Source organism: Rhizorhabdus sp. GW822-FHT03C02, from assembly GCF_058801765.1.
This window is the reverse complement of the sequence record NZ_JBXANN010000001.1, coordinates 1440281-1497069: the sequence shown is the minus strand read 5'-3', so window position 1 is coordinate 1497069 and position 56789 is coordinate 1440281. Positions and strand designations below refer to the sequence as shown.

Annotated in this window: 53 protein-coding genes (2 of these 53 running past the window's edge); 25 read left to right on the top strand and 28 right to left on the bottom strand. The window is 68.1% G+C overall.

Features of this window, described 5'->3' with window-relative positions; translation table 11 throughout:
* A protein-coding gene (locus AC1RM6_RS06825) for a LysR family transcriptional regulator (protein WP_493099362.1) crosses the window boundary here: on the top strand, nt 1–318 show its 3' end. It extends 588 nt beyond the left edge of the window; 318 of the gene's 906 nt are visible here — the last part of the coding sequence; its start codon lies off the left edge, out of view; its stop codon occupies nt 316–318.
* Nucleotides 319–358: 40 nt separating this feature from the next.
* Here the strand turns inward: AC1RM6_RS06825 and AC1RM6_RS06820 are convergent, their stop codons facing one another.
* Complete coding sequence (locus tag AC1RM6_RS06820; RefSeq protein ID WP_493099360.1) at nt 359–691, bottom strand: cupin domain-containing protein; 333 nt, start codon at nt 689–691, stop codon at nt 359–361.
* A 271-nt stretch (nt 692–962) separates the two neighbouring features.
* Entirely contained in the window at nt 963–1766 is an 804-nt protein-coding gene (locus AC1RM6_RS06815) for a helix-turn-helix domain-containing protein (RefSeq protein ID WP_493099358.1), read from the bottom strand.
* A 294-nt stretch (nt 1767–2060) separates the two neighbouring features.
* Between AC1RM6_RS06815 and AC1RM6_RS06810 the strand changes: the two genes are divergently transcribed.
* Nucleotides 2061–3029, top strand: a complete 969-nt coding sequence (locus AC1RM6_RS06810; RefSeq protein ID WP_493099357.1) for an enoyl-CoA hydratase/isomerase family protein — start codon at nt 2061–2063, stop codon at nt 3027–3029.
* A 20-nt stretch (nt 3030–3049) separates the two neighbouring features.
* Here AC1RM6_RS06810 and AC1RM6_RS06805 read toward each other — a convergent pair whose 3' ends face one another.
* The 4 genes from AC1RM6_RS06805 to AC1RM6_RS06790 form a co-directional block, all read right to left on the bottom strand.
* Nucleotides 3050–4240, bottom strand: coding sequence for a CoA transferase (locus AC1RM6_RS06805; RefSeq protein WP_493099356.1), 1191 nt, complete (start codon nt 4238–4240; stop codon nt 3050–3052).
* A 276-nt stretch (nt 4241–4516) separates the two neighbouring features.
* Entirely contained in the window at nt 4517–6013 is a 1497-nt protein-coding gene (locus AC1RM6_RS06800) for a class I adenylate-forming enzyme family protein (RefSeq protein WP_493099354.1), read from the bottom strand.
* A 7-nt stretch (nt 6014–6020) separates the two neighbouring features.
* On the bottom strand, nt 6021–6284 hold the full coding sequence (locus AC1RM6_RS06795) for a hypothetical protein (RefSeq protein WP_493099352.1): 264 nt from the start codon (nt 6282–6284) through the stop codon (nt 6021–6023).
* Nucleotides 6285–6350: 66 nt separating this feature from the next.
* Nucleotides 6351–7577, bottom strand: coding sequence for a CaiB/BaiF CoA transferase family protein (locus AC1RM6_RS06790; protein WP_493099566.1), 1227 nt, complete (start codon nt 7575–7577; stop codon nt 6351–6353).
* A 263-nt stretch (nt 7578–7840) separates the two neighbouring features.
* On the opposite strand from AC1RM6_RS06790, the gene AC1RM6_RS06785 reads away from it, so the two are divergent.
* From AC1RM6_RS06785 to AC1RM6_RS06775, 3 genes are all read left to right on the top strand, one after another.
* Nucleotides 7841–8620, top strand: coding sequence for an SDR family NAD(P)-dependent oxidoreductase (locus tag AC1RM6_RS06785; protein WP_493099350.1), 780 nt, complete (start codon nt 7841–7843; stop codon nt 8618–8620).
* Nucleotides 8621–9112: 492 nt separating this feature from the next.
* A complete protein-coding gene (locus AC1RM6_RS06780; protein ID WP_493099347.1) occupies nt 9113–9493 on the top strand; it encodes a LysR family transcriptional regulator in 381 nt (126 codons plus the stop codon).
* 40 nt (nt 9494–9533) lie between these two features.
* Complete coding sequence (locus AC1RM6_RS06775; RefSeq protein ID WP_493099345.1) at nt 9534–11216, top strand: MFS transporter; 1683 nt, start codon at nt 9534–9536, stop codon at nt 11214–11216.
* 9 nt (nt 11217–11225) lie between these two features.
* On the opposite strand, the gene AC1RM6_RS06770 is transcribed toward AC1RM6_RS06775, so the two are convergent.
* Entirely contained in the window at nt 11226–12065 is an 840-nt protein-coding gene (locus AC1RM6_RS06770; RefSeq protein ID WP_493099343.1) for an HpcH/HpaI aldolase/citrate lyase family protein, read from the bottom strand.
* Nucleotides 12066–12310: 245 nt separating this feature from the next.
* Between AC1RM6_RS06770 and AC1RM6_RS06765 the strand changes: the two genes are divergently transcribed.
* A complete protein-coding gene (locus tag AC1RM6_RS06765) occupies nt 12311–12595 on the top strand; it encodes a hypothetical protein (RefSeq protein WP_493099341.1) in 285 nt (94 codons plus the stop codon).
* Nucleotides 12596–12872: 277 nt separating this feature from the next.
* Here the strand turns inward: AC1RM6_RS06765 and AC1RM6_RS06760 are convergent, their stop codons facing one another.
* Nucleotides 12873–13619 (bottom strand): SDR family NAD(P)-dependent oxidoreductase, encoded by a 747-nt coding sequence (locus AC1RM6_RS06760; RefSeq protein WP_493099339.1) that lies wholly within the window; start codon nt 13617–13619, stop codon nt 12873–12875.
* Between the two features lie 49 nt (nt 13620–13668).
* Between AC1RM6_RS06760 and AC1RM6_RS06755 the strand changes: the two genes are divergently transcribed.
* Nucleotides 13669–14907: an MFS transporter gene (locus AC1RM6_RS06755; RefSeq protein WP_493099337.1), complete on the top strand. Its 1239-nt coding sequence runs from the start codon at nt 13669–13671 to the stop codon at nt 14905–14907.
* Nucleotides 14908–15063: 156 nt separating this feature from the next.
* On the opposite strand, the gene AC1RM6_RS06750 is transcribed toward AC1RM6_RS06755, so the two are convergent.
* From AC1RM6_RS06750 to ligK, 3 genes are read right to left on the bottom strand one after another with little or no spacing between them, the layout of a single operon-like run.
* A complete protein-coding gene (locus AC1RM6_RS06750; protein ID WP_493099335.1) occupies nt 15064–15948 on the bottom strand; it encodes an amidohydrolase family protein in 885 nt (294 codons plus the stop codon).
* Entirely contained in the window at nt 15945–17018 is a 1074-nt protein-coding gene (locus tag AC1RM6_RS06745; RefSeq protein WP_493099333.1) for a 4-oxalomesaconate tautomerase, read from the bottom strand. Before AC1RM6_RS06745 ends, AC1RM6_RS06750 begins: the two co-directional genes overlap by 4 nt.
* Entirely contained in the window at nt 17011–17685 is a 675-nt protein-coding gene (ligK, locus tag AC1RM6_RS06740) for a 4-carboxy-4-hydroxy-2-oxoadipate aldolase/oxaloacetate decarboxylase (RefSeq protein WP_493099331.1), read from the bottom strand. The genes AC1RM6_RS06745 and ligK overlap by 8 nt, the downstream gene beginning before the upstream one ends.
* 97 nt (nt 17686–17782) lie before the next feature.
* Here ligK and AC1RM6_RS06735 point away from each other — a divergent pair, with 97 nt between their 5' ends.
* The 10 genes from AC1RM6_RS06735 (at nt 17783) to AC1RM6_RS06690 (ending at nt 26451) form a co-directional block, all read left to right on the top strand.
* The gene (locus AC1RM6_RS06735; RefSeq protein ID WP_493099564.1) at nt 17783–18952 is read left to right on the top strand and encodes a LysR family transcriptional regulator; all 1170 of its coding nucleotides are present in this window, start codon (nt 17783–17785) and stop codon (nt 18950–18952) included.
* Between the two features lie 64 nt (nt 18953–19016).
* Nucleotides 19017–19910, top strand: coding sequence for an NAD(P)-dependent oxidoreductase (locus AC1RM6_RS06730; RefSeq protein WP_493099329.1), 894 nt, complete (start codon nt 19017–19019; stop codon nt 19908–19910).
* The gene (locus AC1RM6_RS06725) at nt 19907–20932 is read left to right on the top strand and encodes an amidohydrolase family protein (RefSeq protein ID WP_493099327.1); all 1026 of its coding nucleotides are present in this window, start codon (nt 19907–19909) and stop codon (nt 20930–20932) included. Before AC1RM6_RS06730 ends, AC1RM6_RS06725 begins: the two co-directional genes overlap by 4 nt.
* Complete coding sequence (locus AC1RM6_RS06720) at nt 20929–21972, top strand: Rieske 2Fe-2S domain-containing protein (RefSeq protein ID WP_493099325.1); 1044 nt, start codon at nt 20929–20931, stop codon at nt 21970–21972. Before AC1RM6_RS06725 ends, AC1RM6_RS06720 begins: the two co-directional genes overlap by 4 nt.
* Nucleotides 21969–22421, top strand: a complete 453-nt coding sequence (ligA, locus tag AC1RM6_RS06715; protein WP_493099323.1) for a protocatechuate 4,5-dioxygenase subunit alpha — start codon at nt 21969–21971, stop codon at nt 22419–22421. Before AC1RM6_RS06720 ends, ligA begins: the two co-directional genes overlap by 4 nt.
* Nucleotides 22421–23275 (top strand): class III extradiol dioxygenase subunit beta, encoded by an 855-nt coding sequence (locus AC1RM6_RS06710; RefSeq protein WP_493099321.1) that lies wholly within the window; start codon nt 22421–22423, stop codon nt 23273–23275. The genes ligA and AC1RM6_RS06710 overlap by 1 nt, the downstream gene beginning before the upstream one ends.
* A complete protein-coding gene (locus tag AC1RM6_RS06705) occupies nt 23272–24216 on the top strand; it encodes a Gfo/Idh/MocA family oxidoreductase (RefSeq protein ID WP_493099319.1) in 945 nt (314 codons plus the stop codon). Before AC1RM6_RS06710 ends, AC1RM6_RS06705 begins: the two co-directional genes overlap by 4 nt.
* On the top strand, nt 24213–25403 hold the full coding sequence (gene pobA / locus AC1RM6_RS06700) for a 4-hydroxybenzoate 3-monooxygenase (RefSeq protein WP_493099317.1): 1191 nt from the start codon (nt 24213–24215) through the stop codon (nt 25401–25403). Before AC1RM6_RS06705 ends, pobA begins: the two co-directional genes overlap by 4 nt.
* Nucleotides 25404–25674: 271 nt before the next feature.
* Nucleotides 25675–25926 (top strand): type II toxin-antitoxin system VapB family antitoxin, encoded by a 252-nt coding sequence (vapB, locus tag AC1RM6_RS06695; RefSeq protein ID WP_493099315.1) that lies wholly within the window; start codon nt 25675–25677, stop codon nt 25924–25926.
* Between the two features lie 135 nt (nt 25927–26061).
* Nucleotides 26062–26451: a hypothetical protein gene (locus AC1RM6_RS06690; protein ID WP_493099313.1), complete on the top strand. Its 390-nt coding sequence runs from the start codon at nt 26062–26064 to the stop codon at nt 26449–26451.
* Here AC1RM6_RS06690 and AC1RM6_RS06685 read toward each other — a convergent pair.
* A complete protein-coding gene (locus tag AC1RM6_RS06685) occupies nt 26445–27383 on the bottom strand; it encodes a LysR family transcriptional regulator (protein WP_493099311.1) in 939 nt (312 codons plus the stop codon). The genes AC1RM6_RS06690 and AC1RM6_RS06685 overlap by 7 nt on opposite strands.
* 129 nt (nt 27384–27512) lie before the next feature.
* Between AC1RM6_RS06685 and AC1RM6_RS06680 the strand changes: the two genes are divergently transcribed.
* Nucleotides 27513–28307, top strand: a complete 795-nt coding sequence (locus AC1RM6_RS06680) for a type 1 glutamine amidotransferase domain-containing protein (protein ID WP_493099309.1) — start codon at nt 27513–27515, stop codon at nt 28305–28307.
* 68 nt (nt 28308–28375) lie between these two features.
* A complete protein-coding gene (locus AC1RM6_RS06675; protein WP_493099307.1) occupies nt 28376–28696 on the top strand; it encodes a putative quinol monooxygenase in 321 nt (106 codons plus the stop codon).
* A 147-nt stretch (nt 28697–28843) separates the two neighbouring features.
* Here the strand turns inward: AC1RM6_RS06675 and AC1RM6_RS06670 are convergent, their stop codons facing one another.
* Nucleotides 28844–31183 carry a bifunctional diguanylate cyclase/phosphodiesterase gene (locus AC1RM6_RS06670; protein WP_493099305.1) on the bottom strand — a complete coding sequence of 780 codons (2340 nt, stop codon included), beginning with the start codon at nt 31181–31183 and terminating at the stop codon, nt 28844–28846.
* Between the two features lie 322 nt (nt 31184–31505).
* A complete protein-coding gene (locus AC1RM6_RS06665) occupies nt 31506–32789 on the bottom strand; it encodes a cytochrome P450 (protein WP_493099303.1) in 1284 nt (427 codons plus the stop codon).
* A 218-nt stretch (nt 32790–33007) separates the two neighbouring features.
* Here AC1RM6_RS06665 and AC1RM6_RS06660 point away from each other — a divergent pair, with 218 nt between their 5' ends.
* Nucleotides 33008–33514 (top strand): nuclear transport factor 2 family protein, encoded by a 507-nt coding sequence (locus tag AC1RM6_RS06660; protein WP_493099301.1) that lies wholly within the window; start codon nt 33008–33010, stop codon nt 33512–33514.
* A 137-nt stretch (nt 33515–33651) separates the two neighbouring features.
* On the opposite strand, the gene AC1RM6_RS06655 is transcribed toward AC1RM6_RS06660, so the two are convergent.
* From AC1RM6_RS06655 to AC1RM6_RS06625, 7 genes are all read right to left on the bottom strand, one after another.
* Nucleotides 33652–34350, bottom strand: coding sequence for a spermidine synthase (locus tag AC1RM6_RS06655; RefSeq protein WP_493099299.1), 699 nt, complete (start codon nt 34348–34350; stop codon nt 33652–33654).
* 165 nt (nt 34351–34515) lie between these two features.
* Nucleotides 34516–35814 (bottom strand): MFS transporter, encoded by a 1299-nt coding sequence (locus AC1RM6_RS06650; protein ID WP_493099297.1) that lies wholly within the window; start codon nt 35812–35814, stop codon nt 34516–34518.
* A gap of 64 nt (nt 35815–35878) precedes the next feature.
* Nucleotides 35879–36463 (bottom strand): DUF3237 domain-containing protein, encoded by a 585-nt coding sequence (locus AC1RM6_RS06645; protein WP_493099295.1) that lies wholly within the window; start codon nt 36461–36463, stop codon nt 35879–35881.
* On the bottom strand, nt 36460–37341 hold the full coding sequence (locus tag AC1RM6_RS06640) for an amidohydrolase family protein (protein WP_493099293.1): 882 nt from the start codon (nt 37339–37341) through the stop codon (nt 36460–36462). The genes AC1RM6_RS06645 and AC1RM6_RS06640 overlap by 4 nt, the downstream gene beginning before the upstream one ends.
* A 23-nt stretch (nt 37342–37364) precedes the next feature.
* Nucleotides 37365–39518 (bottom strand): acetate--CoA ligase family protein, encoded by a 2154-nt coding sequence (locus AC1RM6_RS06635; RefSeq protein WP_493099291.1) that lies wholly within the window; start codon nt 39516–39518, stop codon nt 37365–37367.
* A gap of 226 nt (nt 39519–39744) precedes the next feature.
* Nucleotides 39745–40584 (bottom strand): p-hydroxycinnamoyl CoA hydratase/lyase, encoded by an 840-nt coding sequence (locus AC1RM6_RS06630; RefSeq protein WP_493099289.1) that lies wholly within the window; start codon nt 40582–40584, stop codon nt 39745–39747.
* A gap of 64 nt (nt 40585–40648) precedes the next feature.
* Nucleotides 40649–42100: an aldehyde dehydrogenase gene (locus AC1RM6_RS06625; RefSeq protein WP_493099287.1), complete on the bottom strand. Its 1452-nt coding sequence runs from the start codon at nt 42098–42100 to the stop codon at nt 40649–40651.
* Nucleotides 42101–42180: 80 nt separating this feature from the next.
* Here AC1RM6_RS06625 and AC1RM6_RS06620 point away from each other — a divergent pair, with 80 nt between their 5' ends.
* A complete protein-coding gene (locus tag AC1RM6_RS06620) occupies nt 42181–42591 on the top strand; it encodes a MarR family winged helix-turn-helix transcriptional regulator (RefSeq protein ID WP_493099285.1) in 411 nt (136 codons plus the stop codon).
* Between the two features lie 2 nt (nt 42592–42593).
* Here AC1RM6_RS06620 and AC1RM6_RS06615 read toward each other — a convergent pair whose 3' ends face one another.
* The 5 genes from AC1RM6_RS06615 to AC1RM6_RS06595 all read right to left on the bottom strand — a co-directional run bounded on the left by AC1RM6_RS06615 (nt 42594) and on the right by AC1RM6_RS06595 (nt 49725).
* Complete coding sequence (locus AC1RM6_RS06615) at nt 42594–43742, bottom strand: multidrug effflux MFS transporter (protein WP_493099283.1); 1149 nt, start codon at nt 43740–43742, stop codon at nt 42594–42596.
* 8 nt (nt 43743–43750) lie between these two features.
* Complete coding sequence (locus AC1RM6_RS06610) at nt 43751–44515, bottom strand: OmpA family protein (RefSeq protein ID WP_493099281.1); 765 nt, start codon at nt 44513–44515, stop codon at nt 43751–43753.
* Nucleotides 44512–45993, bottom strand: coding sequence for a hypothetical protein (locus tag AC1RM6_RS06605; protein ID WP_493099279.1), 1482 nt, complete (start codon nt 45991–45993; stop codon nt 44512–44514). Before AC1RM6_RS06605 ends, AC1RM6_RS06610 begins: the two co-directional genes overlap by 4 nt.
* A 36-nt stretch (nt 45994–46029) precedes the next feature.
* Nucleotides 46030–48234: a TonB-dependent receptor gene (locus AC1RM6_RS06600; protein WP_493099277.1), complete on the bottom strand. Its 2205-nt coding sequence runs from the start codon at nt 48232–48234 to the stop codon at nt 46030–46032.
* A 108-nt stretch (nt 48235–48342) separates the two neighbouring features.
* Entirely contained in the window at nt 48343–49725 is a 1383-nt protein-coding gene (locus AC1RM6_RS06595; RefSeq protein ID WP_493099275.1) for an MmgE/PrpD family protein, read from the bottom strand.
* Nucleotides 49726–49823: 98 nt separating this feature from the next.
* Between AC1RM6_RS06595 and AC1RM6_RS06590 the strand changes: the two genes are divergently transcribed.
* From AC1RM6_RS06590 to AC1RM6_RS06580, 3 genes are all read left to right on the top strand, one after another.
* On the top strand, nt 49824–51101 hold the full coding sequence (locus AC1RM6_RS06590) for an MFS transporter (protein WP_493099273.1): 1278 nt from the start codon (nt 49824–49826) through the stop codon (nt 51099–51101).
* Complete coding sequence (locus AC1RM6_RS06585) at nt 51098–52219, top strand: CapA family protein (RefSeq protein ID WP_493099272.1); 1122 nt, start codon at nt 51098–51100, stop codon at nt 52217–52219. The genes AC1RM6_RS06590 and AC1RM6_RS06585 overlap by 4 nt, the downstream gene beginning before the upstream one ends.
* Before the next feature lie 104 nt (nt 52220–52323).
* A complete protein-coding gene (locus tag AC1RM6_RS06580; protein WP_493099270.1) occupies nt 52324–53289 on the top strand; it encodes a LacI family DNA-binding transcriptional regulator in 966 nt (321 codons plus the stop codon).
* A gap of 124 nt (nt 53290–53413) precedes the next feature.
* Here the strand turns inward: AC1RM6_RS06580 and AC1RM6_RS06575 are convergent, their stop codons facing one another.
* Both AC1RM6_RS06575 and AC1RM6_RS06570 read right to left on the bottom strand, forming a co-directional pair.
* A complete protein-coding gene (locus AC1RM6_RS06575) occupies nt 53414–54448 on the bottom strand; it encodes a hypothetical protein (protein WP_493099268.1) in 1035 nt (344 codons plus the stop codon).
* Complete coding sequence (locus AC1RM6_RS06570) at nt 54445–55563, bottom strand: CapA family protein (RefSeq protein WP_493099266.1); 1119 nt, start codon at nt 55561–55563, stop codon at nt 54445–54447. Before AC1RM6_RS06570 ends, AC1RM6_RS06575 begins: the two co-directional genes overlap by 4 nt.
* Nucleotides 55564–55686: 123 nt before the next feature.
* On the opposite strand from AC1RM6_RS06570, the gene AC1RM6_RS06565 reads away from it, so the two are divergent.
* A protein-coding gene (locus AC1RM6_RS06565; protein ID WP_493099264.1) for a cytochrome P450 crosses the window boundary here: on the top strand, nt 55687–56789 show its 5' portion. It continues 64 nt past the right edge of the window; 1103 of the gene's 1167 nt are visible here — the first part of the coding sequence; the start codon lies at nt 55687–55689; its stop codon lies off the right edge, out of view.

Below are 56789 nucleotides of genomic sequence, written 5' to 3'. Positions count from 1 at the left end.
GTGATCGCCGGCCCGGTCGCGGGGCGGGAACTGCTGTTCCGCCAGGCCGACCGCGAAGCGAAGATACAGCCCAGCGGCCAGGTCGCGATCAACGGCGCCGAAGTCGCGCTCAGCGCGGCGCGGGCCGGCCTCGGCATCGCGGTCGCCAGCCTCGTCGCGTTCAGCGAGGATCTCGACACCGGCAATCTGGTGCGGCTGCTGCCCGACTGGACGCTCGGCGACATCGAGGCGCACGCGCTGTTCGCCAACGGCCAGAACGGCAAGCCCGCCGCCCGCGCCTTCGTCGATCATCTGATCGAGCAACTGCGCCGATTGTGACGGCGATCGGCGCGTGCATAAGGGGCGCGATCGCGGCCCCTCAGGCTTCGCCGATATGGACCGCGAGCCAGATCGTCGGATCGGCGGTGTAGGTCACCCGATGCGCCACGCCTGCCGGGATCATCAGATGATCGCCGGCCGCCAGATCATGCTCGCCCGTGCCTTCGCACCAGAGGCGCGCCGCCCCCTGGACGATCAGAACCCATTCGTCCCACGCCTGGACATAGGGCTGGTCGGGCGGGGTGACATGGCCGCGCGACACGATCCGCTCGATGCGCACGCCGGGCCTGCGGGCGAGGTCCTCGAACAGTTCGTCGCCGTCGCCCGACGCATCGACATGGAGGATGTTGCGGCCAAAATCTGCTGACGTCATACCGCCTTATAGGTGATACCGAAGATGTTGTCGCATGCCGGATGGGCTCGATCCGCACACTGGCCGGTAACGGGTTTAACGCCCGGACCTTAGACTTTCGGCCGGGATGGCACAGCTTGCACCGCGATCCGCCGTTACCATCGACGTCACGCACCGGGTTCACGCCTCCCCGGTGCGTGGCGAACCAGAACCGCACCGCCATCGCCCCCAAAAAAGAGGCCGCTTCGGATATCCGGAGCGGCCTTTTCAATGGGAGAAGGAAGGGGAGGGGTCAGCCGGCGACGGCGATCGCCGACATGCTGTCATAATCCTCGATCGAGCCGATGCAGCGGCGCGCGGTCTTCTGGAGGATCGAGGCGAGCGCGACCGGGTCGCGCTCGTCGGAGGCGTCATGGACGAAGCCGATCGCCATCGACCGGTCGTCGGCCTCGGTCGGCAGCAGGATCGACACCAGCGACGCCTCGATGCCGAAGCCGGCCGGGCCGATCGCATAGCCGCGCCGTCCGGCGTCCTGGATCCGCGCGCTCATTTCGGATGGCAGGAATTTGCGGTCGTCGGGCGCCTCGGCATTCAGGCGGCGGATCAGCCCCTCGCGGCGCTGCGGCGGCAGCGTCGACAGCAGCAGCCAGCCCGCGGCGGTCGAGCAGAGATCCTCGCACTGGCCGCCGGTCAGATCGCGGCCGGCGGACTCGACGCGGTGGAGGCCGGGCTTCCAGCGGAAGATCTGGGCCTTGGCGCCGACCATGCCGATCAGGACGACGCCGAGACCGGTATGCGCGCGCAGCGTGTCGATCAGCTCGGCGAGGCGGCCATCGCGCACAAGGCGCGGTTGCGACAGCGAGCCGATGATCGCGGCGCGCGGGGTCAGCGTATAATAGCGCGAGCCCGGATCCTTGTAGAGCAGGCCGAGGTCGACGAGGCTGGCAAGCAGTTCGGACGTGCTCGACTGCGGGCGGTTATAGCGGCGGGCAATGTCCATCACCGTCGCGCGGTGATGCTGGTCGTCGAAGAAATCCAGCACCTCGATGACACGTTGCGCGCCCTTGGCTTTCGCCGGCTCGTTGATTGTCGCCATAGCTCTCTCCTATTTTGTAAGCATGCTAAGCAATGTCGAAATGGAGTCAATCCAAAACAAATGAGATGCTGTCGCTTGCGAGATATGACGGGCCGAAACTGCGATCGGCGCCCGGCGTGGCTGTCGCGTCAGTGCATTTTTTGAACTGGTTCGCACGTCATGTTGCCGGGCAATGATGACAATTTGCCTGCCATGAAGGGCCTTGGCGAACGGCGCAGCGGACGGCATGGTCCAGCCACCGCGCAGCCCCTCGATCGGGGGGCAGATCGGCGTGCATCGGGATCGGCAAGGGTCATGGCGTATCAAGACTGGCTGCTAAGCCCCGAAAGCGCCGCCCGCATCGCCGATATGGGACAGCCGCTCGGCTTCGTCGATCTCGATCGCTGGCCGCGTGACGTGCCGATCGCGACGCTGACGCCCTTTCCGTTGATCGGGATCGGCGATCGCGGCCATCCGCTAGCGGCGCGGCTCGACGCGCTGGTCGAACCGCCGGTTTCGGCCGATGCGATCGTCGCGCAGGTGTTGTGTGCGCCGAGCGCCGCGGCCGCCGCGGTCCAGCTGCTGCGGAGCATCGACGGGCTCGATCCCGACCGCGCGCTGCCGCTCGAGTCGATCTGTCTCGCGATGCTGCAGGGGAGCGCCGAGCATCGCGCCTGGATCGCCGCGGGGCCGCATGGCGATCGCACGGCCGAGGGGCGGGCGATCGTCGCGCGAGACGACCGGGTGCTGACGATCATCCTCGACCGGCCGCAGGCGCATAATGCGATCGACGTGGCGCTGCGCGACGGGATCCACGACGCGCTGATGGTGGCGATGCTCGATCCCGACATCGGCACGATCATGCTGCGCGCGCGCGGGCCGAGCTTCAGCATCGGCGCCGATCTGGCCGAGTTCGGCACCACGAACGACCCGGCCACCGCGCATCTGATCCGCGCGCGCAGCCTGCCGGCCGCGCTGCTCGCCGGGCTCGGCGACCGGATCAAGGCGCATGTCCAGGGGGCCTGCATCGGATCGGGGCTCGAAATGGCGGCGTTCGCGCGGCATGTCGTCGCGACGCCGCGCGCCTGGTTCCAGCTTCCCGAACTGGCGATGGGGATCATCCCGGGCGCCGGCGGCTGCGTGTCGCTGCCGCGCCGGATCGGGCGGCAGCGGACCGCGCTGATGCTGCTGTCGGGCCGGCGGATCGGGGCGAGGACCGCGCTCGACTGGGGGCTGGTCGATGCGATCGTCGATGCGCCGGTGGGCGACGCGGATATCGGCTGACGCCCAGGCGGCGCGGCGGATCAGCGCGAGAGGCGTTCGATCGTCGCGCCGGTGTCGGCGCCGAGCGCCGCGACCGGACCGATCGCGCGGCGGACGACCCGCGGGAAGGGGGCGCCGGCCGCCTGCGCCCATGCCCGCAGCGCCGCGTCGAAGCCGGCGGCGTCGCGCGCCCGGTCTTCGGCCATGCCATGAGCGACGACGTCGCGCATCGCGATGCCATGGCGCCCGCCATGCCCCGACTGCCACGCCTCCCACCCCGCCAGCGCGGCTTGGAGGCCGGTGAGCGGATCGGCGATCGCGTCGCCGACGAAGCCAGCGCGGCCGGTCGCGGCGTGCAGCGTGCGGCTGAGGCCCGCGGCGACCGCGACATCGTCGCCGAACCCGACCCAGCCCGCCGGCTCGCCGGTCGCGCCATGCGCGGTGATCGTCAGCCAGACGAGCCCCGGGGTGGCGGCGACGATCGCGTCGGCGTCGATGCCGAGCTGCCGCAAGGCGCGCGGCCGGGCGGCCTCGATGACGATATCGCTGGCGGCGATCAGGGCGAGCAGCGCGGCACGGTCGGCGCGATCGGCGAGGTCGAGCGCGACGCTGGCCTTGCCCTGGTTGATCAGGCCGAAAAATCCCGACGGATCGTCGCGCATCGCGTCGGGGCGGGTGCGGCTTTCGACCTTGATCACCTCGGCGCCGGCCAGCCAGAGGAGATGCCCAGCGAGCGGCCCGGCCCACAGCGCGGACAGATCGAGAACGCGCGGCGCAGCGCGGGTACGGGGGCCGGCGGGTCGTCCCGCGGTCAGCAAGGTCACTGGGGCGGCCGGCGCGGGCTCCGGTTCGTCGGTGGCGGCTATGGCGAGCCCCATCATCCGCCCGCGCGCGACCAGCGCCGTGGCGTCGGCCCGGGCGATCCGCGCGGCGATCGCGGCGTCGTTCCGCGGATCGAGCGCGCCGTCCTCGAACAGCGCCGGAAGCAGATCGCGATCGTCGTCGCGGGCGAGGTTGAGCGCGACCGCGCCCCCATCTCCGTCATCAGCGGCGGGAAACAAACGGCAGCCGCCGCCCGCGGAGGTCGTGCCGGGGATCGCGAAGCCCGCCAGCATCGCGCGCTCGCCGAGCAGGGTGGCGCCGTCGAGCGCGGCGATCGCGGGCGCGCCGGTCGCCTGCGCGAGGCGGGCGAGGATGCGGTCGGCACAGGCGGTGAGGGGGATGCCGGGCATTGACGGTGGATAACAGCGCGTGCGGGGATTGGGCAAATCGCGGTGGGTGGGGGTGCCTCAACTTAAGCCCCTCCCCAACGGGGAGGGGTTTGGGGGTGGGGTGCGGCTGAAGCGGCTCGATGCCGCTGAAGGCGCTCTTGGTTCCAGCGCAGACGCTCGCTTCGCTCGCGACCCACCCTTCGTCAGGTAAACCATGCCCCCGGCATGGTTGAGGGCGTGCCGGGGGCACGCCCGACCGGACGAACCCTCCCTTAAAAGGGAGGGGCTAAAAGTTGGCTACCCGTTGAACAGCGTCCGGATCTCGCGCCGCAGCAGCTTGCCCATCTCGTTATAGGGCAGCGTCTCGAGCACCGCGAAGCGCTCGGGGACCCGCGACGAGCGCAGGCGGTCCTTGATCAGCGCGCTCAGTTCGGTCTCGCTCGGCACGTCATGGCCCGGGCGGGCGACGACGGCGATGCCGACCGCTTCGCCCCATTCGAGCGAAGGCACGCCGACCGCGCAGGCATCGGCGATCGCCGGATGGGTGAGCAGCACGTCCTCGATCTCGCCGGGCGAGATATTCTCGCCGCCGCGCACGATGACGTCGTCGGCGCGGCCGGCGAGGAACAGATAGCCCTCGGCGTCGAGCCAGCCCGCGTCGCGGGTCGGGAACCAGCCCTGCGCGTCGAGCGCGCTGCGTTCCTTATATTCGCCCGACACCTGGTCGCCGCGGACATAGATCTCGCCGCGCTCGCCGACCGGCAGCAGCCCGCCTTCCTCGTCGCGGATCTCGATCTCGACCGTCGGCAGCGGCTTGCCGACCGAGCCGAGCCGGGCGCGGATCTCGGGATCGGTCGAGCCGTGCGCGGCGCGATGCTCGTCGGGGCCGAGCAGGGCGACGGTCGAGCTGGTCTCGGTCAGGCCGTAAGCGTTGGTGAAATTGGTGGTCGGGAACAGCGACAGCGCCTTGTCGATCAGTTCGACCGGCATGCGGCCGCCGCCATAAGCGATCGCCTGGAGCGACGCGAGCCCGGCGGCCTTGTCCGCGTCGATCCGGTCGATGATCCGGCCGAGCATCGTCGGCACGACGAAGGCGTTGGTCGCGGCCTCGGTCGCCGCCAGCGTCAGCCAGCCATCGGGGTCGAACGCCGGCAGCAGCAGGATGCGGCGCATCGCGTAGATCGAGCTGAGCAGCGCGGCGATACCGGCGATATGATAAGGCGGGACGCTGACCAGCGCGGCTTCGCTCTCGTCCGCCGACATGAATTCGACGGTGCCGAGGATGTAGGACAACAGGTTGCCGTGGCGCAGCAGCGCCGCCTTGGGCGCCGCGGTGGTGCCGCTGGTGAACAGCTGGACGGCGATGCCTTCGCCCTCGATCTCGTCGTCGGTGGCGCGATCGGCGGCGGCCTCGGCCAGCGCCACGAAATCGGCGCGGCTGTGGACGACATGGCCGACGCCGGGGCTCAGCCGTTCGACGCGGGCGACGTCGCCGACGATATAGGCCGGCGCGATCCGGCCGAGCAGCGCGGCGAGATCGGCATCGGCGAGCCGGTAGTTGAGCGGCACATAGGGGACGCCGGCGAGCGCCGACCCGAACAGCGCGATCGCCGCGGCCTCGCTGCTCTCGTCGAGCAGCGCGACATGGGCGCAGCCGCTTTCGAGGATCGCGACGGCGGCGCCGCGCGCGGCGCGGAACAGCGCGGCATAGGACCAGCGACGGCCGTCACAGACCAGGCCGATGCGATCGCCGTCGGCGTCGGCGGCCATCTGCAGGATGAGCGAGATGTTCATGGGTGCGTCAGTCCGACGACGGCAGCGGCTTGGCGTCCTTGATCTGCAGCGCGACGCCGCCGAGCGACAGCGAGCCCTTGCCCGCCTTGACGCACAGCAGCTCGACGGTGCCGTCGGCATCGACATAGCGCTTGCCGATCTTGCTGCCTTCGGCAAAGGCCGGGTCGATCTCGCCCAGCGTCGCCGGCTTGTCGTCGGCCATCGGCGCGCCGCCGCAATCGACGGTCGCATCGGCGGCGCCGCGGATCACCATCACTTCGGTGTCGCACACCGTGCTTTTCAGTTTCGTTCCAGCTTTCATCATATCCCTCGAGGTAAATGGTCTCGAACCATGTGGTCAGGCGATCGCGCCGATCGATTTGAGATTTTCGATACGATCCCACTCGACGCCGAGCTCCATCAGGAACAGCTCTGTATGTTCCGACGCCTGCGGCGCGCGGGTGGTCTCGACGGGCTTGTGATCGAACTGGACCGGGCCGCGCACCAGCTTCAGCGGCTTGCCGCCGTCGATCGCCTCGACCTCGAAGATCATGTCGTTGGCGAGCGCCTGTTCGTCGGTGGCGAGATCGACGAGGCTCTGGATCGGCGCCCACTGGCCCTTCATCGTCTTGAGATGCTGGCGCCAATATTGGAAAGGCTGCTTGCCGATCGCCTCGACGATCAGGTCGCTCGCGGCCTTCCAATTCTCCATCAGCGCGCGCACCTCGGAGAAGCGCGGATCGTCGGCGGCCTCGGGAATGCCGAGATGCGCGAACGTGTCGCGGATCACCGGGCCCGGGGTCAGCACGCACAGGTTGATCGTGCCGCCATCGGAGGTGGTGAAATTACCCATGAACGGATTGCCCGGCGCGCCGCCCGAATAGGGCATGCGGTTGCGCATCGTCTCGCCGCTTTCGATCCCCATGTCGACCGCGGTGCCCGCCGCCCACCAGGCGGTGCTGAGCAGCGAAACGTCGATCTCGCTCGCCTCGCCGGTGCGCTCGCGGTGGAACAGCGCCGCCGAGATGCCGCCGGCGATGTTCATGCCGCCGATCGAATCCCCGAACGCGGCGATGCCCTGCATCAGCGGGCCGTCGAGTTCGGCGGGGGTCATCGCATAGCCGACGCCGCTGCGCGACCAGAAGGCGGTGCCGTCGAAGCCGCCGACGTCGCGCTCGGGCCCCTTGTCGCCATAGGCGCTGCCGCGGGCGTAGATGATGTTCGGGTTGGCGGCGCGGATATGTTCGATGTCGATGTTCAGCTTCTGCCGCTGGGCGGGCAGATAGTTGGTCAGGAAGACATCGGCGGTCTTGGCGATCTCATAGATCAGCGCCTGCCCCTCGGGGGTCGAGACGTCGATGCCGACGCTGCGCTTGCCGCGATTGGGGTGTTCGATCATCGTGTTGCGCTGGGGGTCGAGCTTCATGCCGCCCAGGTTGATGAAGCCGCGCTGGGTGTCGCCGCGCACCGGATGCTCGATCTTGATGACGTCGGCGCCCCAATCGGCGAGAATTGCCCCGGCGGCCGGAACGAAGGTGAACTGCGCCACCTCCAATACCCTGACCCCCTTCATCACCTGCGTCATACGAAACACACCCTCTCATAACCGATGGGCAAGCCTAGCGTGGGCCGAATGAAAAGGCATCATCGCTTTGCTTGACCGCACGGCTTTGCGCCACCGCGATATTCGGGCGGGGTCGCGGCATCGAGTCTTGCGGGATCGGCGACCGGCTTGCAAACGCTAAGCGCGAGACCGTTTGACTGGAACGGCACCCGCAAACGCCCGACGGCGCGGTGTTGCCGGAGCCTGGCGGTCGCACCGACGACGTCATCAGGAAGGCCAAAGACATGAAGATTGACAGTTCGCTCGCCGCGATCGTGACCGGCGGCGCATCGGGGCTCGGGCTCGCGACCGTCAAGGCGTTGCGCGCGGCGGGCGCCTCGGTCGCGATCTTCGACCTCAACCCCGAAACCGGCGAGGCCGCCGCCGCCGAGACCGGCGCGACCTTCTGCGTGTGCGACGTGCTGTCGGATGACAGCGTCGACGCCGCCTTCGCCCAGGCCCGCGCGGCGCAGGGGCAGGAGCGGGCGCTGGTCAGCTGCGCGGGCGGCGGCAACGCGATCCCGACCGCCCGGCGCGACAAGAAGACCGGCGAGATCAAGTTCTTCCCCGCCGACCAGTTCGAATGGGTGCTCAAGCTCAACACCGTCGGCACTTTCCGCTGCATCACCCGGTCGGCGGCGGGGATGATGACGCTCGACCCGATCGACGGCGAGCGCGGGGTGATGGTCAACACCGCCTCGGCGGCGGCGACCGACGGCCAGATGGGGCAGGCTGCCTATGCGGCGGCCAAGGCGGCGATCGTCGGCATGACCCTGCCGATCGCACGCGACCTGTCACGCGAGGGCATCCGCCTCAACACGATCCAGCCCGGCATCTTCAACACGCCCGCCATGGCGCGCGCGACCCCCGAGATGCTCCAGGCGCTCGGCGCGATGGTGCCGTTCCCGCCGCGGCTGGGCCATGCCGACGAATATGCCAGCCTCGCGCTCGAGATGATCCGCAACGGCTATTTCAACGGCGAGACGGTGCGGCTCGACGGCGCGATCCGCATGCAGCCGCGGTGATCGCCGGCTGAATTGCCGTCCTCTCGGATCAAGCCCCGATAAGCGCGAACTTAGCCGCGGGGGTGCTTCTTCTGCCCCTCTCCCGCTCTTCGCGGGAGCGTGAGGCGGTCGGTTCTGCCCCCGGCAGAACCTAAGTTATGCCGGGGGCATAACTTACCGCTCACGGGGTGAGGGTCTTCTTCTTCTGCCTGTGCGGTGAAGAAGAAACAGAAGAAGACCCTCATCCAAACCTTCTCCCGCAAAGAGCGGGAGAAGGCTTCAGAAGAAGCTATGGAGTCCGGGACGACGCATTGTGCAGTGGCGCGCCCATGGTCGCGAACCACGCCGCGCGCATCGCCATGGCGTTAAATGGCGTTTCCCACCCCCAATCGCGGTCAACCGAGCCCGATCGGTCGCTGGCGACATTGCGCTGTCGGGATGAAGTCCTAACCCTGAGCATCGCAAGACATGGGCAAGCCTTAAAAAAAAGGCGCCTCCGGGAAGGAATGGGCCATGAACGTCAACCTCAAGTTGCTCCACAGCTTCCTGCTGGTCGCCGACCATGGCAGCTTCCGGCGCGCCGCCGAGGAAGCGAACCGCTCGCAGTCGGCGGTGAGCATGCAGGTCCGCCAGCTCGAGCTCCAGCTCGGCGTGGCATTGTTTCACCGCACCACCCGCAAGGTCGAGCTGACCCGCGAGGGCGAGATGCTGCTCGATTGCGCGCGCAAGGCGGCGATCGAGCTGCAGATCGGTCTGCGGCGGATCAAGGAGGCGGCAGCACGCGCACCGGAACCTGCCCCGGACATCGTCCCGGAACCTGGCGCCGCCCGACACGTATCTTCGCCCGGGCGTAAAGGTCGGGCTCAACTGGCGGTGGTCGCCGCACTTGGCTAGGCTTCGACGCCTAAGACGATAATGGTCGGGGGAGTCGGGGTTGAGCGAAGACATCGAAGCCGAGGCTCCGGCCGGTCCCAGAGGCGGCTGGAAAGCGCTCGAACCCCTACGCGACCGCACCTTCCGCAACATCTGGTCGGCGAGCCTGTTGTCGAATTTCGGCCAGCTCGTGCTCGGCGTCGCCGCCGCCTGGGAGATGACCCGGCTGGCGCATTCGCCCGAGATGGTCGCGCTGGTCCAGACCGCGCTGATGCTGCCGCTGATGCTGGTCGCGGTGCCGGCGGGCGCGATTGCGGACATGTTCGACCGGCGCAAGATCGCACTGATCGGGCTGAGCTTCTCGTCGATCTGCGCGGCGACGCTCACCCTGCTCGCGGCCGCGGGGCTGGCCGGGCCGTGGGTGCTGCTGCTGTTCTGCTTCCTGATCGGCGGCGGCGTCGCCTTCTACAGCCCGGCCTGGCAATCCTCGATCAGCGAGCAGGTGCCCCCCGAGCATCTGCCCGCCGCGGTCTCGCTCGGCGCGGTCAGCTATAATATCGCGCGCAGCTTCGGCCCGGCGATCGGCGGCGCGATCGTGCTCGCCTTCGGCGCCAAGGCGGCGTTCGCGACCAACGCGCTGTTCTACCTGCCGCTGATCGGCGCCTTCTTCCTGTGGAAGCGCCGCCATGTTCCGCCGCGGCTGCCGCCCGAGCGGCTGGTCCGGGCGATCATCTCGGGCTGGCGCTATTCGCTCCACGCCTCGTCGGTGCGCACGGTGATGGTGCGCGCGGTGTCGTTCGGGCTGATGAGCGCCGCGACCGCCGCGCTGACCCCGCTGGTCGCCAAGGACCTGCTCGGCGGCGATGCCGGCACCTACGGCCTGCTGCTCGGCGCGAGCGGGGTCGGTGCGGTGGTCGGCGCGCTGATGGTCAGCGACGTGCGCGACCGCTTCAGCCCCGAGGCCGCGGTGCGGCTGGGCACGGTGATCGTCGGGCTGATGGTGCTGGTGGTCGGGTTCAGCCATTCGCTGATCCTCACCGCGCTGGCGCTGGCGGTGATCGGCGCGTTCAACATGCTGATCATCTCGATGCTCAACGTCGCGGTCCAGCTGTCGGTGCCGCGCTGGGTGGGCGCGCGGGCGCTCGCCTGGTACCAGTCGTCGCTGACCGGCGGGCTGGCGTTCGGATCGTGGATGTGGGGCGACATCACCTCGGGGCACGGCGTCGCGGTCGCGCTGATCATATCGGCGGTCGGGCTGATCCTGCTGCCGTTGCTCGGCCTGCTGCTGCCGCTGCCGGGGACCGAGGAGGTCGGGGTCGAGATCGTCGAGCTGTCCGACGATCCCGACGTCGCGCTGGCGATCACGCACCGCAGCGGGCCGATCGTCGTCGAGATCGACTATCAGGTCGATCCCGAGGACGCGCGGCGATTCTACGGCAAGATGCTCGAGCTCCAATATGCGCGGCTGCGCAACGGCGCGTTCGACTGGTCGATCGCCCGCGACCTCGCCGACGCGGCGATGTGGACCGAGCGTTTCCATTACCCGACCTGGCAGGATTATTTGCGCCAGCGCACCCGCTTCACCCAGTCGGACATGGAGCTGCAGGCGGCGGCCGAGGCCTTCAACAGCATCGAGCGCGGCAATAGGGTGCGCCGCCGGCTCGAACGGCCGCTCGGATCGGTGCGCCCGCAGGCGGACACCCCCGATCCGCGCAACGACACGATCGGGATCTATACGCCATAGAAGGCGGGGTCAGCGCCCCGCGATTGCGTCGGCAAGCGCCAGCAAGCGTTCGGCCTCGTCGACATGGAGCTGTTCGACCAGCGCGCCATCGATGCGGGCGACGCCGAGGCCGGCGGCGCGGGCCTCGGCCCAGCCCGTGACGATCCGGCGGGCGCGTTCGATGTCCTCGGCGGCGGGGCCGAAGATCCGGTTGGCGGGTTCGATCGAATTGGGGTGGATCAGCGACTTGCCGTCGAAGCCGAGCTCGACGCCCTGGCGGCAGCTCGCCTCGAAGCCCTCGAGATCGTCGAGTGCGATATGGACGCCGTCGATCGCGGCGAGCCCATAAGCCCGCGCGGCGAGCAGCAGCAGCGACAGCGAGGCGAGCAGCGGGGTACGCGCCGCGGTCTGGCGCGCGCGCAGATCCTTCGACAGATCGTTGGTGCCGGCGACGAAGCCGGCGAGCCGGTTCGAGGCGCCGGCGATCTGCGCGGCGTTGAGCACCCCGAGCGGGGTCTCGATCATGCACCAGATCGGATGGGCGGTGCGATCGGCGGCGGCCTGGACGGTCAGCGCGCTTTCGACCTTGGGCAGCAGCACCCCGTCGATCGGCAGATCGTTGGCGAGCGCGAAATCCGCGGCGACGTCGAGGCCGCTCACCCGCAGGATCAGCTCGCGGCCGCCATAGCCGCCCGCCTTGACCGCCTCGGCGACGATGTCGCGCGCCGCCGCCTTGGCCTCGGGCGCGACCGCATCCTCAAGGTCGATGATGATGCCGTCGACGGGCAGGGTGCGGACCTTGTCGAGCGCGCGCGCCTTGTCGCCGGGGACATAGAGCATCGAGCGGCGGGGTCGGATCTGAGTCGGCATGGCGCCTGATTAGGCATGGGGCGGGGGGCTTGGCAATCGCGCGCCCCCCATGTGGGCCGCCCCTCTCCACAGTCTCAGGTGACGCATCGGCGCCGCCGCCATAGCGATGCTTACCATATTGGAAGAGAAAATTCGCTCGCATGCGCAGCATCCGTCTTGACGGCGGCCGGGCGAAATACTAATCATGCTTATCGTTAGCTAGGTCGGTCTTTTGGAAACCGACGCAATCTTGTGAAAGGTCTCCCATGAAGAAGTCGCTGTTCGCCGTTGCTCTGACCCTGGCGGTCGTTGCCTCGCCGGTGCTGGCTGCCGACGCCGACGCGCCTGCCGCCCCGGTCACGCTCCAGAAGGGCAAGATGCTGCTGGCCGCCGACGGCGCCCGCCTCGCCGCCGTCTATCGCGTCACCGAAGCCGGCCCGCAGATCATCCTCGACGGCCGTATGGTCACGATTCCTGCCGATACGATCAAGATCGTCGACGGCAAGGCGACCACCACGCTGACCAAGAACGCGGTCATCGGCCTGCGCTAAGACGCTTCGGGCCCGCGGGCCCGACGCCTTCATGAAAGCGCCCGACCGGGCAGGTTTCGCGACCTGCCAGGTCGGGCGTTTTCCGTTTGCGGGAAGGCCGGCGTCGCTGACCGTTCGACAGTGAAACGCCGCCGGATCGGGTCGCATCCGTGCGACGGCCAGTCCGGAAAAACGAATCACACTGTCTCACTTCTTCACCGACGGGATGGGAATCCATCGCAGCACCGATGCGCGACGATCGCTGCTTCGTCTGAAAATGCTGCGCTGCAGGATGGACCTACGGGGTCAGGCTCCCCAGAAGCCCGCCATCGACCGCCCAGCTCTGCCCGGTGACGTGGCTCGCCGCGTCGGACAGCAGGAAGGCGGCGACTTCGGCGACCTCGTCCGGGGTGCCGACCTGGCCGAGCGGGATGCGCGAGGCGATGTTGGCGATCGCCGCGGGCGGCACCGCGTCGAGCATCGCGGTCTCGATGAAGCCCGGGACGATGCAGTTGCAGCGCACGCCGCCGGGCGCCGCCTCGATCGCGGTCGCGCGGGCCAGCCCGAGCACCGCATGTTTGCTCACCAGATAGCCGACATTGCCGGCCATGCCGCGTTCCGAGGCGAGGCTGCCGGTGAGCAGTATCGCCCCGCGCCGCCGCGCCATCATCGCCGGCAGGACATGGCGGATCGCCCAGAACGGCGCCCGGAGGTTGACCCGCAGCGCCTCCTCGAACGGATCGTCGCCATAGTCCCACAGCGACGCGAAGGCGCCGGTGCTCGCGGCATTGAGGAACAGCCCGTCGATCGGGCCGCTGCGCGCGATCGCGCCGTCGAGTGCGGCGAGCAACTGCGCCTTGTCGCCGGCATCGGCGGCGATCCACGTCGCGCGCTCGCCGAGTTGGGCGCAAGCCGCCTCGAGCGTGTCGGCGCGGCGCGCGATCAGCGTCGTCCGGCCGCCGGCGGCGGCGATCCGGGCGGCGGTGGCGCGGCCGATCCCGCTCGACGCGCCGACGATGATCACATGGGCGTCGCTGAAATCCATCACCCTCTCCATTGCCGGACGCTCGCCGCCGTGCCACGGGCGCCCGGTCATGACCGCAGCCAAACCCGCCACCAGCCTGTCCTTCGCCGCGATGCGCCACCCGCGCTTCCGCTGGTTCTTCGCCACCTATTTCCTGGCGATGATGGCCGACAATATCGAGCACGTCATCAGCTACTGGGTGATGTTCCAGAAATTCCATTCGCCCGCGCTCGGCGGCTTCGCGGTGCTGTCGCACTGGCTGCCCTATCTGTTCTTCTCGGTGCCGATGGGAGCGCTCGCCGACCGGGTCGATCCGCGCCGGCTGATCCAGACCGGCATGGGGCTGTTCATCCTCGCCTCGCTCGGCTGGGGATATTTTTTCGTCACCGACACGCTGACGATGGGCGGGGCGATGCTGCTGCTGATCCTCCATGGCTGCGCCGGGGTGTTCTGGCAGACGTCGAGCCAGTTGCTGCTCCACGAGGTGGTGCCGGCACAGGACCTGCAAAGCGGGGTGCGGCTCAACGCGACCGCGCGCTATCTCGGCACGATGGTCGGTCCCGCGGTCGGCGGCGCGCTGCTGCTCGGGCTCGGGCCGTCCTGGGGAATCCTCGCCAATGCCTGCTTCTATGTGCCGGTGATCCTGTGGCTGTTCCGCGCGCCGTTCCCGCGCCGGGTCACCGCCGACGGCCGGCCGAACCGGGCGGCGGTGCGCGGCTTCGCCGACGTCGCGCTGACGATCCGCGAGGTCGCCGGCATGCCCGCGATCGTCTCGATGACGCTGCTGGCGGGGGCGGCGTCCTTCTTCGTCGGCAACAGCTATCAGGCGCAGATGCCCAATTTCGCCCATGATCTGGGCCATGGCGATCCGGGCACCGCCTATAGCATGCTGCTGGCCGCCGATGCCGCCGGCGCGCTCGCGGCGGGCTTCCTGCTCGAAACGGTCGGCCGGCTGAAGACCAGCCCGCGCACCGCGCTGACGCTGGCGAGCCTGTGGTGCCTTGCGCTCGCGGCGTTCGCGCTGACCCGCAACTATCCGCTCGCGCTCGCCTGCCTGTTCGTCGCGGGCTTCTTCGAGCTGTCGTTCAGCAGCATGGCGCAGACCGTCGTCCAGCTGAATGCCCCCGCCGACATTCGCGGCCGGGTGCTCGGACTATTCAACATGGCCGCCTCGGGCTGCCGCGCCTTCGCCGGGATCACCGTCGGCATTTCAGGCGCGCTGATGGGCGTCCACGCGTCACTGGCGGTGGCTGCGCTGTTGCTGCTCGGGTTCGTGTTGTTCCTGCTGGCGAAGCAGCGGCGCCCCTAGATCCTCCCCATCGCAGATGGGGAGGGGGACCGCGCCGCAGGCGTGGTGGAGGGCTTTCTTGTTTCATCGAGCGCCGCGCCTGGCGAACGAATAAACCCCTCCACCAGCTTCGCTGGTCCCCCTCCCCAAAGCTGCGCTTTGGGGAGGATCTGAAGGTCAATCGGCCCAGTAGAGGCGGTCGGGATTGTCGACGAGCAGCTTGCGCTGGAGTTCGGCGGTCGGGGCGATGCGGGGGATCATGTCGACCAGCGCGCCATCGTCGGGGATGGCGTCCTGCATATTGGGGTGCGGCCAGTCGGTGCCCCACAGCACCCGGTCGGGATAATCCTCGACCAGCGGGCGGACCGCGGTGGCGAAATCGTCCCAGGGCGGGCCCTTGGCGTCGAGCCGGTCGGGGCAGGTGACCTTGGTCCAGATGTCGTCGCGGCCGTCGAGCAGGCTGCGGAAGGCGCGCATGTCGACCCCGTCGGGGCCCTGGGCGACGTCGGGGCGGCCCATATGGTCGATGACGATCGTCGTCGGGATCGCGGCGAGGAAGGGGCGCATCTCCTCGAGGATGTCGGCCTCGAAATAGACGACGACATGCCAGCCCAGCGGCTTGATGCGGTGGGCGATCTCGATGAACTTGTCCTTGGGCGCATCGTCGACGAGGCGCTTGAGGAAGTTGAAGCGCACCCCGCGAATGCCGCCGGCGTGGAGCCGTTCGAGTTCGCCATCCGAAATCGCCGGATCGACCACCGCGACCCCGCGCGCCTTGCCCTGCGACTTCGCGATCGCATCGAGCGTCGCGGCGTTGTCGGTGCCGTGGCAGCTCGCCTGGACGATGACGTTGCGCGAAAAGCCGAGACGGTCGCGCAGCGCGAACAGCATGTCGGGGCCGGCATCCTCGGGCAGATATTTGGCCTTCGCGCTGAACGGGAACTGCGCCATCGGCCCGAACACATGGCAATGGGCGTCGACCGCGCCGGCGGGCGGGACGAAGCGCGGCGTCGACGGATCGGCGTGCCAGCTGACGATGCGCGCGGGGTCCAGGTCGGTCATGCGAAAATCTCTCCATCCATCAGCTTGCGCGCGGTGCGCAGCATCGCGGCGCTGGTGACCGCGCCGTCGTCGTCGAGTTCGATCACGCAGGTGGTCTCGCCGGTCGGATGCTCGACCGACAGCGTCTTGCGGCGCCCTTCGGGGATCGTCGCGACCTCCGCCGCGGGCGATCCGGCGATCAGGCAGGCGGTGGCGACGCTGACCGCGCCGAGCACCCCGATCGAGGCATGGGCGCGGTGCGGGATGAAGCTGCGCACGGTGACCGCGCCGCCGCCCTGGGGCGGGGCGACCAGCATCATCTTGGGCACCGACTTGTCGGTGACGTCGCCGAGGTTCATCCGCTCGCCGACGGCGAGCCGGATCGCCTCGATCCGTGCCTTGAGGTCGGTCGCGGCGTCGAGTTCCTCGCGGCTCTCATAGCCGGTCGCGCCGACATCCGCGGCCTTCATGACGACGCAGGGCATGCCATTGTCGATCAGCGTCACCGCCACGCCATTGACGATGTCGGCCGGATTGCCGGTCGGCAGCAGTGCCCCGCACGACGAGCCCGCGGTGTCGCGGAATTCGAGCGGGATCGGCGCGGCGCTGCCCGGCACCCCATCGATCTTCGCGTCGCCGTCATAGCGGACCTTGCCGCCCGGGGTCTGGACGGTCGCGACCGCGACCTGGCCGGTATTCTCCATGAAGATCGCCACGCGGGTCTCGCCGTCCTGCGCCGCCACCAGCCCGCGCTCGATCGCGAACGGACCGATCCCGGCGAGGATATTGCCGCAATTCTGCTGGTCGGAGACGAGCGCCTTGTCCACGAAGACCTGGAGGAACAGATAATCGACGTCGATGCCGTCGCGGGTCGAAGCGTTCACCACCGCGACCTTGCTGGTCAGCGGATCGGCGCCGCCCATGCCGTCGATCTGGCGCGGGTCGGGCGATCCCATCGCGCGCAGCAGGAAGGCGTCGCGGGCGGCGGTGTCGGCGGGCAGGTCGGCCTTGAGGAAATAGCCGCCCTTCGAGGTGCCGCCGCGCATCCACATCGTGCGGATCGCCCGATCGCTGACAGAAGCGTCAGACATATTTGAGGCCCATCGCCGCGAGCTTGCCGCGCATGTCGTACATGTCGAGGCCGAGTTCGCCGCCGGCGAGCCGCTCGCGCTTCGATCCCTCATTGGCCTCGCGCGCCTGCGCCGCCTTGAGCACCTCCGCGGCATTCGCGCGGGGGACGATGCAGACCCCGTCATCGTCGGCGATGATCACGTCGCCCGGGTTGACCAGCGCATTGGCGCACACCACCGGCACATTGACCGATCCGAGCGTCGCCTTGATCGTGCCCTGGGCGTGGACCGCCTTCGACCAGACCGGGAAATTCATCTCGGTGAGATCGCGGACGTCGCGCACCCCGGCGTCGATGATCAGCCCGCGACAGCCGCGCGCCTGCGCCGAGGTCGCGAGCAGATCGCCGAAATAGCCGTCGCTGCACGGGCTGGTCGGGGCGAGCAGCAGGATGTCGCCGGCCTGAAGCTGCTCGATCGCGACATGGACCATCCAGTTGTCGCCGGGAGGCGCCGAGATCGTCACCGCCGAGCCCGCGATCCGCGCGCCGGCGTAGATCGGCCGCATATAGGGCGCGAGCAGGCCGGTGCGGCCCTGCGCCTCGTGCACCGTCGCCACCCCGCAGGCGGCGAGCCCGTCGATGACCGCCGGATCGGCGCGTTCGATGTTCTGGACGACTATGCCTGCCATGACCCACTCCTTTTAGGGGAAGGGACATGCCCCAATGCGCACGCCAAGAGGAAATCCGATCTGGTCACCGGTCATAAGATTTTGCTAAGTGCGTGACATGGATCCGATCGCGCTGAATATCCGCCATCTGGGCGCGGTCGCCGCGATCGTGAAGGGCGGCAGCATCAGCAAGGCCGCGCGTGCGGTCAACCTGACCCAGCCCGCGATCACCCAGGGCATCGCCAAGCTCGAACGCCAACTGGGCCTGCCCCTGTTCGAACGGCGCCCCGGCGGGATGCTGCCGACCGAGGCGGCGATGCTGCTGGCGGCGCGCGCCGAGGCCGCGCTGCGGCTGATCGGCAATGCCCATGCCACCGCCGCACAGATCCGTGCCTTCGTCGCGCTCGCCCGCGGCGGCAGCTATGCCGCGGCCGCCGCCGAGACCGGGCTGGCCGAGGCCTCGCTCCACCGCGCGGTCGCCGACCTGTCGCTGGTGATGGGCAACCGGCTGGTCGACCGGCGCGGCCGCGGCGTCGCGCTCACCCGGCGCGGGATCGTCGTCGCCCGCCATTTCAGCCTCGCGCTGACCGAGCTGCGATCGGGGATCGCCGAGCTGGCCGCGCTGCAAGGGCGCGAGGTCGACCGGATCATGATCGGGGCGATGCCGCTGTCGCGCGCGCGGCTGCTGCCCAATGCGGTCGCCGCGTTCCACGGCGCGCATCCCCAGGTCGACATCGCGATCGCCGAAGGATCGCATGTCGAGCTGGTCGGTCCGTTGCGCGACGGCGAGATCGACATGATGGTCGGCGCGCTGCGCGATCCGTCGCCGGGCGACGACCTGCGACAGATGCCGCTGTTCGCCGATCGCCCGGTGATCATCGCCCGGCCCGATCATCCGCTGGTCGGGCGCGACCCGCTCGGCCCCGCCGACCTGACCGGCTTCCCCTGGATCGTGCCGGGCGAGGGGACCCCGTTGCGCGACCTGTGGCGGCGGATGTTCGCCGCCGCCGGGGTCGACGCCCCGCATGTCCCGATCGAATCGGGGTCGGTGATGACCGTCCGCCAATTGCTGATCGGCAGTGATTTCCTGACCCTGCTCTCGCCCGACCAGGTGGCGATGGAGCTGCGCGCCGGCTGGCTGGTGAAAATCGCCGACGCCCCGGGCGAACTCAGCCGGATGATCGGGGTCACCACCCGCGCCGACTGGCGACCGACGCCGATGCAGGACCGCTTCCTCGACGAGCTGTGGGAGCAGGCGAAAATGGTGGCGGGGCATCAGACTTCGTAATTTCTAATGGCAGGCGCGCGGATTCGATTGGCCGCCGCCGCCGGGCTGTCCCACCACGGGCGCCATGAGGAACGAGAAAATCGCCCTGATCGGCTTTGGAGAGGCCGGACGCACCTTCGCCACCGCCGGCGACTGGGTCGCGTCCTCGGGCCATGACGTCCATGTCTACGACCTCAAGACCGACATCGCCGCCGATCGCGCGGCCAAGCTCGGCGAATATGACGCCGCCGGGATCGCCGGCTGCGCGTCGCTGGCCAAGGCGGTGCAGGGCGGGGCGCTGATCCTGTCGCTGGTCACCGCCGACCAGGCGCTCGCGGTCGCCGAGGCCGCCGCCGCGACGATCGAGCCCGGCACGCTTTATTGCGACCTCAACAGCATCGCCCCCCAGACCAAGCAGGCGGCGGCCGCGGCCGTCACCGCCGCCGGCGGCGACTATGTCGACGTCGCGGTGATGGCGCCGGTCGATCCGGCGCGGATGGCGGTGCCGCTGCTGCTGAGCGGCCCGCGTGCCGACGATGCGCTGGCCGCGCTCGCCGCGCTCGGTTTCACCAACCTGCGCGTGGTCGGCGATACGGTCGGCCGCGCCTCGTCGATCAAGATGATCCGGTCGGTGATGGTCAAGGGGATCGAGGCGCTCACCGCCGAATGCATGCTCGCCGCCGAGGCCGCCGGGGTGCGCGAAGAGATATTGGCGTCGCTCGACGCCAGCGACAAGCCGAAGCCCTGGGGCGCGCGCGCCGACTATAATCTCGACCGGATGATGGTGCACGGGCTGCGCCGCGCCGCCGAGATGGAGGAGGTCGTGAAGACCCTCGACGGGCTCGGCACCGGCAGCGCGATGACCCGCGGCACCGTCGAGCGCCAGCGCGCGATCGGCGCGCTCGCACTGGGCACGCCGCCCGCGGGGCTGACCGACAAGCTCCGACAGATCGAGGACAAGAGGGTGAAGCCAGCATGACGCTCGTGATCGATTGCCACGGCCATTATACCGTGCTGCCCAAGGGCCATGACGCGTGGCGCGAAGAACAGAAGGCCGCTTACAAGGCGGGTGCCCCTGTTCCGCCCTATCCCGACATCAGCGACGACGAGATCCGCGAGACGATCGAGGCGAACCAGCTCCGGCTGATCCGCGAGCGTGGCGCCGACATGACGATCTTCTCGCCGCGCGCCTCGGCGATGGCGCCGCATGTCGGCGACGCCGCGATGGCCAAGGAATGGGCGCGCCGCTGCAACGACCTGATCGCGCGGGTGGTCGGCCTCTATCCCGACATATTCGCCGGCGTGTGCATGCTGCCGCAGTCGCCCGAGGCCGACATGGCCAATTCGATCGCAGAGCTCGAGCGCTGCGTCACCGAACTCGGCTTCATCGGCTGCAACCTCAACCCCGATCCCGGCGGCGGCCATTTCACCCATCCGCCGCTGACCGACCGTTACTGGTATCCCTTCTACGAGAAGATGGTCGAGCTCGACGTGCCGGCGATGATCCATGTCTCGGGAAGCTGCAATCCGGCGATGCACGCGACCGGGGGCTATTATATCGCCGCCGACACGATCGCGTTCATGCAACTGCTCGAAGGCGATCTGTTCGCCGATTTCCCGACGCTGCGCTTCATCATCCCGCATGGCGGCGGCGCGGTGCCCTATCATTGGGGGCGCTATCGCGGCCTTGCCGACATGCTCAAGAAGCCGGCGCTCGACAGCCACTTGATGAACAACATCTTCTTCGACACCTGCGTCTATCATCAGCCGGGGATCGACCTGCTCGCCGACGTGATCGCCAACAAGAATATCTTGTTCGGGTCGGAGATGGTCGGCGCGGTGCGCGGGATCGATCCGCAGACCGGCCATTATTTCGACGACACCAAGCGCTATGTCGATGCGCTCGACATCGCCGACGCCGAACGCCACGCGATCTTCGAGGGCAATGCCCGCCGGGTGTTCCCCCGGCTCGACGCGATCCTGCGGGCCGCCGGCCGGTGACCTGGCTGCGCAATGCCTGGTATGTCGCGGCGTGGGACATGGAGGTCGATCGTACCCCCCTGGCCCGCACGATCTGCGGCACCACGGTCGCGCTCTACCGCAAGCTCGACGGCCAGGTCGTCGCGATGCGCGATGCGTGCCCACACCGGCTGTTGCCGCTGTCGCTCGGGATCAAGGAGGGCGACGCGCTGCGCTGCCGCTATCACGGCCTCAAGATCGGCCCCGACGGCATCGCCCAGGAAATGCCGCTCAAATCCGAACGGGTGAACGACCGGATCTGCGTCGAGACCTTCGTCGTGGCCGAAAGGCACCGCTTCGTCTGGATCTGGATCGGCGACAAGGCGGCGGCCGACCCGGCGACGATCCCCGATCTGTGGCCCTGTTCGACCGCGGGCTGGGTGTTCGACGGCGGCTACAACATGGTGGCCTGCGATTATCGGCTGATGATCGACAATCTGATGGACCTCACCCACGAGACCCATGTCCATAGCGGATCGATCGGCCAGCCCGAGCTGATGGAGGTGCCGATCGAGACCCGGGTCGAGGGCGACCGCGTGCTCGTCAGCCGCTGGATGCCGGGCGTCGACGCGCCGCCGTTCTGGCGCGGCGCGCTCAAGAAGGACGGCGCGGTCGATCGCTGGCAGATCTGCCATTTCCTGCTGCCGTCGGCGGTGATGATCGATGTCGGCGTCGCCCCGGTCGGGGCCGGGGCGACGATCGAGGATCATGACCAGGGCGTGCGCGGTTTCGTGATCGACTTCATGACCCCCGAAAGCGAGGGGCGGACCCATTATTTCTGGGGGATGGCGCGCAATTTCGCGATCGACGACCCCGGCTTCACCGCGCGCTTCAAGGCACAGCAGGGTGGGGTGTTCGACGAGGATGTCGTCGTGCTCGAGGCGCAACAGCGCTCGATCGACGCCAATCCCGACCTCAAGCTGCGCGCCTATGGCATCGACGAGGGCGGGGTGCGCGCCCGCCGGATCATCGAGCGCGCGCGCAAGGCCGACAGGGAAGACGCGGGAATGGAACTGGCATGACGATCGATATCCACGCCTATCTGGAGGAGCTGGAGGACATTCCCGGGACCCGGGTGTTCACCACCGCGCGCGCGCGCAAGGGCTATTGGCTCAACCAGTTCTGCATGACCTTGATGAAGGCCGAGAACCGTGCCCGCTTCAAGGCCGACGAACGCGCCTATCTCGACGAATGGCCGATGACCGAAGCGCAGAAGCAGGCGGTGCTCAAGCGCGATTACAACGCCGCGCTCGACGAGGGCGGCAACATCTATTTCCTCGCCAAGGTCTTCTTCACCGACGAGATCAGCTTCCTCCAGGCGGTCGGCACGATGACCGGCATGACCAGCGAGGATTATCAGGCGATGATGATCGCCGGCGGCCGTTCGGCCGACGGCATGCGCTCGAAGAAGGCCAATCTCGCTGCCGAACAAGCGGCGGCTCAACCGAAACCCACCGAGGAACCCCGCTGATGGCCCGGATCACCGCAGGCGTCGCCAGCAGCCATATTCCCGCGCTCGGCGCCACCCTCGACCATGGCCGGACCGGCGAACCCTATTGGGTGAACTGCTTCGCCGGCTACGACTGGACCCGCGCCTGGGAGGCGGCGGAGAAACCCGACGTCGTCATCCTGGTCTATAACGACCATGCCACCGCCTTCGACATGGACTTCATCCCGACCTTCGCGATCGGCTGCGCCGACCGCTACAAGTCGGCCGACGAGGGCTGGGGGCCGCGGCCGGTGCCCGACGTGATCGGCGACGCCGACCTCGCCTGGCATATCGCCCAGAGCTGCATCCTCGACGAATTCGACATGACGATCGTCAACAAGATGGATGTCGACCATGGCCTGACGGTGCCGCTGTCGATGATGTTCGGCCAGCCCGATGCCTGGCCGTGCAAGGTGGTGCCGATCGCGGTCAACGTCGTCACCTATCCGCCGCCGACCGGCAATCGCTGCTGGCTGCTCGGCGAGGCGATCGCCCGCGCGGTGGCGAGCTATCCGCAGGACCTCAACGTCCAGATCTGGGGCACCGGCGGCATGAGCCACCAGCTCCAGGGGCCGCGCGCGGGCCTGATCAACAAGGCGTTCGACACCGCCTTCCTCGACGATCTCACCGCCGATCCCGACCGGCTGCGGCGGATGCCGCACATCGACTATCTGCGCGAGGCGGGATCGGAGGGGATCGAGCTGGTGATGTGGCTGATCATGCGCGGCGCGCTCGGCCCCGATATCCGCGAACTCCACCGCCATTATCATGTCCCCGCGAGCAACACCGCGGTCGGACACATCGTCCTTCAACCCGAACAGGAAGACATCGCATGAGAATTGCCCTCGCCGGCGCCGGCGCCTTCGGTGAAAAGCATCTCGACGGCCTGAAGAACATCCCGGGCGTGTCGATCACCTCGATCATCAGCCGCGGCATCGAACAGGCCCAGGCGGTCGCCGACAAATATGGCGCGGTCCACGCCACCACCGAACTCGACGAGGCGCTCGCGCGCGACGATGTCGACGCGGTGATCCTGTGCACCCCGACCCAGATGCACGCCGAACAGGCGATCGCCTGCATGAACGCCGGCAAGCATGTCCAGGTCGAGATCCCGCTCGCCGACAGCTGGGCCGATGCCGAGGCAGTGGTCGCCAAGCAGCGCGAGACCGGGCTCACCTGCATGGTCGGCCACACCCGCCGCTTCAATCCCAGCCACCAGTTCGTCCACAACCGGATCGTCGCGGGCGAGATCGCGGTCCAGCAGATGGACGTGCAGACCTATTTCTTCCGGCGCAAGAACATCAACGCCAAGGGGCAGCCGCGCAGCTGGACCGACCATCTGCTGTGGCATCACGCCGCGCACACCGTCGATCTGTTCGCCTATCAGGCCGGGAAGATCGTCCAGGCCAATGCGATCGAGGGGCCGATCCACCCCGAACTCGGCATCGCGATGGACATGTCGATCCAGCTCAAGAGCGAGAGCGGCGCGATCTGCACCTTGTCGCTGTCGTTCAACAATGACGGGCCGCTCGGCACCTTCTTCCGCTATATCTGCGACAACGGCACCTATATCGCCCGCTACGACGATCTGGTGAACGGCAAGGAAGAGCCGATCGACGTCAGCCATGTCGACGTGTCGATGAACGGCATCGAGCTGCAGGACCGCGAGTTCATCGCCGCGATCCGCGAGGGCCGCGAGCCGAACAGCTCGGTCGGCCAGGTGCTCGACTGTTACCGCGTGCTCGGCGACCTCGAAAAGCAGCTCGCGGGCGCATGAGCGCGTCGGGGGGCGTGCGACGGACCCAGGTCGCGATCATCGGCTCCGGCCCGGCCGGGCTGCTGCTCGGCCATCTGCTGCGCGCCGAGGGGATCGACTGCATCCTGCTCGAACGGCAGGAGCGGACCTATGTCGAGAGCCGGATCCGCGCCGGCGTGCTCGAGACGGTCACCACCGACCTGCTGACGCGGCTCGGCATCGACACGCGGCTGAAGGCCGAGGGGCTGATCGAGGAGGGGTTCAACCTCGCCGATGGCGATCATCTGATCCGGATCGACATCGCCAGGCTCACCGGCCGCCATGTCACCGTCTATGGCCAGACCGAGCTGACCCGCGACCTGATCGCCGCCGCCCCCGAGCGCGACCTCGACATCGTGTTCGAGGCGAAGGACCTCGCGGTCCACGACATCGAGAGCGAGCGGCCGTCGGTGACCTATGTCAAGGACGGGGTCGCACAGCGGATCGAGGCCGATTTCATCGCCGGCTGCGACGGCTTTCACGGGCCGTCGCGCAAGGCGATCCCGCAGGCGCGGGTCAGCGAATATGAGCGCGAATATCCATTCGGCTGGCTCGGCATCCTCGCCGACGTGCCGCCCTGCCATGACGAGTTGATCTACGCCAACGGCCCGCGCGGCTTCGCGCTCGCCTCGATGCGCTCGCCGACCCGCAGCCGCTATTATATCCAGGTGCCGATGAGCGACCGGATCGAGGACTGGCCCGAGGAGCGCCTTTGGGACGAACTCGCGCTGCGCTTCGACCCGCTGTCGAAGCACGGCGTCACCCGCGGCCCCGCGCTGGAGATGTCGATCGCGCCGCTGCGCTCATACGTGTTCGAGACGATGCAGCACGGCCGGCTGTTCCTCGCCGGCGACGCCGCCCATATCGTCCCGCCGACCGGCGCCAAGGGCCTCAACCTCGCCGCCTCCGACGTCGCCTATCTCTCCGACGCGCTGATCGCGCATTATGCCCGCGCCGACGAGAGCGGCCTGAACGGCTACCAGGCGCGCGCGCTGTCGCGGATCTGGAAGGCCGAACGCTTCAGCTGGTACCTGACCAAGCTGATGCACCGCTTCCCCGAGGATGGTTCGTTCGACCGGCGGATGCAGTCGGCCGAGCTCGACTATGTCGGATCGTCGGTGGCGATGCAGACGGCGATCGCGGAGAATTATACGGGGTTGCCGCTATAGGGGAGAAGCGAGGGGATCGTCCCTGCCTACTCGCCCCGCAGTCTTTCGAGCGCGGTGCCGCTCCCTTGATCCTCCCTGCGCGTAGCGCGGGGAGGGGAACCATCCGCAGGATGGTGGAGGGGCGATGCAGAACCTCAATGACTGCTGTGGCTTCAAGAAGGCGCACACCTCCACTAACTTGATCTCAGAGGCGTACCGCCAGTGCCACCTTGCCGATCGCGTGCTGAAATAGGATATACCTAAGGAATATCGATCCTCGGAAAGCCAAGAGATGAACAAGCAGACCGGCCACACCGTGCTGTTCAAGTCGAACCGCTCTCAGGCCTTGCGCCTGCCCAAGGAAGTCGCCTTCCCGGACAACGTGCGCGACATCCGCGTGGTGAAGGAAGGGAAGGGGCGCCTGATCCTACCGGCCGACGTGGCATGGGGCGACTTTTTTGACGAACCGGGCATCGACCTTCCGTTGCGTCATCAGCTTCCGGCGCAGGATCCGACATCCCTTGATGCTACGCCCGCGGATTGACGCAAAGGGTTTTGACCCGCTGTCTCTGACATGGCCTGCCGCCATGGATCTCGAACCCGACGCCAAGCCGGACCTCGCCGCGCACCGCGTGCGAGCGCATGCTGTCATAGCCGCCGATGATCGGATATTGCGGCTATGAGACGCGCCTTTCTGTTTGCGGTTCTCATCCTGCCAGGATGTGGTCAGCCAAAGGCCGACGCCCCCGCAAACCCTCCGAAGCGCGAAGCCGTGGCGCTGCTGCCGTTCAACCACAGCGAGGGGTTCCTCGATGGTTACCGCCTGCGTGTACCCCGCGACGGCGACTTTACCTGGAGCGGGATACCGATAAGCGAAGCCAAGCTCGCGCAATTCGTCGATGACCTTGCGAAGCTCCCGCACGGCCCCAACCTCTGGGTCGAGTTCGAACCCGGCGTGTCGCAGGCGCGTGCCGATTTGGTCCGTCAGCATATCATCGACGGCGGCCTTTGCAGGCAGCATCGATGCGGCGAGGTCGGATGGAATGTCAAAAGGCCGGTGTTTTACTGACCGCCTCCGCCTGCTCCGATCTCCCCGCCAGGCCCAGCCACCTCGCGCGTCACCGCCTCGATCACCCCGCGCAGCCAGCGATGCGCGGGATCGTGCCGGTAGCGCACATGCCAGGCCATCTCGACCGGGAAGGTGCCCAGGTCGACCGGCGCCGGCAGGATCTTCAACCGCGGATCGTGGGTGAGGCGGCGGCAGATCAGCCGGGGCAGGGTGGCGCAATAGTCGGTGACCGCGATCATCTCGGGCACCGCCAGGAAATGGGTGACCGAGACCGCGACCTCGCGCCTGAGCCCGCGCTGGTCTAGCGCCTGGAACAACCCTGCGCGCAGCCGGCCGGGGGGCAGGACGTTGACATGTCTGAGCGCCTCGAACTGGTCGCGCGAGAGGCTGTCGCCGATGTCGGGATGGCCGGCGCGCACCACGCAGGCAAGGCCCTCGTCCATCAGATGCTGGACCACCAGATTGTCGGGCGGGTCGACGATCCGGCCGAGCACCAGCGCGGTGGTGCCCGAGACCACCCCGGTTTCGACCAGATCGTTGCCATAAGGGGTGAGGCGCAGCCTGATCCCGGGCGCCACCGCGCGCAGCCGCGCGACGATCGCCGGGACGAGGACATATTCGACATAGCCATTGGGGGCGATCGTCAGCAGTCGCTCGGCGCTGGCCGGGTCGAAATCCTGCTGGCCGAGCACTGCATCGTCGATCCGCGCCAGCGCCTCGGCGATCACCGGCGCCAGTTCGAGCGCGATCGGGGTCGGCTGGATGCCGTAGCGCTCGCGGATGAAGAGCTGGTCCTGCAGCGTCTCGCGCAGCCGCTTCAACGCGTTCGACAGCGCGGGCTGGGTGATGCCGAGCCGCTCGGCGGCGCGGGTGACGCTGCGCTCCTCCATCAACGTGACGAAGACCGGCAGCAGATTGAGGTCGTAGCGCATCCAGATATGCTGCCATCACTATATCTGAAATCCAACAAATAAAGTTCTGGAATATGTCTGATGGGCGCACATCAGGGCCATCGAAGCGGCACCGCATCATGCGATGCCGACCACGCGATGGAGGCCAATATGACCAAGGGTGTAGTGCTTGTGATCGGTTCCAATGCGACCCGGATCGAGATCCAGGGCGGCGGCTGGGCCGCCACCGGGCAATATCTCAACGAGACCGTCGTGCCCGCGATGGCGGTGATCGCCGCCGGTTACGACGTCGTGCTCGCCACCCCCGACGGCACCCGGCCGCATATCGACCCGGCGTCGGACTCGGCGAAACATTTTGGCGGCGACGAGGCTGCCCATGCCCGCGCGACCGCCTTCTACGCCGAGGACCCGGCGATGAACCGGGTGCGCACGCTGCGGTCGGTGATCGACGAAGGGCTCGATGGCTATGCCGGAGTGTTTGTGCCGGGCGGACAGGCGCCGGGCGTCGACCTGATGCAGGATGCCGAACTCGGCGAGATCCTCCGCCATTTCCACGACCGCGCCAAGCCGACCGCCTTGCTCTGCCACGGCCCGATCGCAGTGACCGCGGCGATGCCGCATGCCCGCGAGTTCCGCGCGGCGCTGATCGCCGGCGACGCGGACAAGGCGGCCGCGTGGGCGAAGGGCTGGCAATATGAAGGCTACCGGATTACGGTGTTTTCGAACAGCGAGGAGAAGATCGTCGAGGACGTCATCCTCAAGGCGAAGCTCTATTTCAACGTCGCCGACGCGCTGCAGGTCGCAGGCGGCAAAGTCAGCAGCAATGCAACCGACTTCGCCCCTCATGTCGTCGTCGACCGCGAGTTGATCACCGGCCAGAACCCGGCATCGGATCATCCGATCGCGAAAGCCTTCATCGACGCGCTCGACCACGTTACGGCATGAGGTCGCGCAAGACCGGCGGGGCGCTTCGGCTGCGCCCCGCCGGCTTGTCCAGAACAGGGAAGACCATGATGAACGACAATGTGAAGATCGTGGCGATCCTCGCCGCGCGGCCGGGGCAGGGCGATGCGCTGCGGGCGCTGCTCGATACGATGCTCGCGCCGAGCCGGGCCGAACCCGGCAATCTGCGCTATGATCTGTGGCGCGATCCGGCCGATCCGGCGCGCTTCGTGCTCGACGAACTCTATGTCGACATGGCTGCGGTGACGGCGCACCGCGCGACGCCCCATTTCCAGGACTATCTCTCGAAGATCGAGCAGCTTGCGGAACGGAGCGCCCTCGTGCTTGAGCCGGTTGCGGTCGCCGGCCGAGGTGGTGTCGGGGAGGCTTAGGTCCTCCCTGCGCGTAGCGCGGGGAGGGGGACCGCGTAGCGGTGGAGGGGTTTCTTCGTTCCCCAAACGTTGCGCCCGCGGACCAAAGAACCCCCTCCACCGCTCTGCGAGCGGTCCCCCTCCCCAAAGCTGCGCTTTAGGGAGGATCTAAAGCCGCGAGCCCGCTGCCCTCGGCCGGTCCTCTTCGACCGTCACCCGCTGCGGCCGACCGAACAAATAGCCCTGGGCCTCGGGGCAGCCTTCCTCGATCACCATCCGGTGCTGGGCCTCGGTCTCGACCCCTTCGGCGACGACCGGCAGCGACAGGCTGCGGCCGATGCCGACGATCGCGCGGATGATCGAGCGGGCGGCGGCGTCGTCTTCCATCGCGCCGATGAAGCTGCGGTCGATCTTGATCTTGTCGAACGGGAAGCTCTGCAAATTGCTGAGCGACGAATAGCCGGTGCCGAAATCGTCCATGACGATCCGCACGCCCTGCGCCTTGAGCCGGCCGAGCGTAGCCAGCACGGCCTCGCGGTCCTTCATCAGCACGGTCTCGGTGATCTCGAGTTCGAGGCGGTGCGCCGGGAAGCCGGTCTCGTCGAGGATCGCGCGCACCACCTCGGCGAGGTTGGGGAGCTGAAACTGGACCGGCGAGACGTTGACCGCGAGGAACAGGCCGTCGTCCCATCCGGCGGCGGTCCGGCATGCTTCGCGCAATATCCATTCGCCGAGTTGGACGATCGCGCCGGTCTCCTCGGCGATCGGCACGAAGATATCGGGCGGGATCTCGCCGCGTTCGGGATGGTCCCAGCGCATCAGCGCCTCATAGCCGGTCACCCGCCGGTCGTCGGTGCGCACCAGCGGCTGGAAGGCGACATGGAGCTGGCGGCGCAGGATCGCATGGCGCAGGTCATGTTCGATCGCGCGGCGGGCGCGGACCGCGGCGTCCATGTCCTGGTCGAAGAAGCAGGCGACCCCACGGCCCGACTGCTTGGCGCGGTAGAGCGCGATGTCGGCGCCATGGCGCAGCCCGTCGGCATCGGTCGCGTCGTTCGGATAGAGCGCGACGCCGACGCTGAGCCCGACCGCGGTCGGATCGCGGGCGCTGTCCATCTCGCGTGCGAAGCCTTCGAAGATCCGGCCGATCAGCGCCTGGGCCCCCTCGGGCTGGGCGGCGCCGACCTGCAGGATGACGAATTCGTCGCCGCCGATCCGCGCGACGGTGTCGGTCGATCGCACCGCGCCGGCGAGAATGTGCGCGACCCGGCGCAATGTCTCGTCGCCCGCGGCATGGCCGAAAATATCGTTGACCGCCTTGAACCGGTCGAGATCGATCGCGATCAGCGCGAGTTGCTGCTCCTCGCGCCGGGCGAGCGCCAGCCCATAGGCGATCCGCTCGTCGAGCATCAGCCGGTTGGGCAGATCGGTGAGCGTATCGTGGCGCGCCATATGTTCGATCTGGCGCTGCGCGGCCTTCTTCTCGGTGAGGTCGCGCAAGGCGAGCACCAGGCAGTCGCGCCCGCGATATTCGACCTTGCGGGTCGCGATCTCGAAGCTGCGCTCCTCCTCGCCGGGGGCCGCCAGCATCGCCTCGACCGGCGCCTCGCGGGTCTCGAGCAGCGCCTGGCCGTCGGCGGCCTGCAGCCAGCGTGCCGGGGTTTCGCCGCGCAGCCCGCGCGCCTCGATGCCGAGCATCTGGGCGAAGCGGAGATTGGCCTCGACGATCCGCTCGCCATGGACGATCACCAGTCCTTCGAGCGTCGCCTCGGCGAGGCCGCGCATGTCGGTCAGATAGCGGTCGACGAGCATCGCCACCACCGTCGCGGTCACCAGCAGCCCGGTCGCGGCGACGATCGCGGTGATCAGCCATCCGCGGTCACCCGCCGCGGCGGCACCGTTGCACGGCATCGTCATCACCGTCGCCGACATCGCGGTGAAGTGGATCGCGCAGACCGCGACGATCGCGAACAGCGCCGGGACGACGATCTGGAGGGTGCCGCGGGTCCGCGCGAACACCATGAACGCCGCGGCGAAACAGGCCGACGACAGCAAGGCCGCCCAGGCGATCGGCGCGGCGCTGTAATGGATCCGCACCCCGGATTCCATCGCCGCCATGCCGGCGAAGTGCATCAGCGCGACCCCGGCGACCGCGACCACCCCGGCGAGCGCATGGCGCAGCGGCCCGGCCGCCGGCGCGAAGATCCGCAGCGCCACCCAGAAGCAGCCGATCACCGCGACGATCGACAGGATCGTCAGACCGGGATCATAGGAGATCGCCTTGCCGTCCTGATGCGCGAGCATCGCCACGAAATGGGTCGCCCACACCCCGAGCCCGCCGGTCATCGCGCCGATCGTCAGCCATTGCCGACGGCGACGTATCCCGAATTCGAGCGAGCGCTGGAGCAACATGAACAGCGACAGGCTGCCGCCGATCCAGATCGCCGCGGCGAGCAGCAACAGGCGATGATCGTGATGTTGCCAGGTGTGGCTGAGCACCGAGAGCATGGCTATCGCCTCACCACGCACCGGGCGGACATCGGCGCGATTGCAAAGGTCGGGCATTGCGGGACGAAGGCGCCATCGCGCCTTTCCGAACATGATCCTGGCCGTTTCATGCTGCCGGGGTTATGCCCCGAAAATTACCGGCACGTAAATTTTACCGGTCACTTATCCTTCCGTCTAAGATGTCGAACAATTATGCACATGCCCATCTATCATTGGATGACGACGACTTTAGCTGTTGTTCGATCGATATATGTTTTGTTACGTTCCGTGATTCTACCTAGCATGACATCGGGCGAATATCAGCGGCAGTAAACGAGACCGCTCAGCGCGGCACCAGATCGACATGGAGATGCTCGAGTCCCCGGATGATGTAGCTCGGTTCATAGTCAAGCGTCCGGCTGCCCGGCGCGCCATGGTGCGCCTCGGAGAGCGTGAAGCGTGCGGTCCGATCGAGCAGCCGGTCGAGCATCACCCGTATCTCGGCGCGGGCGAGCGGGGCGCCGATACAGGTGTGCGCGCCGCGTCCGAAGGCGAGATGCTCCTTGAGCCGCGGCCGGTCGAGATCGAAGCTGTGCGGATCCGTCCAGCGTTCGGGGTCGCGGTCGGCACCGGCGAGCGAGAGCACGACCTTCGTGCCCGCGGGCACGTCGACATCGCCGATCCGCGTATCCTTGCGGGCGAGGCGGAAGGTGACCTTGCTCGATCCCTCCATCCGCAGCATCTCCTCGATGAACGGCGCGATCAGCGCGCGGTCGTCGCGCAGCCGCTGCTGCAGGTCGAGATGCTCGGCGAGATGGAGCACGGCGTTGCCGAGCAGCTTGGCGCTGGTGTCCTGGCCGGCGGCGAACAGGAACACCGCCAGATTGACCAGTTCGCCGACCGCCGGGACCGAGCCGTCGGGATAGGTCGCGGTCGCCAGATCGGTCAGCACATCCTCGCGCGGGTTGGCGCGGCGATCGGCGATATAGCCGACGAACAGCCGCCCGGTCGCCTCGGCGAGCCAGGCGAGCGAGGCACCGGCATCGGCATTGTCGACGCTGCCGGGCAGTGGGCCGTTGGTGATCGCGTCCTCGATGATCCGGCGGTCGTCCTCGGGGACGCCGAGCAGATCGGCGATCACCAGCGTCACATAGGAGGTCGCGATCTCGTTGATGAACTCGCAGCCGCCTTTGGCGACCGCCGCTTCGATCATCCTGTCGGCGAGCGCGACCATATAATCCTCGTTGGCGCGCAGCCGCGACGGCACGAACAACCGGTTGAGCAGCGAGCGCGAGGCCGAATGGCGCGCGCCGTCATAGGTGATGAACAGCTCCGATCCGGTGAAAGCGGGATGATGCTCGGCGATCTGCGCGGTGATGTCGGCGCCCTCGGGCGCGAACGGCAGCGGTGCGGTCGGCCCGCCGGTCGAGATCGCCGACGAGAAATGATCGGCATCGAGCAGCACGTCGCGCGCCTCGGCGAAGCCGGTGACGATCAGCGCATCGACGCTGCGCATCGGGCAGACCGCACCGCCCCGCGCGCGGATGCCGTCGAGAAAGGGATAGGGATCGACCAGCGCGACCCGATCGGTGAAGAAATCGGGCTCGTCGAGCGTCTGCGATGCCATGGTCCGTCTCCTCGATGCGGTCCGCTTCGGGGCATTGGTCTTCAAATTCTCCCCAGCAAAGCTGGGGAGGATCCGAGGCATGGGCCTGAGCGAATCCATTATCCGGCATCAGACTATCGCACGGCCGCGATTTGTCCATGATCCATCCTGTATCATTTCTTTTGCCATGCCCGGCCGCTATCGCCACATTGCGCGCACAACACAGCCGGGGAGGCCCCATGACCAAGACGATCGACGAACTGTTGGCCGAGGCCGCGATCAAGGACGTCCATATCCGCTATTGTCGCGCAAACGACCGCCGCGACGAGGATCTGATGCGCAGCTGCTTCCACCCCGACGCGGTGATCGACCTGCATCAGCCGTTCGACGTCGACGGCTTCATCGCGCTCGGGCGCATGGTGCTGAGCCAATATGTGCAGACCTGGCACAATACCGGCAACCAGCTCGTCGAGGTCGACGGCGACGCCGCCTGGGCCGAGCATTACACCACCTCATCGCACCGCATCGCTGCCGACGACAGCGGCCCCGAGCGCGATTTCGTCGCGTCGGGCCGCTATGTCGACCGGATGGAATGCCGTGACGGCGAATGGCGGATCGCGCGGCGGATCATGCTGCTCGACTTCACCCGCACCGATCCGGTGGGACCGCAGCCCGCCGGCCTGGGCGGCGGGGGCGGGGCGCGCGACCGCAGCGATCCGTCCTATGCGATGCGGTTGCGGGGGTGAGGGCTGGGCGCGCGACTGACAATCGCGAACACTATCTCAACCGTTCGCGTCGAGCGTAGTCGAGGCGCCCCGCGAGGCGTCTCGACTACGCTCGACGCGAACGGCCTGTCTCAGGACGCGCGCGGCGAGCCCGCCGGTCAGTCGGGACGCGTCGCGAACCAGATGACGTTGCGCTCATGCTCATTGTCGTAATTGGTCGGTATGTCGACCTGATCGACCGCGAAGCCGGCGGCCTCGAGCCGTTCGGTGAAGGCCTGGTCGGCATAAGCCGACCAGATGGCGAGGATTCCGCCGGGCCGGAGCGCGGCATAAGCGGCGCGCAGCCCCCAGTTGCAATAGAGCCGGTCGTTGGCGAGCTGGACCAGCGCGTCGGGCCCGTTGTCGACGTCGAGCAGGATCGCGTCGAACAGGGCGGTCGAGCGGTCGATCACGTCATGGACGTCGACGATCTCGAGGGTGAGGCGCGGATCGCTCAGCGAATTGCCGAAGATGTGCGCGAGCGGACCCCGCGCCCATTCGGCGACCTGCGGGACCAGTTCGGCGACGGTGACGCTGGCGGTCGCGGGCAGCGCCGCCAGCGCCGCGCCGAGGGTGAAGCCCATGCCGAGGCCGCCGATCAGGACATGCGCCTGCGGATTGTCGAGCCGCTCGCACGCCAGCGTCGCCAGCGCTTCCTCCGAATGGCGGACGCTGTTGCCCATCAGCTCGTCGGTGTCGAACTCGATCCGGTAACGGTCGCCGCACTGGAGGAGGGTCAGATAGCCGCCGCCGGGAATATCGGCGATATCGACGACGTGAACGCGGTTCGACGTCGCAGCAACCTGCGCTTCGCTCATGAAAAATCCTGTCCGGCCTGGGATTTGGCGTCGCGATGCCCGGCTGGCAAGCGATATGCGCCGACCGGGCGCACATGGTCATGTTTCGACGCCGCTGGCAAGCGGTTGGTGGTCGAAGGGCTGTGATGAAAAGCCCCTCCCTTGAAAGGGAAAGGCTTAAGCGCCCTAACCCCGCGCCGGCCGCAACCCCAGCAGCGCCACCGCCGCGACCAGCGATCCGCACGCCATCGCGAAGGCCACCACCGGCAAGCCGAAGTCGAGGCTGAACAACAGCCCCGCGACGATCGGGCCGAGCGCGGCGCCGCCACGGCCGATGCCGATCACCAAGCCGCTGCCGCTGCCGCGCAGTTCGGTCGGGAAGGCCTGGGCGATGATCGCGTAGAGGCCGACCACCCCGGCATTGGTGCAGAAGCCGGCGATCGCGGCGACCAGCGCGAGCTGGTGGAGATCGGCCTGGCCCTGGCCGAACAGGGTGACCATCGCGGTCGACAGCAGCATCGCGACGATCACCAGCGCCTTGATCGCGATCCGCCAGCTCAGCACGCTGAGCAGCAGCGCGCCGGCCAGCCCGCCGACATTGGCCCAGACCAGCACGCCGCCCGCCGCCGACGGCGCGTTGCCCATGTCGACGACGATCTTCGGGATCCATTTCAGGATGAAATAGAAGGTCATGATATGCGCGAAATAGGCGGCGATCAGCAGCGTCGTCGTGCGCGCGAGGCCGGGGGCGAAGAGCTGGCCGAGCGAAGGCTTTGCCAGCGCAAGGTCGGGGGCGGGCAGGGCGGCGACCGGGGCATGACCGATCCGGCGCAGGCTGGCGTTGACCCGGTCGAGCACGCGATCGGGGCGCTTCTGCATCAGATAGCCGACCGATTCGGGCAGCAGCGCCCAGGCGATCGGCAGGAAGATCACCGTCATCACCGCGCCGAGCAGGAAGATGTCGCGCCAGCCACCGGTCGCGAGCAGCGCCGAGGCGATCGCCCCGCCGACGATCGCACCCATCGGATAGCCCGCCGCCATCACCGCGACCGCCAGGCTTCGCGCGCGGCTGCTCGACAGTTCGGCGACCATCGCATTGGTGCAGGCGAGCATCCCGCCGATGCCGAGGCCGGTGTAGAGCCGGAACGCCGACAGCGTCCGCACGTCATGAGCGTGGGTCGCCAGATACATGCCCGACGCCATCACGACGATGCAGCCGAGGATCGTCGGGCGGCGGCCGATGCGGTCGGCGACATTGCCGAGGATGATCGATCCGGCGGCCATGCCGATCAGCTCCATCGACAGGACGAGCCCGAGCGCGGCGCGATCGATCCCCCATTCGGAGGCGATGCCGGGCGAGGCGAAGCTGATCGCCAGCACGTCGAAGCCGTCGAGCGCGTTGAGCGCGACGCACAGCGCGATCGCGGCGATCTGGAGCGGTCGCATCGTCGCATTCGCCAGCAGGCTGCGGGGATCCTCGGGCATTGGCGGTGCTGTCCTCTTCTAAAGTTCTGAGCCCCTCCCTTGAAAGGGAGGGGCTTTTTCTGTTTCACCCCACCGCGAACACGCTCACCTCGACATGGTCGCGGTAGCGCGCGGCGTTGGCGACGAAGATCATCTTCGCGAGCCAGCCATGCGGGGTGTCGGCGGCGACCTCGAAACGCGGAGTGGTGCGGAAATAATAGAGGGCGGGGTCGACGACCTCGCCCGCGGCGATCCGCTGGAGCACCGCCGCCGGGCCGTGGCGCAGGCCCGGATTGACGATCGAGATCAGCGTGCCGTCGTCGGCGCGCAGCGTGTAGCGCGCCTCGACCACCGCGGTGCCGTCGGCGCGGATCGTCTGCCAGTCGGCGCCGCCCGGCAGCACCACGCCCTTGAGCCGGGGGCCCTCGAAGCTGCCGCCGGTGATCGGGATCACCCGTTTGTGCGCGCCGTCGAACGCGCCGAGATCGAGCGGGGCGTCGATCAGCACCCGGAGGGTCAGCGCATGGGTGAGGCCCGGGGCGGGCAGGGCGGCCGCGGGCGCCGCGATCGCCGACGACGCCATGCCCGAGAGCGCGAGCGCGCCCGAGCCCGCGATCAGCAGGCTGCGCCTGTCCGCGTCATGGCCAGCGTCATGATCCTTGTCACTCATCCTCGTCTCTCCTCGTCGCCGAACAGCAGGCGCGCGGCATTGCCCTTGAGGATCGGCTCGCGCACGTCGGGTTTGAATCCCGCCGCGTCGAACGCGGCGATCCACTTGTCGGGCGGAATCAGCGGGAAATCCGACCCGAACAGGAATTTGTGGCCCAGTTGGCCATTGGCATAGCGCGCGATCTGCGGCGGGAAATATTTGGGGCTCCAGCCCGACAGGTCGATGAAGATGTTCGGCTTGTGCAGCGCCATCGACAGCGATTCATCGGTCCACGGCCAACCCGGATGGGCGAGGATGATCTTGATGTCGGGGAAGTCGACCGCGACATCGTCGACCAGGATCGGCTGGCCATATTTCAGGCGGATGCCGCCGCCCGCCGGCATGCCTGTGCCCATCCCGCTATGCCCGGTGTGGAAGATCGCCGGCAGCTTGTAGTGGTTGATGACCTCGTAGATCGGCCAGGCCATCCGGTCGCCGGGATCGAAATCCTGGAGCGGCGGGTGGAATTTGAAACCGCGGACACCATGGTCCTCGATCAGCCGCCGCGCCTCGAGCGCGCCATATTTGCCCTTGTGCGGATCGATCGAGGCGAAGGCGAGCATGATGTCGCTGTTGGCGGCGGCGGCCTCGGCGATCTCCTCGTTGCGGATCCGCTTGATGCCGGTGCCGGCCTCCATGTCGACGGTGAACATGACGAAGCCGATGTCGCGTTCGCGATAATAAGCGATCGTCTCGGGGATCGTCGGCCGGCGCCGGTCGGCCTTGAAATAGGCGGTGCTCGCGTCGAAAAACTCTCCGAGGATCGGGTCCTCGGGGTCGTGGCACGAGATTTCGGCATGGACATGGATGTCGATGGCCTTGAGCCGGGCGAGATCCATGGCCATCCCCTCCTATCGCAGGCTTATTCGGCGTCGGTGAGCATCAGCGCGTCGAGCGCGATCACCCCTTCGCCGGCAGGATAGACTAGCACCGGGTTGAGGTCGATCTCGCGGATCGACGGTTCGGCGACGAGCAGCCGGCCGAGGGTCGCGATCAGTTCGGCGACCGCGGCGACGTCGAGCGCCGGCGATCCGCGGAAGCCGCGCAGCAGTGCCGCGCTCTTGAGCTTGTCGAGTTCGGCCATGATCCCGGCGACGGTGAGGTCGGGGGTCAGCAGCCGGACGTCCTGGAGGATCTCGGCGGTCACCCCGCCGAAGCCGGCGAGGATCACCGGCCCCCAGTCGGGATCGTTGCGCGCGCCGACGATCAGTTCGACCCCGCGCTTGCCCATCCCCTCGACCAGCACCCCGTCGAGGATCAGCCCGGGGCGGTGGCGGGCGATATTGTCGGCCAATTGCTGCCAGCCCGCGGCGAGCGCCACATCGTCGGCAAGGCCGAGCACGACGCCGCCGGCGTCGCTCTTGTGGCTGAGATCGGCCGACTGCGCCTTGATCACCACCGGATAGCCGATCGCCTGCGCGGCGGCGATCGCCTCCTCGACCGTGGTCGCGAAGCGGCCGGCGGGGAAGGGGATGCCGAGCGGCGCGAGGATCGCCTTCGAGCGATATTCGGGGACCACCCCGCCTGCGGGCGGCAGGTCGGCGGCGAGCGGCGCGGGATCGGCGATCGCGAAATCGCGCGCGGCGAAATCGGCGAGCCGCTTGACCGCGCGGAAGGCGCGTTCGGTCGACGGGAAATAGGGAATGCCGAGCGCGCGCAGATCGGCGATATGCTCCGCCGGCATCGGCGCGCCGTCGTCGAGCCCGGCGAAGATCACCGCCTTGGCCGGCCGGAGTTCGCGCACCGCGCGCAGGATCGGCGGCACCTTGATGCCGGCGGTCACCGGATCGGTCTGGATGATCCCCGCGACGATCGTTCCGAAGCGGTCGTCGCCGAACAGCGCCGCGAGCGTGTGATAATAGAGATCGGGGGCGGTCAGCCCCTGCGCGGTGAGGTCGAGCGGGTTGCTGACCCCGACGAAGGGCGGCAGCGCGGCGCGCAGCGCCGGGGCGCTGGCATCGTCGATCGCGGGCAGCGCGAGTCCGAGCCCCTCGCACAGATCGAGGGTCAGCGCCTTGAACGCGCCGGACTCGCCCAGCACCGCGGTGCCGCCGCCGGGCAGAGCCGGGCAGCGCAGCGCGATCTCGGCGATGTCGCCCAGTTCCTCGAGGGTCTCGGCGAACACCACCCCGGCGCGCTGCACCTTGGCGCGCATCACCTGATAGTCGCCCGCCATCGCCCCGGTATGGGTGGCGGCGGATTCGCGCGCGGCGCTGCTCTTGCCCGGATGGAGCAGGACGATCAGCTTGCCCGCCGCGCGGGCGCGCTTCGCCGCCGCGAGGAAGCGCTGCGGCTGGCGGAACTGCTCGACGATCATCGCGATCACCCGGGTCGCGGGATCCTCGATCAGATAGTCGACATAATCCTCGACCCCGCTGGCGGCCTCGTTGCCGGTCGACACCGAATAGGACAGGCCGAGATCGCGGCTGGCGAGGGTGACCCCGAGCACGCAGGCCATCGCCCCGCTCTGCGAGACGATGCCGATGCCGCTGCGGTCGCCGAGCGCCTTGGCGTCGGTCTCGACGAAGGTCAGCGGGATGCGGTCGACATAATTGACGAGGCCGAGGCAATTCGGACCCTCGACGACCATCCCGGCCTCGCGGGCGATCCGCCCGATTTCATGCTGTTCGGCGAGGCCTTCCTCGCCGCCCTCGGCGAAGCCCGCCGAGAAGATGATCGCGGCGCCGACCTTGCGCGCGGCGAGCGCGCGGACGGTGTCGAGCACCGCGACCCGCGGGATCGCGAGCACCGCGACATCGACTCCCTCGGGCAATTGATCGACCGAGGCGAGGCACGGGCGCCCGCCGATCTCGGCGCGCTTCGGGTTGATCAGATGGATCTCGCCGGCAAAGCCGTTGCGGTCGAGATTGGCGAGCACCGAGGCGCCGAGCGCCCCCGGGGTCGGCGAGGCGCCGACGATCGCCACCGATTTCGGGCGCAGCAGGCGCCCGATCGAGGCGGGGGCGATCGGACGGGCCGATCCGGGAAACAGCGCGCTCATGGTCTCGACCTTCATATGACCTCGTAACAGCTTCGAAGCTTGAGCCCTCCCGTTCAGGCAGGGCGATCGCATTTGATTTTCGTCATGCTGAACTTGATTCAGCATCCAGATCCGCAACGTCGTGCCTCTTGCTTCAGCGCTGCGTCTCTGGATCCCGGATCAAGTCCGGGATGACGATTTTCTTGGGAAAGGCGCTCTCGACTCTCGACGATATTCCAGATGCGATCGCCTTTCCCTGACGTCAGGCGCCCTGCTTGCTCTTGTCATAGGCGCCGAGCCCGGGCTTGTACGTCTTGTCGTCGATGAACTGCTTGATGCCTTCCTTGCGGCCGTCATTGTCGTAGCTGTTGGCGGCTTCCTGCGCGCGGATCAGATAATCCTGGGCATTGTCGTAGCTCATCTCGCGGACCCGGCGGATCGCGTCCTTGGTCGCCTTGAGCGCGACCGGGTTCTTCTGCAGCAGGACGTTGGCGACCGCGGTGACCCGGTCCTTCAGCGCGTCGGCGGGCAGCGCCTCGTTGACGAAGCCCCATTCGGCGGCGGTCTTGCCGTCGACATTCTCGCCCATCAGCGCATGGTACATCGCCCGGCGGAACGAGGTCAGCTCGGTGGCGACCTTGGCGGCGCCGCCGCCGGGCAGGATGCCCCAGTTGATCTCGGACAGGCCGAACTGGGCATCCTCCGCGGCGAAGGCGAGGTCGCAGGCGAACAGCGGGCCATAGCCGCCGCCGAAGCACCAGCCATTGACCATCGCGATCGTCGGCTTCTGATACCAGCGCAGCCGCGCCCACCAGCCATAGCTTTCGCGCTGCGCCTTGCGGGTGCCGCGCAGGCCGTCGGCCTCGGTGTCGCGGAAATATTCCTTGAGATCCATGCCCGCGGTCCACGAAGTGCCTTCGCCGGTCAGGACGAGCACCCCGACATCGTCGCGAAATTCGAGCTCGTCGAGCACTTCGCCCATCCGCCGGTTGAGCTTGGGGCTCATGCAGTTGCGCTTTTCGGGGCGGTTGAAGCTCACCCAGGCGATGCCGCCCTCGACGGTGAAGGCGACGGTGTCCTGTTCGGAACGTTCGGTGGTCATGTCAAATCTCCGTGGCCGATGCGGCCGGATAGGCAAAGGAAGGGAAGGGGCCGATCGACCGAGGTCAGATCGGGAAATGGCCGGGCTGGGTTTCCATCGTGATCCAGCGCAGTTCGGTGAACGCGTCGATGCCGGCCTTGCCGCCGAAGCGGCCATAGCCCGAGGCCTTGGTGCCGCCGAACGGCATCTGCGCCTCGTCATGGACGGTCGGTCCGTTGACATGGCAGATGCCCGACTTGATCTGGCGGGCGACGCGCAGGCCGCGCGCCGTGTCGCGGGTGAACACCGCCGCCGACAGGCCATATTCGGTGTCGTTGGCCAGCTCGACCGCATGCGCTTCGTCACGGGCGCGGATCACCGCGACCACCGGGCCGAAGCTCTCGTCGCGGAACAGCTTCATGTCCGGGGTGACCTTGTCGATGACATGCGCGGGCATCAGCACGCCATCCGACGCGCCGCCATTGGCCTGGACCGCGCCGGCCGCCAGCGCATCGTCGATCAGACCCTGGACATGCGCCACCGTCTTGCGATCGACCACCGCGCCGAGCGGGGTCTTGCCCGCGCGCGGGTCACCGACCGGCATCGTCGCGACCTTCGCCTGGAAGCGGGCGACGAAATCGTCGGCGATGGCGTCGACGACGATGATCCGCTCGGTCGACATGCATATCTGGCCCTGGTTCATGAAGGCGCCGAACGCCGCCGCCTTGACCGCTTCGTCGAGGTCGGCGTCGTCGAGGACGATCAGCGGCGCCTTGCCGCCGAGTTCGAGCAGCACGGGTTTCAGATGCTCGGCGGCGCGCCTGGCGATGATCTTGCCGACCGCCGTCGATCCGGTGAAGTTGATCCGGCGCACCGCCGGATGATCGATCAGCGCACCGACGATCGCGGGGGCGTCGGCCGGGGCGTTGGTGACACTGTTGACCACGCCGGCGGGGAAGCCGGCATCGGCGAACGCCTCGACGATCAGCGCATGGGTGCGCGGGCACTGTTCCGACGCCTTCAGGATCACCGTATTGCCGCAGGCGAGCGGCACCGCGATCGCGCGGACGCCGAGGATGATCGGCGCATTCCACGGGGCGATGCCGAGGATCACCCCTGCAGGCTCGCGCAGCGCCATCGCGATGCAGCCGGGCTTGTCCGAAGGGATGACCTCGCCGCCGATCTGGGTGGTGAGGGCGGCGGCCTCGCGGACCATGCCGGCGGCGAGCATCAGGTTGAACCGCGCCCAGCCTTCGGTCGCGCCGATCTCGCCCATCATCGCGTCGACGAAGTCGGCGGCCTTCGCCTCGAGCGCGTCGGCGGCCCTGGTCAGCAGCCCGCGGCGTGCGGTCGGGCCGATCGCCGCCCAGGCCGGGGCCGCCGCGGCGGCGGCATCGGCGGCGGCCATCGCGTCCTCGACGCCGGCGGCGGCGGCGCGAGTCGCGACCGCGCCCGTGACCGGATCGAGCCGCTCGAAACTCTTGCCCGACGCCGCGGGACGGGCGCTTCCACCGATCAGCATATGGGTATCGGCCATCATCAGCTCCTCAGCCTATTATGTTATGTGATATAGCGGTACCTATTGCTATCGTCCATAGCGTAATGCACATCAGTTCGATGATCAGGCTCGAAACCCTGCTCGGCTATCAGATGCGGCGCGCGTCCGCGGCGATGATGGCCGACCTTTCCGCATCGCTGGCCGAAATCGATCTGACCCCGACCCAGATGTCGGTGCTGTTCAAGATCGCCGAACTGCAGGGCGGCACCCAGAGCGAGATCGCCCGGATGCTCGGGCTGCAGCGCGCCAACATGGCGCCGATCGCCTCCCAGCTCGGCGAGCGCGGGCTGGTGGTGCGCGCGGCGCTCGACGGCCGTTCGCAGGAGCTGGCGCTGACCGAGGCCGGCGAAGCGCTGGTCGCCGCGGCCGAGGCGCGGGTGATCGCGCACGAGGCGCGCTTCCTCAAATCGGTCAAGGGCGCCGACCGCGACCGGCTGGTCGCGCTGCTGCGGTCGGTCTGGGCCGACTGACCTCAGCACCGGATCGCGCGGCCGAAGCCGACCGCGAGCGCGGCGCAGGCCAGCATCGCGATGATCGCCGCCGAGATGCGCGGATCATGGATCGCCACCAGCGCGATCGCGAGGGTGGCGAGCGCATTGCCCCCCATCTGCAGCGCGCCGTACAGGCTGACCGCGGTGCCGACCCGGCCTTGGGACCGGCCGATCGCCAGCATCATCGCATTGGGGCCGATCAGCCCGCCGCCGATCGTATAAGCGATCATCGGCAGGATCAGCGCCCAGGGGCTGTCGATCCGCGCGAGCGTGCCGACTAACCCCGCGAGCGCCCCCGCCGCCGAGATCGCGCTGCCGATCCGGATCGTCGCCGCCGCCGACCAGCGCCGGGCAAGCCTGCCCGCGGTGAACGCCCCGGCCGAGGCGCCGACCGCGATCATCCCGTAGAACAGACCGATCCGCGCCGGATCGGCATGGTAGCGGCCGACCAGCAGGAAGGGCGATACCGCGAGGAAGATATAGAGCCCGGCGGTGAGCAGCGTCGCGACCGCGAGATTGGCGCGGAAGCCGCGATCGGCGAGCACCGCGCCCCACTGGCCGAGCAGTCCGGTCATCGGTGGCCGCGCGGGCGCGGTCGTGCGGGGCAGCCAGAGGCCGATGCCGATCGCCGATGCGAGGCTGACGGTCGCCAGCAGCGCGAAGATCGCCCGCCAGCCGAGCGTCGCGGTGATCAGGCTGCCGAGCACCGGCGCGATCATCGGCGAGAACAGGGTGAGGCCGGTGAGGATCGCCATGTCGCCGCGCCCGGCATCGCCGCGGTCGCCGACCATCGCCCGGCCGGCGACCAGCCCGCCCGATGCGCCGATCGCCTGGACGACCCGGCCGACCAGCAGCATCTCGACCGACGGCGCCGCCCAGCACAAAGCCGACCCGGCCGCGAACAGCCAGGTGCCGGCGAGCAGCATCAAGCGCCGGCCATGGCGGTCGGCGAGCGGCCCGGCGGCGAGCTGGCTGGCGCCGAGCCCGACCAGATAGAGGCTGAGCGCGAGCTGGAGCTCGCCCGGCGGTGCGCCGAGATCGCGCGCGGCGCTCGGCATCGCCGGCACGAACATGTGGATCGCCAGCGAGCCCAGCGCGGTGGTCGCGGCGATGAAGACCAGCCGGCGCAAGCTCGTCGCTAGAAGCTGACGTCGATATCGACGCGCCGCCGCGACGCCTCGGCAAGTCCGTCGGCGGTCTCGACGTCGATCGGCTCCGCGCCATTCTCCCAGCGCACGGTCAGCATCTTGCGGTCGACGCCGAGCCGGACCAGCGCCTCGGCGACGCGTTCGGCGCGGGTGCGGGCGATGCCTTCCTCCTCGGCGATCATCCGACCCGAAACCAGCGTCGGTACGGTCGCGCCATGGCCGGTGATCCGGATCGCCTTCGGCTTCGCCGCCCGGATCCAGCCGATCGCCTCGTCGAGCAGATAATCGTCATATTGGTAGATCAGGAAGGCGGCGTCGAAATCATAGAAGAGGTGGAAGCTGCGATCGGCGAAGGGCGGCGGCGGGGCGGTCCGCGCGACCGACAGCGGCGCGACGTTGCGCTTGGGGAGCACGAACTTGCGGCCGGTATAGCTTTCGGCCGGCAGCATCTGTCGGGTGCAGGCGCCGGGCAGGATCGAGGTCCGCACCGCGTCGAGCACGACGCCGCCGCACGGATCGGCCGAACCATGCGTCACGATCCCCTCGACCAGCACCTCATGGTTCCAGTCGGGCTTCGACGGCGCGAGGCTGACATCGTAGCGGGCGCCGGTCGCGCGATCGTCGGCGAGCCAGCATCCCGACTTCTTGCCGGCATCGGCATCGCGGTAGATCGGGCAGGTGATGAAGCGCACCGTCTCTGCCTGGGCGTGCGACGCCGCCGCGACTAGCGCGAACAAGGCGATAAGCTTCCTCACAGCGCGCTCATCAGGTTCACGAGATCCTGCTTTTCCTGCTCGGTGTAACCGATCCGATAGCGCCGCTCGTAAAAGTCGACGATCCCGCGCAGGTCCTTCGCCGATCCGTTCGAGAAATAGGGCGCGCGCGCCGAAAGGCCGCGCATAGACTGGAGGGTGATCTTGCCGACATCGGCGCAGCGCCCGGTGGTCAGCGCATAGCCGGGATCGCTGGTGTAGATCACCTTGCCATAATGCGGGTGGGGCGCGCCTTTGCAGGTGATCCGGAACAGGGGCAGATGCGGCGCCGGGTCGGCGAAGGGCTGGTTGGTGGTGCCGAGATCGACCTGGCCCGGGGCGACGTCGTTCCCCATCTGGGTCATGTTGTGGCAGAAGACGCAGGCGTTGCGCACCGGATTGCCGAAGCCGATCGGCGAATTGATGCCGGCGCTGTCGCTGATCAGGAAGGTCTTCTCGCGGAAGATCTTCGCGCCGCGCGCGACCGATGCCCGGAACGCCGCCTGTTCGGCGGCCAGCCCTTGTTTTGGCTTTTCCCAGGCCGCGAACTCGCTCCACACCGCACGGCCGATGCTGCCGAGCTGGCCCGGCTCGGAGGTGGCGAGCTGTTCGGCGCCGCCCTGGGCGCCGTCGGCGTCGAGCGGGGCGCCGCTGCGGTCGACCTGCTGGGCGGCGAATACCCGGCTTTCGAAATCGGTGATCTGGCGCATCTGCGCGGGGCTCAGATGCTTGATCAGCTCGAGATGGGTCGCGGCGGCGTCGCGCATCTGCAGGTTGAGCGTGCCCGCGCGGCCGTCGGCCATCAGATTGCCCGACATCGGCTTGCCGCTCTCGGGATCGATCGGCAGCGGCATGCCCTGCTTGGGATCATAGGCGAAGCCGATCGCGAGCAGATATTTGAGGTTCGCCGCCGGCCGCACGCGACGATAGACCGAGATGGTCGGCTTGTCGGCCTTCGGGCCGAAGGCGCCGCTGTTGCAGCCCCAGGGATCGCGGACGACCTCGATATCGAAATCGGGCTTGATCGCCCCGCCGTTCAGGTCGCGCGGCGGCCAGGCGCGCTGGATGCGCAGCAGGCCATGGTCGAGCAGCAACGAGTGCGAGGCGCGATCGGCCTGGGGCAAAGTGGGGCAGTTCGACCCGTCATAGGCGGCGAACAGCGGATCCTTGCCGCCGGTCGCGTCCCAGCGCTCGCGCGCGCTCTGCGCCGACAGCGACATCGCGTCGGCAGGCTGGTGGCAGGTGATGCAGGCGCGGCCATTGGGGCCGCTCGAGGTGAAGAAAGGGTGGCCCCTGGTCTTGAGCGGGCCGCCGGTCAGCAGCACCCGGAGCGTGCCCGACCCGTCGCCATAGTCGGCCTGCGCCGGGAAGACGCGGCCGCTGTTCGGCGCCCACCAGTCTTCGGCATGGCCGGCGCGCGCGACGACCGCGCCGCCGGCCGCGAGCGCCGCGGACGCGAGCAGGATCGAGGATAGACGCATGGACCTCATTCTCACCCGCATCCGCCCGTCAGGCGATCAGAATTTCGCGACCGCGCGGACACCATAGGTGCGCGGGGCACCATAGATGCTGCCGCCGTCGGCGCTCGACGAATTCTGGATCTGCGACGCGATATAGGTCTTGTCGGTGAAGTTCGAGACATAGCCCTCGAGCTTGTACTTGTCGTTGATGTCGAGCGTCAGCCGGGCATCGAACACGTCGCGGCTCGGCACGATCGTGTTGACGCTGGGGAAGGGGGTCGCGACCTGCATCGACAGATGCGACCATTGCACGCGCGGGGTGAGCGACATCGTCTCGCCCAGCGGCACCGCATATTGGACGCCGGCGTTGATCGTCCATTTCGGCGAGAAGGGCAGCACCCGGCCCTTGGGGACGAAGCGCAGGTTGGTCGGGCAGCCGGCATCAGTACCCGCCGAGTTGGTGTCGGTGATGCAGGTGCTGTCGGCGAAGCGGGCATGGAGATAGCCGGCGCCGGCATTGACCGAGAAACCGCCGAACTGGCCGGTGACCTCGAGCTCGCCGCCATAGCTGTGTCCCGATGCCGCATTCTGGGTCAGCGGCAGGCCGGCGAGCAGGCTTGAAAACTGGATGTCCTTGTAATCCGAATAGAAAACGTCGCCGTTCACCCGCAGATGGCGGTCGAGCAGGGTGGTCTTCACGCCGGCTTCGTAGACGCGGTTGGTCTCGGGCCCGAAATTGGGGGTGTTGATCGTCAGGTTGACGCCACCCGCCTTGTAACCCTGCGATGCCGTCACATAGAGCAGGGTCTGGTCGAGATGATAGTTGATGCCGACCTTGCCGGTGACCTTGTTCGACTTCTGGGTCGCGATCAGGCTGGCGCCGGCGGGCACCGCCCCCGCGGGGATCAGCCGGTTATAGACCTGCTTGTCGCTCGAATAGCGTACGCCCGCGATCAGTTCGAGCGGCTCGGTGACGAACCAGTTGGCCTGGCCGAACACCGATTTCGAGACATTGTGCGCGCGCGTCTTGAAGGTCGAGGTCGACGAGACGAAGTCGGTGGTGTGGTTGTTGTCGCGCTGCGAGAAGGTGTCGACGAACTCGTCGAGATAGAAGGCGCCGACCACCCAGTTGAACGGCCCCTTGCCGGTCGACAGCAGGTTGATCTCGCCGATCGCGGTGTCGAACTTGGTGCTGACCAGGCTGACCCGGCCGACCGCGGTCGCGGGCGGGCGCGGCAGCGCGGTCGCGGTGCGATCGCCGTCGGTCTGGTCGATCGTCTTGAGATCCTGGTAGGAGAAGAGCGCGCGGAAATCGATGCCCGGGGTGACCGCGATCTTGCTCTCGCCCGACAGGCGGTAGCCGTCCTGGTTCTGGAACGAGCGCGCATCCTCCTCGATCACGAACGGATCGGTCGAGACGGTGTCGCCGCGGCGCTTGACCGCATTGTTGTCCGACTTGCTGTCGAAATAGTCGAAGCGCAGATTGAGCCGGACGACCTCGTCGTTCGAGCGCGCCGCCAGGTTGAAGCGGCCGGCATAGAGATGGACGTTGCCGGGATCGCTCGGCGACGGGCCGATATTCTTGGTGAAGCTGCCGCGGACGTCGCGGGTGCCCGCGACGCGGATCGCGACATTGTCGCTGAACGGCAGGTTGAGCGCGGCAACGGTCTTGTAGGCGTCGTAATTGCCCGCGGTCTGGTCGATATAGCCCGAGATATGGTCATATTCGGGGTTCGGGGTGCGGACATAGATCGCGCCGCCGGTCGAATTCTGGCCGGTCAGCGTGCCCTGCGGGCCGCGCAGCACCTCGATCGAGCCGATATCGTAGAAGCTCTGGCCGATGAACTGCTCGTGCGGGATCAACTGGCCGTCGATGTAGAAGGCGACGCCGGGGTTCGAGGTCGGCGCCGACTGAGCGATGCCGACCCCGCGGATGTTGATGAAGGTCGAGCGGTTGAAGGTGTTGATCGCGACCGAGGGTGCGACCTGCTGGATGTCGGCGAGATTGTTGACGCCCTTGCGCGACAGGTCGGCGGCGTTGAGCACGGTGGCCGAGATCGGCACGTCCTGGAGGCTCTGGGTGCGGCGCTCGGCGGTGACGACGATCTCCTCGAGCGCGCCATCGGCGGCCTGGTCGGCGGCGGCGGGCGCGGCTTCGGCCGGCGCGGCGCTCTGGGCGAGGGCCGGACCGGCAAGCGTTGCGATCGACAGGCCGGCGACGCTGACCAGCAGGTGACGGCGGATGCTGGAATGAGACGACATGGAAATGGCTCCCCTTTTGGAAATCGGCGCACTCACGTCGCCTTCAGACAGGAACCGCTTAATCCTGCCTCCAGCCATATGCAAGCGCGTACATTCCGATATGTCACATTACAGTTTCTCGAACAGGGTCATGCTATCAGCCAAGCCGTCGATCGCAAGGATCGAATCCGCCAATTTTCCGCCATTTTTCAATGAAATCGATTGATTTGCCTGGGCGGCGCAGGCGATGAACTTCGCCCTGAGCGCGGCGTCCGAAAGCGGCCGGTCGGGATGGCCAAGCGCGACCTCGACCGACTCGCTGAAGCGGCCGCCATCGGCGGTGCGGATCGTCAGCACCCCCGAGGCGGCCTGGGCATGGCCCCAGTCGGGATGCTGCTCGAACGCGACCCGCGCCGCCAGCGCGCGGGTGCGCGGATCGGCGAGCCGCGCGGGGGCGAAGCTGTCGAGGGTCACCTCATCCTCGGTCAGCGCCGCTGCGATCGTGAAGGGGATCGAGAATTTGGCGTCGATCGCGACCGACGGCGCGCTCTTGCGATCGGCCGGCTCGACCAGCATCCGCTGGACCGCGCCGCCGACCGCGACGATGCCGACGATCGCGTCGGGATCGATCGCGTGGCGCCGCCGCAGCGTCTGGACCGCCTCGATATAGGCATGGGTGCCGCGACAGGCGGGCCATTGCTTGAAGCTGAGCTGCTCGATCCAGAAATGCGTGCCGAGGCCATCGAGGATGGCGCCGGGATCATATTCGTTCTGCGCATAGAGCCGGAAGAAGCCCGCGCGTCCCTCGAACGGCGCGTCGAAGCCGCGGATGCCGGCCTTCGCCAGCGCCGCGAGCTGCACCGCCGACTGGGCGGGAAAGGCCTCGCGGATCGCGCGGATCACGGTGTCGCGGCTATATTTGATCTCGCCGGGGCCACCCATCTGGCACAGCATCAGCGAGAAGGCGTCGAGCATCTGTTCGGCTGAAAGCCGTTGCAGCCGCCCCGCCGCGGCGACAGCGCCGAAGGCGCCGAGCATCGGCGGCGGATACCAGCCGCCATCCTCCATCGGCCGGCGCAGGCTGAGCCCGAGCCGGCAGACGAGGTCGCAGCCAATCGCGATCGCGGCGAGCAGTTCGCGCCCCGACACCCCGCCAACCGCCTGCGCGGTCGCCAGCACCGCGGGCAGCAGCGAGGCATTGGGATGGCTGGGCGCGGCGTCGAACGCATCCTCATAATCGAGCGCATGCGCCATCGCGCCATTGGCGAGCGCTGCGAGCATCGGCGTGGTGGTGAAGCCATGGCCGAGCACCGTCGCGGGGCCGGCGCCGCCCCGCGCCTGCTCGACGAACGGCACGACATCGGGGCTCAGCCCGCTCGCCGCCAGCATCACCCCGACCCCGTCGAGCAGCGCGCGCTTGGCGGCGTGGATCGTCGCCGCGGACAGGGCCTCGACCGGGCAACAGGCGACATGATCGGCGATCCTTGCGCTCAGTCCCTCACTCGATTCCATCGACGATCCTCTCGATTGTAAGCGCTTGCTATTGCGCAGCTGTGCCGCATCGGCGATGATGCTGTCGAGGATTAATCACCCAAAAGCGGAGAAGATGGATGAGCGTGCCGATGGCGAGCATGAGCGCGAAGATACGCTATCGGCTGATCATACCGACGATCTTGCTGATGCTGATCAGCTCGCTCGACCGGGTCAATGTCAGCTTCGCGGCGCTGCAGATGAACGCCGAACTGGGCTTTTCGCCGAGCCAATATGGCTTCGGCGCGGGCATATTGTTTCTCGGTTTCCTGTCGGGCCAATATCCCAGCATCCTGATCCTGCAGCGGGTCGGCATGCGGATCTGGCTGCCCGCCTGCACGATCCTGTGGGGCGCCTGCGCGGGGGCGATGGCGTTCATCGACAATCATTGGCAATTCTATGTGCTGCGGGTGCTGCTGGGGTTCGCCGAGGGCGGGCTGGCGCCGGGGCTGGTGCTCTATCTCAGCCAATATGCGACCGAACGCGAGCGGGCGACGACCTTCGCGATGCCTATGCTCGCCATCCCGATCTCGATCGTGATCGGCGGGCCGATCTCGGGCTGGCTGATGAGCATGAGCCCGATGGGGATGGCGGGCTGGCGCTGGATGTTCCTCGGCGAGGCGATCCCGACGATCCTGGTCGGCATCGCCGCCTGGTTCTATTTTCCCAACGGCCCCGCCGACACCAAATGGCTCGATCCCCGGGAGAAGGCGTGGCTCGCCGCCAACGCCGCCAACCGGCCCGAGACCGCGCGCGGCAATGACTGGAGCGTGCTCAAGCAGCCGATCGTCTGGGCGTCGGCGCTGCTGTGGTTCTGCCTGTTGTCGGGGGCCTACGGCATCATGTTCTGGTTGCCGCAGATGGTGAAGCAGATGACCAGCCTGACCCCGGTCGAGATCGGGCTGGTCAATGCGCTGCCGTGGATCGGCAATGTCTTCGGCATCTATTTCAACGCCACCCATTCGGACCGCACCGGCGAGCGCTTCTGGCATATCGCGGTGCCGGCGCTGATCACCGCGGTCGCGATCCTCACCGCGGCCGCGGCCGGCGCGAGCATCCTTGGGCTGGTCGCGCTGTTCGCCGCCGGCATCGGCCTCGGCGCCGCACAGGGCGCGTTCTGGGCGTTGCCGACCGCGATGTTCACCCCGGCGACCTTCGCGGTCGGCGCGGTCGCGATCAACATCGCCGGCAGCTCGGGCGGGCTGGTCATGCCGCACCTCGTCGGTTTCCTGCGCGAGGCGAGCGGCGGCTTCGGCGGGCCGACCCTGCTGATCGCCGGAATCCTGGTACTGGCGGCGGTGCTGGTGCTGGCGATCCGCGCCAGCCAGAGCGGCAAGCCGGCGCCCGTGCGATCGTGAGCGAAAGCTTCTCGATCCTCGGGGTCGGCGACGTCGGCGCCAAGCGTGCCGATATCGGGTCGATGTTCACGCATGTCCGCGACGACCTGCGCCGCGGCGCCGCGGTGTTCGGGCAGCTCGAGACGACGGTCTCGGACCGCGGCGCGATCGTCCCCAATGCCCGGCTGGCGATGCGCGCGCCCGCGGCGCTGGCGCCGGCGCTCGCCGAGGCCGGGTTCACGATGATGTCGTTCGCCGGCAACCATTGCCTCGATTGGGGCTATGAGGCGTTCCACGACACCCGTGCGCACATGGCGGCGGCCGGGATCGGGCTGGCCGGGGCAGGGGCCGATGTCGCCGAGGCGTGGCAGCCGGTCTACGCCGACGTCGGGGACACCCGGATCGCGCTGGTTGCCGCCAATGCGATCCTGCCCGAAGGCTATGCCGCCGATGCCGACAAGCCCGGCTGCGCGCCGCTGCGCGCGCATACCCTCTACGAGCAGATCGAACATGACCAGCCGGGCACTCCGGCGCGGATCCGCAGCCATGCCCATCGCGGCGATCTCGCCAGCCTGATCGCGGCGGTCCGCACCGCGCGGGCCGAGGCCGATATCGTGCTGCTGTCGCTCCACTGGGGCATCCACATGGTGTCGGGCACGCTCGCCGAATATCAGGTCGAGGTCGCCGCGGCGGCGATCGAGGCGGGGGCGAGCGCGATCCTCGGCCATCATCCGCATCTGATGAAGGGGATCGGCTTCCACCGCGGCTGCCCGATCTTCTACAGCCTCGGCAATTTCGCGATCGAACAACCGCATGTGTGGGATCCGGCGATCGTGAAGACCGCCTCGTTCCGCCACCTCGTCAGCCTCAATCCGAGCTGGCAGATGGAGGCCAGCTATATGCTGCCCGAGGAGACCCGGATCACCGGCATCGTCGATCTGGTGATCCGCGACCGCGCGGTCGCCGAGGTCCGGTTTCTGCCGTGCTGGGTCGGCGACGATTCGGCGCCGCGCCGCCTGGCCGCCGGCGATGGACTGTTCGTCCGGGTGCACGAGCATCTGCTGTCACTGTGCGCGCGCGAAGGGCTGGCGACGGCGATCGCGGTCGATGGCGATGCCCTGATCCTGCGGCCCGCCTGACCCGCCGACCCTTTATCCAATCGTTTGTGTAAAGCCTCTTCCGGCACCGCAACTTCCTGTTAGATGAGCCTATGCAGCGCGAACGCGACCCGAGACTGGAAGAAGTGGCCAAACTGGCCGGCGTATCTTCGGCGACCGTATCGCGCTTCTTCAGCCGGCCGGCGATGCTGTCGCCGGCGACCGCCGAGCGGGTTCGCCAGGCGGTCAGCGACATCGGCTATGTCCCCAATCTGATGGCGGGCAGCCTCGCCTCGAACCGCAGCGGGCTGGTCGCGGCGCTGGTGCCCGACGTCGCCCAGTCGATCTTCAACGCGACGATCGAGGCGATGGTCGACGAATTGTCGGTCGACGGCCATATCGTCATGCTCGGGCTGACCGGGATCGACAATGCCCGCATGCCGAGCCTGATCTCGGCCGCGCTCGCCCGCCGCGCCGACGCGATCATCCTGACCGGCATCCTCACCGACCGGGCGAGCCGCGAGCTTATGCGCAATCGGCGTACAACCGTCATCGAGACCTGGGGGCTGCCCGACGACCCGATTGATATCGCGGTCGGATTTTCGCATTATGCGGTCGGGCAGGACATCGCCCGCTTCGCGCGCAGCCGCGGCTATCGCCGGCCGCATCTGCTGGCGGCATCGGGGACCCGCGCGATGGAGCGCCGCCAGGGCTTCGTCGACGATTGGATCGCCGCAGGCGGCGACGCGCCGACCGAACAGGCGTTCGAAAGCCAGACCCGCTTCGGCCAGGGCCGCGCCGCCTTCCGGTCGCTGCGCGACCTCGACCCGCGCCCCGACCTGGTCGTGTGCAGCTCGGACTGGCTCGCGCAGGGGGTGCTCGTCGAGGCGCTCGCCGCCGGGGTGCGGGTGCCCGACGAACTGGCGGTGATCGGCTTCGGCAATCTCACCATCGCCGCCGAGATGCGCCCGACGATCACCACGGTCGACATCGACGGCGCCCGCATCGGCCGCGAGGCGGTCAACGTCCTGCGCCGCCGTGCCGCGGGCGAGGATATACCGTCGAACCATATCGACGTGGGGTTCCGGCTGGTGGTACGCGAGAGCGCCTGAGGCGACCGTTCGCCCGTATCCGCGAACGTCAGTATCCCGGACTTGATCCGGGATCTCACTTCTTTCCTTTCCGTCAGAAAAGGCAAAGAGATCCCGGATCAAGTCCGGGATGACGAGGAGCAGGTCAGCCGGCTTCCGCCCGCGCTTCCCGCTTCGCACGATCGAAGCGCGGTGCGAGCGACAGCAGCACGATCGCGACGATCAGCAGACCGGCGCCGATCGTCTCGGGCAGGGTCGGCGCCTTCAGCCCCCAGAAGGCCGCGAGGATGTATGCGGCGACGATCCCCGCGAGCAGGCTCGACGAGCGTTCGAGGGGCACGCAATAGCTGTTCTCGCGCGGGTCGAGCAGGATCAGCGCGGCGAAGATCGAGATGATCGTCAGGGTGACCGCGATCCCTGCGAGCGGCCAGATCACCGGATCGGTCCAGACCGCGAGAAAGCCCCAGCCGAGTTCGCCCGCCTGACTGCCGAGGCCGCTCGCCGACAGCGCGGCGAGGGCGGCGACCGACAGCGGCAGCGCGATCATCTTCTCCTCGACGAAATAGCGCCGCGTCGCCGCCGGGTCGCCGCTCTTCGATATCCGCGTCATCACCGCAAGGCGGATGAAATAGCCGATCGTGTAGAGGATCACCGTCGCGATCGCGAGCGGGGGCAGGTTGAAGCCGCCGCGCTGGCGGACGACGAAGGCGAGCGCCAGCGCGACGATGCCGAGCGCGGTCCAGCTCCACCAGCGCACCCGCCGGCCGAAGATCAGGTCGACCAGCGGCGCGACGATCAGGATGTCGCCGCGCATCAGCAGCTGGATGAACGGGATGCTCACCCCCTCGAAGGTGAACGACAAGGGCACGGTGAACAGCACCAGCGCGGTCCCGATCCCCGAGACGAAGGTTGCCATGGTCGGCACCGGCAGCCGGTGCCCGGCGATGCGGACGCCATGCGCGTCGCGGTGCCAGCCCGAGGCCCAGATGAAGGCATAGGTGAGGATGAGGTTGAGGATCAGCGAGGCTGGCAGTGTCTCGAGCCCGGTCAGCGCGCGGCCGAGCCCCGGATGCGGCTGACTCGTCACCAGCTTGGTGACGATGATGTTGGGCAGATAGCTGAGGAAATAGAGGAAGGTGATCAGCTCGATCGCGAGCGGCGTCCTGGTGCGCAGGCTCATGCGGCCTGTTCCAGCACGACATGGTCGCCGACGGTGCGGAAGCCGGCGTTGAGCCCGGCCTCGGCGCCGACCGCGCGCAGATAGGCGACGACCTCGTCGAAGCGCGGATCGTCGGGCGGCAATATCCGCGGCACCGCGTCGCGATCGATCCACAGCGGCAGCAGCCCGGCACTCGTCACTTTGCCCCCGGCGACTTCGATCCGCGCGATCATCGACATGCGCGCGGCCGCGGGGAAATTATAGAGGCTGTCGAAATCGGGCACCCAATCCTCGGCCAGCGCCTGGATCTCGCGGAAGCTCTTGCTCGCGGCATGGACCGGATCCATCCGCAGGTCGGTCGCGAAATTGCACAGGCTGTAGAAGACCGGCTTGCCGTCGATCAGTTCGATGCCCTTGAGGATATGGGCGTGATGACCGAGGATCGCGTCGGCCCCGGCGGCGATCGCCGCGCGGGCGACGTCGCGCTGATAGTCGGCGATCTCGGCGCGGACGAAATGAATGCCCCAATGGTGCGAGACCAGGACGATGTCGGCCTGCGCCCTGGCCGCACGGATATCCGCCTCCATCGCCGCGAGATCCTCGCGGTGCGGGAAGCTGTGGATGCGGGGCGGGGTGCCGGGCTGGTCGTGCTCGATCTGCTCGTAGATGGTGTGCGCACGCATCGGCGCGCAGCCCGGGCGGCGCTCGTCGGCCCAATAGCTCATCGGCAGGATCGAACTATAAGCGAGGATCGCGACCGTTGTGCCGTCGGGCAGGGTCGAGAGCACCGGTTCCCGCGCCTTGGCGATGTTCGCGCCGACCCCGACCACCTGGATGTCGGCCGCCTCCAGATTGGCGATGGTCTCGAAAAAGGCGTCATTGCCCCAGTCGAGGCAATGATTGCCGGCGAAGGAGATCACGTCATAGCCGGCGCGGCCGAGCGCCGCGGCGCCCTCGGGCACCGCCAGCACCGCATGGCGGGCCTGGGGCAGCCGGGTGCCGCGTTCGGCGAAGCTGGTCTCGAGCTGGCCGAACACCAGGTCGGCGGCGCGCAGCGCCTCGGCACAGCCGGCGAAACAGGCATCGGGATCGTCACGGTCGGGCGCGATATCGCCGGTGGCCAGGATCAGGGGCATCGATCATCCTCTCGCGCTCGGCACCATGATGAGCGAACGTCACCCGACGATCATCGTCGAAAACCCAAAGCCATTGCAAGCGCTTTCATTATTGCCTAAGGGTTCGGTCATCAGGGAGGCCCAATGCAAGACTTCGATCCGCTTCTGCCGGAAACATTCGACAGCGCGAACGCCGACTACAAGGCGCTTCGGGCAAAATGCCCGGTCGCGCACAGCGATGCCTGGGGCGGGTTCTGGGCGCTGATGAAACATGCCGACGTCGCCGCGGCCGCCGCCGACAGCGCGACCTTCATCACCTCGAAGCAGAATGTCGTGCCCGCGGTCGCCTTCACCGGGCGGCGCCCGCCGCTCCATCTCGATCCGCCCGAGCATACGCCCTATCGGCGCGCGCTGGCGCCGCTGCTAACCGAACGCCGGGTGGCACGGTTCGAGCCGATCATCGCCGCGATCTGCGACGAGATGCTGGGCGAGATGGTCGCCAAGGGCGGCGGCGACATTTGTGAGGATTTCTCGGCGCGGATGCCGATCCAGGTGTTCGCGCACTGGATGAATCTGCCGCAGGACCAGATCATGTCGCTGAGCGAGGTCGGTCGCCGCTACAATATCGCGGTCCAGTCGGCCGACATGGAATCGACCAAGGAAACCAGCCTGCTGCTCTATGCGATGGCGCGCGACCTCGTCGCCGCCCGCAAGGCCGATCCGCTCGATCCCGCAACCGATGCGACCAGCGCGCTGCTGGCGACGCGGGTCGACGGCGAGCCCTTGCCCGACGAGATGATCGTCGGGACGATCCGCCAGGTGCTGGTGGTCGGGATCATCGCGCCGACGGTGCTGATCGGATCGATCGCGGTCCATCTGTCGCGCGACCAGGCGCTGCAGGCGCGGCTGCGCGCCGACCGCACGCTGGTGCCGGCGGCGGTCGACGAGTTCATGCGGCTCTATACGCCCTATCGCGGCTTCGCGCGCACCGCGACCCGCGATGTCACCCTGCACGGGCGGACGATCCCGATGGGCGAGCCGATCGCGCTGGTCTATGCCTCGGCCAACCGCGATGCCGATGTGTTCGAGGACCCCGAGACCTTCAAGCTCGACCGGCCGAACATGAAGGATTCGCTCCATTTCGGCCGCGGCACCCATATGTGCGTCGGCGCGGCGCTTGCCCGGCTTGAAATGGTGGTCGCGCTCGACCGGATGCTCGCGGTGCTGCCGACCTTCGACCTGGCGGG

Coding starts and splice junctions, on each gene's coding strand:
- AC1RM6_RS06635 (WP_493099291.1), bottom strand. CDS start 39,518: ATGAAGGTCGAGACCATGAGCGCGCTGTTTCCCGGATCGGCCCGTCCG.
- AC1RM6_RS06790 (WP_493099566.1), bottom strand. CDS start 7,577: ATGACGCAGGTGATGAAGGGGGTCAGGGTATTGGAGGTGGCGCAGTTC.
- AC1RM6_RS06820 (WP_493099360.1), bottom strand. CDS start 691: ATGACGTCAGCAGATTTTGGCCGCAACATCCTCCATGTCGATGCGTCG.
- AC1RM6_RS06570 (WP_493099266.1), bottom strand. CDS start 55,563: ATGCCCCTGATCCTGGCCACCGGCGATATCGCGCCCGACCGTGACGAT.
- AC1RM6_RS06605 (WP_493099279.1), bottom strand. CDS start 45,993: ATGCGTCTATCCTCGATCCTGCTCGCGTCCGCGGCGCTCGCGGCCGGC.
- vapB (WP_493099315.1), top strand. CDS start 25,675: ATGAACAAGCAGACCGGCCACACCGTGCTGTTCAAGTCGAACCGCTCT.
- AC1RM6_RS06650 (WP_493099297.1), bottom strand. CDS start 35,814: ATGCCCGAGGATCCCCGCAGCCTGCTGGCGAATGCGACGATGCGACCG.
- AC1RM6_RS06670 (WP_493099305.1), bottom strand. CDS start 31,183: ATGCTCTCGGTGCTCAGCCACACCTGGCAACATCACGATCATCGCCTG.
- AC1RM6_RS06810 (WP_493099357.1), top strand. CDS start 2,061: ATGGCGTATCAAGACTGGCTGCTAAGCCCCGAAAGCGCCGCCCGCATC.
- pobA (WP_493099317.1), top strand. CDS start 24,213: ATGAGCGCGTCGGGGGGCGTGCGACGGACCCAGGTCGCGATCATCGGC.
- AC1RM6_RS06750 (WP_493099335.1), bottom strand. CDS start 15,948: ATGACCGACCTGGACCCCGCGCGCATCGTCAGCTGGCACGCCGATCCG.
- AC1RM6_RS06745 (WP_493099333.1), bottom strand. CDS start 17,018: ATGTCTGACGCTTCTGTCAGCGATCGGGCGATCCGCACGATGTGGATG.
- AC1RM6_RS06770 (WP_493099343.1), bottom strand. CDS start 12,065: ATGCCGACTCAGATCCGACCCCGCCGCTCGATGCTCTATGTCCCCGGC.
- AC1RM6_RS06620 (WP_493099285.1), top strand. CDS start 42,181: ATGATCAGGCTCGAAACCCTGCTCGGCTATCAGATGCGGCGCGCGTCC.
- AC1RM6_RS06815 (WP_493099358.1), bottom strand. CDS start 1,766: ATGGCGACAATCAACGAGCCGGCGAAAGCCAAGGGCGCGCAACGTGTC.
- AC1RM6_RS06725 (WP_493099327.1), top strand. CDS start 19,907: ATGACGCTCGTGATCGATTGCCACGGCCATTATACCGTGCTGCCCAAG.
- AC1RM6_RS06780 (WP_493099347.1), top strand. CDS start 9,113: ATGAACGTCAACCTCAAGTTGCTCCACAGCTTCCTGCTGGTCGCCGAC.
- AC1RM6_RS06805 (WP_493099356.1), bottom strand. CDS start 4,240: ATGCCCGGCATCCCCCTCACCGCCTGTGCCGACCGCATCCTCGCCCGC.
- AC1RM6_RS06660 (WP_493099301.1), top strand. CDS start 33,008: ATGACCAAGACGATCGACGAACTGTTGGCCGAGGCCGCGATCAAGGAC.
- AC1RM6_RS06665 (WP_493099303.1), bottom strand. CDS start 32,789: ATGGCATCGCAGACGCTCGACGAGCCCGATTTCTTCACCGATCGGGTC.
- AC1RM6_RS06690 (WP_493099313.1), top strand. CDS start 26,062: ATGAGACGCGCCTTTCTGTTTGCGGTTCTCATCCTGCCAGGATGTGGT.
- ligK (WP_493099331.1), bottom strand. CDS start 17,685: ATGGCAGGCATAGTCGTCCAGAACATCGAACGCGCCGATCCGGCGGTC.
- AC1RM6_RS06595 (WP_493099275.1), bottom strand. CDS start 49,725: ATGGAATCGAGTGAGGGACTGAGCGCAAGGATCGCCGATCATGTCGCC.
- AC1RM6_RS06625 (WP_493099287.1), bottom strand. CDS start 42,100: ATGGCCGATACCCATATGCTGATCGGTGGAAGCGCCCGTCCCGCGGCG.
- AC1RM6_RS06575 (WP_493099268.1), bottom strand. CDS start 54,448: ATGAGCCTGCGCACCAGGACGCCGCTCGCGATCGAGCTGATCACCTTC.
- AC1RM6_RS06730 (WP_493099329.1), top strand. CDS start 19,017: ATGAGGAACGAGAAAATCGCCCTGATCGGCTTTGGAGAGGCCGGACGC.
- AC1RM6_RS06680 (WP_493099309.1), top strand. CDS start 27,513: ATGACCAAGGGTGTAGTGCTTGTGATCGGTTCCAATGCGACCCGGATC.
- AC1RM6_RS06645 (WP_493099295.1), bottom strand. CDS start 36,463: ATGAGTGACAAGGATCATGACGCTGGCCATGACGCGGACAGGCGCAGC.
- ligA (WP_493099323.1), top strand. CDS start 21,969: ATGACGATCGATATCCACGCCTATCTGGAGGAGCTGGAGGACATTCCC.
- AC1RM6_RS06640 (WP_493099293.1), bottom strand. CDS start 37,341: ATGGATCTCGCCCGGCTCAAGGCCATCGACATCCATGTCCATGCCGAA.
- AC1RM6_RS06785 (WP_493099350.1), top strand. CDS start 7,841: ATGAAGATTGACAGTTCGCTCGCCGCGATCGTGACCGGCGGCGCATCG.
- AC1RM6_RS06590 (WP_493099273.1), top strand. CDS start 49,824: ATGAGCGTGCCGATGGCGAGCATGAGCGCGAAGATACGCTATCGGCTG.
- AC1RM6_RS06765 (WP_493099341.1), top strand. CDS start 12,311: ATGAAGAAGTCGCTGTTCGCCGTTGCTCTGACCCTGGCGGTCGTTGCC.
- AC1RM6_RS06735 (WP_493099564.1), top strand. CDS start 17,783: ATGGATCCGATCGCGCTGAATATCCGCCATCTGGGCGCGGTCGCCGCG.
- AC1RM6_RS06755 (WP_493099337.1), top strand. CDS start 13,669: ATGACCGCAGCCAAACCCGCCACCAGCCTGTCCTTCGCCGCGATGCGC.
- AC1RM6_RS06655 (WP_493099299.1), bottom strand. CDS start 34,350: ATGAGCGAAGCGCAGGTTGCTGCGACGTCGAACCGCGTTCACGTCGTC.
- AC1RM6_RS06800 (WP_493099354.1), bottom strand. CDS start 6,013: ATGAACATCTCGCTCATCCTGCAGATGGCCGCCGACGCCGACGGCGAT.
- AC1RM6_RS06685 (WP_493099311.1), bottom strand. CDS start 27,383: ATGCGCTACGACCTCAATCTGCTGCCGGTCTTCGTCACGTTGATGGAG.
- AC1RM6_RS06710 (WP_493099321.1), top strand. CDS start 22,421: ATGGCCCGGATCACCGCAGGCGTCGCCAGCAGCCATATTCCCGCGCTC.
- AC1RM6_RS06630 (WP_493099289.1), bottom strand. CDS start 40,584: ATGACCACCGAACGTTCCGAACAGGACACCGTCGCCTTCACCGTCGAG.
- AC1RM6_RS06760 (WP_493099339.1), bottom strand. CDS start 13,619: ATGGATTTCAGCGACGCCCATGTGATCATCGTCGGCGCGTCGAGCGGG.
- AC1RM6_RS06675 (WP_493099307.1), top strand. CDS start 28,376: ATGAACGACAATGTGAAGATCGTGGCGATCCTCGCCGCGCGGCCGGGG.
- AC1RM6_RS06600 (WP_493099277.1), bottom strand. CDS start 48,234: ATGTCGTCTCATTCCAGCATCCGCCGTCACCTGCTGGTCAGCGTCGCC.
- AC1RM6_RS06705 (WP_493099319.1), top strand. CDS start 23,272: ATGAGAATTGCCCTCGCCGGCGCCGGCGCCTTCGGTGAAAAGCATCTC.